The sequence below is a fragment of the Microcoleus sp. S1D4 genome (genome assembly GCF_036700765.1).
Classification (GTDB): domain Bacteria; phylum Cyanobacteriota; class Cyanobacteriia; order Cyanobacteriales; family Microcoleaceae; genus Microcoleus.
Genome location: NZ_JAUBPP010000012.1, coordinates 115343 through 172344 on the forward strand (window position 1 = coordinate 115343; position 57002 = coordinate 172344).

Below are 57002 nucleotides of genomic sequence, written 5' to 3' on the forward strand. Positions count from 1 at the left end.
CATGAGTTACTAATAATAATGTAGTCATACCCAAGGCTGTTGCAATTACTGTTGACCAGCCGAAAATTACTCTAAATGGAATTGCTTTGAGGTATCGCTGAAACAGCCAAATACCGAGGAGGGAAGCAATGCTGGTGACGAGGCGCACTCGGCCGAGAAATTCTGGTTGAAAGCCTAATTCGTTGGTGGTGAAGAAGAAGAAGGCGGAGTCTGAACTTGGGGTGGCTTGCCACAGGAAAAGAAAGGCGGTGGGCAACCAAATTGTTTTTTGGGTGACAGCTTGCCGCAGTTGTTTGAATTGGTTTTTTACTGTGTCAAAGTCGGATTGTTTGTTGATTTTTTCTTCGTGAATTAACCAAGCTGTTGCTGATACGATTAGCGGGAAAGATGCGGTGATTAAAAATATGGTTTGGGTTCCCAAGTGTTGCATCAGGTAGCCGCTGAGGTAGGCGGTGATTAGTCCGCCGAGGGCTGATGCGCCCCAGGATAGGGATTGCAGGGAACCTGCGTCGGCGACGGATTCTTTTCTAGCTCTTTCGACTATGAGGGAGTCGGCGATGACGTCGCTGACGGCGAGGGAGAGGGAACTCAGGGCGATCGCCCCTGTGGCGGCCAGTGGCGTGTGTACAATTGTTGCGAGGCTCACCCATGCTGACGTGCCCAAGAGCCCGGAGAGGACGATGTAAGGTCGTCTGCGGTAGCCGAATATGGGCAAACCGTCCGACATGAAGCCGAACAAGGGTTTGATAATCCAAGGTAGGGCGACAACACCCATCATTGCTGATACTTCGGCCGGAGTCATGCCAAGATCGTCTTTCAGGAAGAAGCTGACGGCTAAGCGAGCTAGTCCGAGAATGCCTTGGACGAAGTAAATCAGTAAGATGGCTATGAGTTCGGGGGTTGGCTCATTCCCAAAGAATACTTTTTGTTTTAAAGATTCTTTGAGTTTGCTGGCGCCAGAGGGTGAAAGAAGCATTTTTGCAATATTTCTTAATGAATCTAAATATTATATAACATATTCTTAATGGGTTGCGGAAACTGTCGGAGGTGGAATGTTAGGGTGACGAGCGACTGCCAGCGGGTATAAAATTGTGATGAGCCTGGATTTAAGGACTTTTTGCGATCGATGAAAGCAGAAATTAGAATTGTCTCTCTGGCTGTGGTTTTGGTTTGAGGATTGGGGGCTAATTTAGCTTTATGGCTCAGGGATTTCGATCGGTTTCTGTAGATGGCGTTGATGCGCCTGCTGATTTGTTTGAAAGAAACAAAAACAAGGTTTTTCTGTGGCCTGTGGTGACTACTTTTCGCAGGGGAGAAAGCCTGCAAGCGGTGACGGGAAATCATGCCGAGCAAATTATGATTGATGATTTTCCGGGTAAGCCTTGGCTGCCGATTTTAACGGATTGGGGTAATTGTTTGGTGCGGGCTAATTCGGGAAAATTCTACTACTTTTTTGAAATTTTTGGAATAATTAACCGCGAAGACGCGAAGTACGCGAAGCAAGAAAAGAAAGAGATGTCACAAATACTGAAAGGAGTATTTTTATGATTGTGAATCCTGAAAATGTGCCGGATATTACAGGCTCTAAATATCCCCTGCAATTTCAATCTGCGGTGGCGGGAAGGGTGAAAAAACGCTTGGGCGATGCTGCCGGATTGCAGAATTTTGGGGTAAATTTGGTGAGACTTGCGCCGGGAAGTTGTTCTGCTCTGAGACATTGGCACTCTCGTCAAGATGAGTTAGTGTATGTTCTGGAAGGGGAGATTACTCTGATTTCTAATGCGGGTGAGGAAGTGCTGCAACCGGGTATGGCGGCGGGTTTTCGGGCGGGTGATGCTGATGGGCATCGTTTGGTTAACCGCACGAATGCTGTTGTTGTTTATCTGGAAGTTGGCGATCGCACTCCGGGAGATTCAGCAAATTATCCCGATGATGATTTAATTGCTAAAGCTGACGGTAATAGTTGGATTTTTACTCGCAAAAATGGCGAGATTTATGAGGGTTAAAAAATTATGAGTCAAGTCAATCTTTGGACTTCGGCGGAACACGCTTTGTGGTATCTTGCTAAAGCTGATGGCATTCCTCACCGCACTGAAGGTGAAGCGGTTTTGTTGGAGGAAGTGCCGCCAACTGTGCGCCGGATTCTGGATGTGGGCACGGGTGATGGACGGTTGTTGGGTTTGCTGAAGTGCGATCGCCCGAATGTTGAGTGTGTGGCGATCGACTTTTCGCCGACAATGCTGGAAAAAGCCAGAATTCGTTTTGCTGATGACCAGAATGTCACGGTAATCGAGCACAATTTTGACGAATCGCTGCCGGATTTGGGCACGTTTGATGCGATCGTTTCTAGTTTTGCGATTCATCACGTAAATAACGATCGCAAATTAGCCCTCTACACCGAGATTTTTGAGCTTTTGGAACCCGGAGGCATTTTTTGCAATTTGGAGCACGTAGCGTCCCCAACAAAGGCTTTGCACGAGAAGTTTCGAGAGGCGCTTGGTATTAGCGATTCCCCCGACGATCCGTCTAATAAATTGCTCGATATGGAAACGCAATTGCGCTGGTTTAGAGAAATTGGTTTTACAGATGTAGATTGTTATTGGAAGTGGCGGGAACTCGCTTTGTTAGTTGGGGTGAAACCAGTTTAGCAGCCGATCTGGGTAAGGACACGGCAGTTCCGTGTCCTTTTAAAATTGGAAATAGTCACACTTAGTAAGGTGCCTCAGATTTTTAAACCCTCAATAATCATTCTAGAAATTCACCTGAGGCACCCTACAGCTTGATTTGAGTATGCCAGTTGTTTAAGTCCTGAATATAAGAGGTTGCTGTCGTAGTAGAAGTCAATCGCGAACAGTTCTGGTTATTTGAAAATAACCCACAGAGTATTGAGGAGAGAACAGCCGAACTCTTAACCCAAACGATACAGAAAGCAACCGTTTTTTGGAGTAGCAAGCAAATTGAACCTCCAATTTACACTTTTAGTTAGTTGGGATGGAAGATATTGTCCGGTCGCTCGCACATTGGGATCTTACCCAGTTAGAGGGCTGTTTTAAGAGTTATTAACAAAACGATCGAATTAACAACAAACAAAAAGGTATAAAAAATAGAGATTGATGGAGCGCAGATAGCTCGACCTAAAGAAGGCATTTTAATTGTTTTTAATGAACCGAGCGGGTGAACAAGACCTTCCGGAATTGAGCGAGTATTAAAACTTTCATCTAAGGCGCTTTCATCATTCAAGAATTGGGTAATTGCATGGACTCTTTGTATGTAATACAATTGCACCTTCCAGTAGGTAGCTTCTAAAAACCAGAAACCAAAAATTATAACGTATCCTAGGGGAACCAACGCATCTATTTTGCTTGTAAAAACCCAACCAACTAACGCTACCCAAATGGTAATTGCAGTAGTTTTTAATTGCATCATAATTGTTGTGAAATTAGCTATTTTTGTCTCTAGTTCCTCTGCTCCTTGTTGCAGCATTGCTAGCTGAAATTCAAATCGATCCATGTGTGATTCCGCGAACGTTTATATTAGACTTCTTGCAAAAATAGTTAGGATGCTGCTCAGAGCAACGTCCCACAAAAATCTTTTTGCTTGTGGGATGGGCTTCTAGCCCGTCCCAAAATTTGATTAAAAAGACTTTTGCAAGAGGTCTATTAGAGTTATCGAAAAAATTATAATCTTTTTTTCTTTCGGTGTCGTTAGAGAACTTCGCCTGACGCACCCTACAAGTCGATTTTAGATTATACAGTAAGGTGCGTCAGCTCCCGAAATTCCCGATCGCCGTTAGAGAACTTCGCCTGACGCACCCTACAAGTCGATTGTTGTGTGACAGTTGCATCCAAGACTATTAAAGTCACGCACCTTACTGAATTAAATTAAATCCGGTACTTTTGGTTTAATTCGCCGCTCGTACCAGTTCATTAACGGGGTGGAACTAATGCCGTGCAGAATCACAGAAAGTACGATGGTTGAAAAGGTAATCCAGGCAATTTTCTCGCCTGTTTCTCCTTTCAAACCGTGACCTAAAGCATAGGTAAGATAATAGATAGAACCGACCCCGCGAATGCCAAACCAACCGCACAGCAAGCGGCTGGCTGGATGTAAAGGACTGCCGATCGTACTGATCCAAGCTCCCACAGGCCGGATAAAAAAGATTAACAATCCAGCTACTAAGAGCGAGTAGCCTCCATAAGCGAGCATAGGTTCTAGGCGCAGGAGCGAACCTAAGAGTAAAATAGTTCCTACTTCCATTAACTTTTCAATGCGCTCGGTAAAGTGCAGTTGGGAAAGCGGTTTTTCTGGGTTGCGGTAACTCCGCTGCACCACAATTCCTGCTACAAAAACTGCGAGAAATCCGTAGCCGTTGACTACTTCTGTGAGGGAATATGCGATCAGAATTGTGCTGAGAGCAATGAAATCTTCCATTAATTGATCTGCCTGTCGATAGTGTTGGAGTTGGCGATCGATCCAGGTGACGGCTTTAGCTACTAAAATTCCCATAACGATAGCTGCGCCAATCGCCCAAATCAAGTCAACTGCCACCCACTGCGAAAACCAGTTCGGCCAATTGTTATCTTTTAGTGCATGAATGCCGAAATAAACAAAGGGAAAAGCTAAAGCATCGTTCAAACCGCCTTCGGATGTTAAGCCAAAGCGCAATTCATCGCGATCGTCTATATTTGCTAACTGAACTTCTGAGGCTAAAACAGGATCGGTGGGAGCGAGAATTGCTCCCAATAAAATTGCCGCCCCCCAATCTAATTTCACAAACCAATGACCGACAGCCGCAACCGCAAAAATAGAAATTGGCATTAAAAAACCTATCAGCCGCGCTGTGGAATTCCAAGCCCAAAGTTGCAGCGGGCGATTCATTTTTAAGCCGCAACTGAATAGAGAAACAATAACTACAAATTCTGCAAGTCTTTCTAAAAATTGAGCTTCGGGACGCAAGTCAATCAGCTTGACGCCGTAGGGCCCCAATCCGATACCGACAATTAGATAAATTAAGGCATAAGATACAGGCAATCGGGAAATCCATCCCGAACCCAAGGTAACGGTAAGCAGGAGGATGCCAATAACTAGCAAGTCAAGAATGTAATCATCCACCATAGGGATCGCACTTTTAATCAGGTTTAACAAGTGCGATTTTGGCATTTAAAAGCTTTTGACGCATCTACCAACCGCTAGAGTCTGTTATCCTCCGAAAGTTATATTTATTTATTTATTTATTTGTTATCTGTTATCTGTTATCTGTTATTTGTAACCAATGACTAACAACTGCCAACTAACAACTGCCAACTGACTAATGACTTTTTTCGGTAGCAATGATGTGCAAATCTACGTGTTTGAGCGATCGCACTAACTGTTGAGTCAAAGAACCCCGCAGCAGCAATTTCCACCGCGATTGCTGGCTTTCACCGATCACAATTTGAGTAATGCGATACTCTTTAGCTACATCGGAAATTGCTTTGGCTATTTTATTACCGTTGACTCGCAAAAATTGTCCGTTAAATTCCTGACAGAGTTTCTCACAAGTTTCAACGTGCAAGCTTTCTGCTTTTGTTAAAAATTTGTCTGGATCGTTAACAAACAAAGCATAAAAGGGAGCATTCATGTAGTTAGCAATCCTCCCGCCCCGCCGCAGCAGTTGCAAGGAATTGGGATAAGTCGAGACGCATACTAAAACTCGTTCGTGAATGTTGCAATATTGACCTTTTAAAGTTGCTGCGTCCTCTTCAACGTTGTCTGCAACTTCTCGCAGGGCGAGTTCTCGCAAAGCAATTAAATGACGGCGCTGGAAAAAGTTTTTTAAAGATTGTTCAATTTTTTCGGGTGCATAAATTTTGCCTTCTCGCAACCGTGTCTCTAAAGTTTCCGGCGTGACATCGATAACCACTACTTCGTCAGCTTCTTCTAGAATGCGATCGGGAATTCTTTCTCTGACTACAACTCCGGTAATTCGCGCTACTAAATCGTTGAGGCTTTCGATGTGCTGAATGTTGAGGGTGGAGAAAACATCAATTCCAGCATTCAGAACTTCTTCGACATCTTGATATCGTTTTTCTCGCTGAGAACCGGGAATATTTGTATGGGCGAGTTCGTCAATTAATGCTAATTGGGGGCGGCGCAATATGACCGCTTCCACATCCATTTCGGCTAGCATTTTTTCGCCGCGCAGCATTTGTTTTCGCGGCACTATTTCTAATCCTTTTCCCTTTTCGGCGGTTTCTTTTCGTCCGTGGGTTTCTAACAGTCCGACAACTACGTCAATGCCTTCTAATTTGAGTCGATGCCCTTCTTCCAGCATTCGGAAAGTTTTGCCCACACCGGGCGCCATGCCGATAAATATTTTGTGCTTTCCCCGGCGGGTGCGATCGCAATTGCGGTTAGTTTGGGCATAAACCGCGTCTGAATTGTTGGTGAGTTCGCTAGAGTGAATCATAGCTTAATAGATAAGTTGGCAGTTGGCAGTTGGCAGTTGGCAGTTGTTAGTTGGTAGTTGGCAGTTGGTAGTTGTTAGTTGGCAGTTGGCAGTTGGTAGTTGTTAGTTGGCAGTTGGTAGTTGGCAGTTGGCAGTCAACTGTCAACAGTTAATAGTCAACAGTTAACAGTCAACAGTCAACTGTCAACAGCTAACAATTCCCTAATGACTAATGACTACTGACTACTGACTCTAAATTATTGTAAACTGTCGAGAGCTAAATTTAGTTTGAGGACGTTAACTCCAGGTTCGCCGAAAATTCCGAGAAATCGGCCATCTGTATTTTTGGATACCAACATTTCTACTTGATTGAGATTGATCGATCGCACTTTTGCTATCCGCTCAATTTGCGCCCTAGCTGATTCTACACTAATGTGCGGATCGAGGCCAGAACCCGAGGTGTAAACTAAATCCGCCGCAGGTTTGATGCCAGCTTGGTTGAGGCGGGCTAATTCTACTTGCACCCCTTGGAAACCATCTTTTTCATTGCCTCGATTCAGCAAATCCGAGTTACTGGGAGCAAGGTTGCTAGCTCCCGAAACCCCCGTTTTTTGAGCTAAATTATCTGCCTTTGTAGGGTCGAAATCAGTAGGTGCAAAGCTGCTGTAATTGGTGGTGGTGGGGCGGCTCCAAAAATATTTATCCGAACTGAATGATTGACCGATTAAGGATGAACCGACTACAACTCCCTGCTTAGTAATTAAGCTCCCGTTTGCCTGCGAGTTGAAAGCGAGTTGACCGATTGCTAGCATTATCAAGGGATAAATAATAGCCGTGATTCCCCACAAGACTAAGGTCACGCGAATCGCTCTGATTATCTCTCTCATAAATTACCTCAATGAAGGAAGAAGGAAGTTCGGCAACGAGCAATGTACGGGATGTAACGGATGTAACGGATTTTGTAAGGGGTGTAATGGATGTTTGCTTAAAATCTTTCCGGTTGGAAAATTACAGTAAACAAATAAACTGCGAGTCCGATGATTACTAAACCCAAAAGGCTTAAACCCCATGCAGCTTTTTTAGTTAAACCTTCATCCGTAGCGGCATACACAGCGGGAGCTATTATCAAGTTAAAGCACATTACTAGAAATAGCTGCACCGGGATTGGGTGGCGTTTACACAGCATTTCTCCTAACTCAACGGTGTCTTGAAAATCTCTAGGCAAAACATCATTCAGCAAAGCGTTTCGTTTCATAATTTTTCCTTTTTTTTACATTAAATTGCTTGACAATTTGAAATGAGCATCGACGAGGCAGAGCCTGGGAACGAGTCTGTTAAGCTTGCTCTGGTCGATCGCGCAGTGCATTGCGAAACTCAACTACAGCATCGTATTGATCGGGGATATTTGCACAACGAACGAACAATGTTAAATCCAAATCAGGTAGTAATTCACTGCGATCGACTTGTTTGTATTCTTCGTCTTGCAAACGGTACAGGGCTAGCTTGCCTTTTCTCCAAAACCACACTTCGGCAACCTTGACTCGCCTGTAGATTTCCAGAGTATTTACTCCGCCGCTGGTGACAACTACTTCTATTACAATGTCGGGAATCTCTTTCTTAGTTTCCAGATTGAATGATTCATCAGGCTCTTTCCTTCCTCCTAGTTGGATACTGCCGAGAGTCTTGCTACCACGCTTGTAAAATCGGATGTTTGCGTGTTGAAAATAAGCAAGCAGTAAGAGACTGATAGTGCTTTTACCATCTTCATGTTCTTCTGAAAGAGGAGACATAATATCTAAGGTTCCATAGAGGTAGGCTAGCCGCACATTTGGAAAATCTTCTAATGCTGCTTCTATTGCTTCCAATTTCTCCCAGCTAACATCATAAAGCGTGAGGCACTGGTTGCTTTCACTGACTGGTTTATCCAAAAGTTGAGGATTCATAGGTCATTTTGCAATGAGTGGTTTTCAGATGAGCGTCGAGGCAGAACCTCTAAATCTATTCTATCCATTAAATCTCGTACTCTGCTCGCTACCGAACCTCTATGCTAGCCCGACTGCGGTAATCAACACATCGATTATTTTGATGGCGATAAACGGCGCAACTGCTCCGCCCAATCCGTAGATTAAAATGTTCCGCTGCAATAGTTGATTTGCTGTCAGCGGTCGAAATTTTACCCCGGTTAATGCTAGGGGAATTAATGCGGGAATAATTAAAGCATTGTAAACTAATGCGGATAAAATTGCTGATTGACCGCTGGCTAAGCCCATGATGTTTAAAGTGCCAACTGGGGCAAACATGGCGGGAATAATTGCAAAATATTTGGCGATGTCGTTGGCTAGGGAAAATGTAGTCAGCGCGCCGCGAGTAATTAGCAATTGTTTGCCAATTGTCACTAAGTCAATTAGTTTGGTGGGGTCAGAATCTAAGTCCACCATGTTTGCAGCTTCTTTGGCCGCTTGGGTTCCAGAATTCATCGCGAGTCCAACGTTTGCTTGGGCTAGGGCGGGTGCGTCGTTGGTTCCGTCTCCCGTCATTGCTACTAATTTGCCTTCTGCTTGTTGCTTGCGAATTACTTCGATTTTGTCCTCTGGAGTTGCTTCGGCAATGAAGTCGTCAACGCCGGCTTCGTCGGCAATTACTGAGGCGGTAATTCGGTTATCTCCGGTGAGCATGATGGTGCGAATTCCCATTTTTCGGAGTTGGTCAAACCGATCGCGAATTCCCGGTTTAATCACATCTTTCAAATAGATAATTCCGTAGGTGTCGCTACCTTGACAAACAGCTAGCGGCGTGCCTCCCAAGCGGGAAACTCGCTCGTAAGCTTCATCGAGATCCGGGCCGAAATTGCCGCCGCGCGATCGCACAAAACCCTTCACCGCATCCACCGCACCCTTGCGAACCTCCGTCCCGTCGGGCAAATCCGTGCCAGACATCCGGGTTTTGGCGGAAAAATCTAGGCCGGTGGCGCTGGTGCGATCGAATTTTGCTGTAGCGCCCAACTTTTCCGCCAAACGGACGATCGACTTTCCCTCTGGAGTCTCGTCAAACACGCTAGCAGCCAGCGCCACACTCGCAACCTGATCCAGCGAATGACCGTTGACCGGAATGAATTCCTCAGCTAAACGGTTGCCCAGCGTGATCGTCCCCGTTTTGTCCAAAATCAGTGTATTCACGTCACCGCAAGCCTCTACGGCGCGCCCAGAGGTCGCTATGACGTTAAATTGAGCAACGCGATCCATCCCCGCAATGCCGATCGCGCTCAACAAACCGCCAATGGTTGTTGGAATCAGCGCCACCAGCAGCGAAATCAGCGTCACCACGCCCACAGGAGTTTTCACATAATTGCCGATCGGCGGAATCGTTGACACCACAATCAAAAACACCAGAGTCAGCACCGCCAGCAGCACCGTCAGCGCGATCTCGTTCGGCGTTTTCGAGCGTTCAGCGCCCTCCACCAGCGCGATCATCCTGTCCAAAAACCCCTTACCGGGGTCGGCCATCACCCGCAGCGTCAGTTCGTCGGAAAGGATGCGCGTCCCGCCGGTAACGGAACTGGCGATGTCCGAACCCGGTTCCTTGAGCACTGGGGCGGATTCGCCGGTGATCGCAGATTCGTCCACAGATGCGACACCTGCGATCACTTCGCCGTCAGCGGGAATGACATCGCCTGCGATCACTTTAATTTGATCGCCACGTCTCAGGGCTGTCGAACTTACTTCTTGAATTGAACCGTCTGGTAAGAGTTTGCGGGCTGTGGTGTCGGCTTTGGTCGATCGCAGCGCGTCTGCTTGCGCTTTGCCGCGCCCTTCTGCTACCGCTTCGGCAAAATTAGCAAATACCAAAGTGAAGAACAAAATAAATGTGACTAAACCGTTGAAAACTCTCTGATTTTCGCCGGGAACCGGGCCGAACAGCGTGGGGTCGATCGTCAAAAGTGCAGTCACAATTGTGCCTACCCACACCACAAACATTACTGGATTTTTCAGCATCACCCGCGGGTTTAGCTTGACAAAAGCTTCTTTGAAAGCTCTTTGATAAAGCCCTTTTGTATTTGCTTTGGGCGTATGTTTGCGAGACTCGCGAGGGCCTCTGGAACGGGAGTTTTTCTGAGAATTAGGGGTATTGGAAGAAGCCATAATTTGGATTTTTAATGAACCGCAGAGGACACAGAGAACACGGAGAAAGAGGAGGGTGAGATTGACAATTTTTTGCTATTGAGGTGGAGGAGTTGGTGTTGCTTCGGGTGTTGTCGCTTCTGGTGTTGGTGTTACTAAAGGCGAAGGCGTTGCTAAAGGCGTTGTGAAAGGCGAAGGCGTTGCTAAAGGTGGCGCAGTTATCGGTGCTGGTTCCAACTTAGCGCTGCTAATTTCAAATCCTTCTGCAATTGGCCCCAAAGCTAGGACAGGGAAAAATGTCAGCGCGCCCAGAATTATGATTACTCCTGCGGTTACGCTGGTGAATAAAATGGAATCGGTTCTTAGTGTTCCGGTTGTTTCGGGAACCAGTTGTTTGTTTGTCATGCTGTCAGCTAGCAACAGCATTGCAACAATTGGAACGTAGCGCCCTAAAAGTAAACTAAAACAGGTGCTTAAATTCCACCAAAGTCCTGTTGCTGCGGGTTGAGAATCTCCTAATCCTTCAAAGCCTGAACCGTTGTTAGCTGCGGCTGAAGCGTATTCGTACATCACTTGCGAAATGCCGTGGAATCCGGGGTTGCTGATGCCGCTCAAGCTGTCGGTAAAGGCGAGGGTAATCGCGCCAGGGATTAAAACTGCGATCGGGTGAACTAACAAAACCACGCTGGCTAAAACAATTTCCTGCTTTTCAATTTTACGTCCCAAAAATTCCGGCGTTCTACCCACCATCAATCCTGTGAGAAATACGCTCAAAATCAGGTAAATAAATAAGTAAGCTGTTCCGGTTCCTTGTCCGCCCCAAACAATTTGCAGAAACAAGTTAGACAGAGTAGCAAAACCTGCCGGAGGCATTAAAGAATCGTGCATTCCGTTCACGGCACCGCACATTGTGCCAGTTGTAGTCACGGCCCAAAGGGCGGTTTGCGACCAGCCAAATCTAACTTCTTTACCTTCTAAATTTGGTTGCACGGAACCCAGTAAATTATTGACTTGAGGATTTCCTTGATATTCGCCAACTGCTGCAATGCCAATCAAGGCAACAAACATTATAAATACCATCCAAAAAATTAGCCATCCCTGTTTTTTGTTGTTGGCAAATCTGCCGTAGGTGTGAATGAATGCTGCTGGGATGCAAACCATTGCTAGTATTTCCAGCAGGTTACTAAAAGGGTTGGGGTTTTCAAAGGGGTGAGCCGAGTTAATCCCGAAAAATCCGCCGCCGTTTTCTCCTAGTTGTTTGATGCTTTCAAAGTGAGCGACTGGGCCGCGGGCAATAACTTGGGTGCTGCCTTCTAAGGTGGTGGCAACTTGGGGGCCTGCTAAGGTTTCCGGCACTCCCGAAATTAGCAATAGCAAGGCGATTATTAAAGATAATGGTAGGAGAATTCTGGTGATTGATTGAATTAAATCGATGTAAAAGTTACCTAACGGGCGCCCGGTAAGTCCCCGAATAAAGGCAATTCCTACTGCTAAACCTGTGGCGGCTGAGGTAAACATTAAAAAACCCAAAGTTAACTGCGATAGATAACTATATGTTGTCTCGCCGGAGTAATGCTGTTGGTCGGTATTTGTGAGGAATGAAATTGTTGTGTGTAGGGCGGTATCCCAGGTTGGTGCGCTGAGGCTGGTGGGATTTAAAGGTAGCACTCCCTGAAGCATGAAGATTAGAAAAACAAATATGCCCATTGCTACATTGCTGTATAATAGCGATCGCGCATATTGCCAGCCTGTCATGGAATCTACAACACGGATGTTGCCTGCTTTATAGATGAGTTGTTCTACTGGTTTAATGGCGGGATCGAGGATGGTTCGTTCTCCCATGTACACCCGCGCCATGTAATTGCCCAAGATGGGCGCGATCGCGATTAAAATGATTAGGGTTAATCCGATTTGAGTTAATCCTTGCAGCATAACTTAGTTAAAAAATCCTCGTTGTTGAATAAATGCGCTTCACTCCTCGGAAAATGGCTTCGGAAGGAAGTCCACAAAACGGGGTGAGTTTTCTTTAAGGTTACTTCTAGTTCGCAGCCTATCGCCCGATTAATTGCTACTGCTAAGATACGATCTCCGCAGAAAATCGTTGGAATTTCGCTGGCTAGAATTAATCGATTTTCTCTTGTTAATCCCAAGCAATAGCAGTTATCGGGCAATTGTATGGCACTTAGTGCTATGCCGCAATAACTGCTGTTAAATTGGATGGGTACTTGAATGAGTTTTGGTTCTACAAAGCTCATGAACGACTCCCGTAGGCCGCAAGGTTAGGTTTACTCTTATTGATTACTGTACAGAAGTTGGGGGTGTTTGATAATTAGTCTTAAGATATAAGTTACTGTTTAGAATTTATGCTTTTCTGCCATATACTTTGATTGATAGGCGAATGTTTAGATGATGTTAAAAATCTATACTTGCAGGTATAGATTTTGTCTAAACGCTATTTTTGGGGGGACAATGTACGGAATATTTCAGAATTTACGGACTCCGACTCAAGAAATCGGCTTTTTAGCGGAATTAATGGCTAGAATTGAGTTTTTGGGTAAAAAATCCAGATTTATGAGGGTCAATCTTTCCGGGACGGGTCATTTTAAAATGGATTGATTAAGAATGTTTAAAAGCTTATTAAAAATCCCCAAAAATGTACTACTTCAAGAGAAGTATTTGCGCGGAAGATGGTCGATCGCCATTTTGTTTGCTATTGTGATCGCGCTGGAATTTAGCACTCCCTCGGAGTATCTGTTTGGATACTTATACACGGGGCCGATTATACTGGCAAATTCGCGCTTGAGTCGGTTGGGGAAATTACAAATTACGCTGATAGCGGCAGCTTTGACTTTGTTGAATGTGTTTATCCCTCCTGGAGAAACGATCGCCCTAGCAACTGTTGCAAATAGAGCGATCGCAGTTATGGCTTTGGGAGTGACGGGATATTTGAGCGATCGCAACCAGCAGTACCAAGAAGCGATCGCAGTCGCCAAAGCTCAGTTGCAGTCTCAGCAGCAGCTAGCCAGCATCCGAGAGGATTTTGTCTCTACTTTGACTCACGACTTGAAAACGCCGATGCTGGGGGCGATAGAAACAATTAAAGCTTTTAAATCGGCAAAATTTGGCGATGTTACTCCCAGTCAGCAAAAGGTTCTCGAAACAATGGCGCGATCGCACAAAATGTCGCTACAATTAGTAGAAACCCTGTTAGATATTTACCGCAACGATACTGAAGGTTTGAAACTGCAACTTGCTCCTGTAAATTTAGTAGCTTTAGCAACAGAGGTAATTGCCACACTCGCAGATTTATCGGCGGCGCGTCGAGTTTATATTAGTACGAGTTACGGAGAGTCAGATTTCCGTCGCTCTTTGTGGGTAAACGGCGATGCAGTCCAACTCCAGCGCGTTTTTGTTAATTTGCTAACAAACGCGCTCAACCATTCTCCCCGAGGCGGCAAAGTAGAAATTGTGATGGCATCTCATTCAAATTATCAGGTAGTGAAAGTGAGCGATAGCGGGTTGGGAATTACCGCAGGGGAACTCTCGCACCTATTCGAGCGTTTTTATCAAGGAAATAGCGATCGGCAAGCTAAAGGATCGGGATTGGGATTATACTTATCTCGCCAAATTATTGACGCGCACGGCGGTATAATTTGGGCAGAAAACAAATTGCCCCACGGTGCTTTGTTTGGATTCCGATTACCAGCAATCTCCGCCAATGAAACCTAATTCTCCCTTACGAATTCTGCTAGTTGAAGACGACGAACTGTTTCGGTTGGGACTGCAAACTCGATTGCAGCAGGAAAGTTGCTTGGAAATAATTGCCGAGGCGGAAGATGGAGAAACTGCGGTAGAATTGACTCAGGAATACTTGCCGGATGTGGTGGTTTTGGATGTAGGTTTGCCGGGAATTGGTGGCATTGAAGCGTGCCGCCAAATTAAGCAGCGACATCCAGAAATTCCCATTTTAATTTTAACATCCCATTCCCAAAAATCGTTAATTGAAAGATTGATGGCTGCGGGAGCTCACGGATATTGTCTCAAGGGAATTGCGGCGGAAACTTTGGTTTTGGCAATTCGATCGGTAGCGTCGGGCGCTTCTTGGTGGGATAAGGGCGCAACTGCGGAAATTAGGGCAGTTTTTACTCATCCTGAACCTGTGAAAGTCGGGGGAAAATCGGAAGTTTTAGACAATCCGCTGACGAAGCGAGAACAGGAAATATTGGCTTTAGTTGCTAGTGGGAAAAGCAATCAGGAAATTGCACAAATATTGTACATTGCCCCGGGGACTGTGCGGGTGCACGTTCACGCAATTTTGCAAAAGTTAGAAGTGCGCGATCGCACTCAAGCAGCAGTGCTCGCCATTCAGAAAGGATTGGTAGCAGAAGAACTGTTAGGCGATCGATCTTAAGTCTGGTAGTTGATAATAATTGAGACTTACGCATCAAACCCAAAGAAACCCGGTTTTTTTGAGATTGAGGGTTTTCAGGCGTGTATTTTCCCAAAAACCCGGTTTCTAGCTATAATACAGCGTATTCCAGGTTGATTAAATACACACTCCCAACCGGGTTTCTTTACAGTTCTTGCATCATATCAATTCCGGTTGCACTCCTCATGATGTTAACTGTTAACTGTTAATTGTTAACAGTCAACAGTGCAGGCGATCGTATAGTTTACGGTTGCTGTTGAACGATCGAACCAGTCTTGATGCTGATGACGCAAAGCCTCAAGAAAAGAGAGATCAATAAATCAGAGGCGGCATTAATTAGTGTTCACCTGCCAACATCTGCGGTTTTACGATTCAAAACATAGTAAATCGCCCAAATTGCCATCGCCCGCAAATAGTGACTCGCCCGAAAAGTCCCCCCCGCCGTAATCGCTTCCGGTGTCCGAAACTGCAACCCATTCTCATAAATTTGCTTCACCACCGCATCCGTCAATTTAAAGGCTTTATCCTCCATTCCCATCTGTACCAAAAAAGCAGCCAACCCAAAATTAATCCCCGTCCAAACTTCCAAAGGATGAGTCGCATTGGGATTTTCCGGCGAACCGTTCAGCATTACCCCATTCGCAGCCCCAAACTCGCCATCGTTGAACTTCAAAAAACAAGAATCGTACACAGTTTCTAAAGCGCTGACTGCACATTCTGGCGGCACAATATCCGGCAATCCTAACAGCTTCGCGTAAAAATGACCGCACAATTGGTCTGCCATTACCACTTCCGATTTACTCTCGCTGTCCAAACGGTAATATTGACCGTTCCACAGTTTTTCTTGATAGCTAGGTCTTGCTTGTAACAGCCAACTGTGATATAATGCAATCTTCTCTTGGGGATTTGGAATTATCTCAGGTGCTGCATCTTCTAAGATTTCGCCGATCGCGATCGCACTCTCCAGCGCCGCCAACCACAAACCCCCGCAATACGCACTTATTCCCCGCATTTGCCAATCATCAAACGTCTGATCCGGGGCTCCCGAATTCTCAGGAATGCCGTCGCCATCCTCATCAAAGGTTTTCAGATAAGCCAAAGCCTCAACAATTGCCGGCCAACAATCTTGCAAAAACTCGCAATCTGTGCCGCCAGTCAACAAAAAGTCCCGATAAACCTGCAACACAAAATCGCAAGGTAAATCCTTCCACAAATTGCAATCTTGATAGCTAGTATAATTGGTTTTCTCCCAAGGATGTTCGTTAGGCGCACCCAAATCGTGCGGTGTCGCACCGACGGCTTTTCTAATCGCCGAAGCTTGATTCCAGCCCACAATTCTCGGCGTATCGTCACCAGCAGAAATTGCCCTAGCAAAAGCAATCATTACCGACTTTTCTAATTCCGGCCACAGCATCAACAAAGCAAAAGAACCGTAAAGCCGCACGTCCAAACTTTCGTACCAGCGGTAATCAATGCACTCTAAAACCCCAAATTGACCCTTCGGATCCCGTTCGTCCGCCGCACTCCAAAGAGTACCGCCGTCAGTCAAAATGTACAACTCATTAAACAGCGCCATTTTGAAACTGTCGGACAAATCTGTGCGTTCTAAAATGGGTTTTTGCCAAGCTTCAATATTTTCGCGCCAAGTATCGGAATGCTTCATTGCAGTGCGAATAATCGGCCAAGCATTTTTGCCGTTGCGGCCGAAGAAATCTGTATAGCGGCGGTAGTACCAAACTCCCGATGCAAACTCAGTAACGGGCAAATCCCAAGCTATAATAAAGGGAATTTTGCGAGTTTTTCCCGGTCGAATAGTAAAGCGAACTGCGATCGCACAAGCCAACTGTTCTCCGGCGGCTGCGGCTGTCTCATCTTTGTCATCCAACAAGAAACCTTCAGCAGAAAAGTTGCGCCAAATTTCGTCGCCATTCCCCGCCGGGTTCCAGCGAGTTTGGTAAAATACTTCTACCGCTGGATTAGTAATAGTTGCGATCGCCCATTGTCCCTCCCCCTCTTGGGGTTCGTCCTCAGCAGTCAACCGCGTCATCACGCAACCGATCCGGTGAAAATCTTCCACCAACAAATTCAAATTTCCGGCACTTTCTCCCCACCGGGGTTGATAGTCATAAAATGGACTACCATCATCTCGCACCATCACTTTCGGCGACTTATTGGCATTAGTAAACCAACCGACAATATTCTCCCAAGTCAGCATGATGCTGAGAGTAATCGGCGCATCTGTAGGATTGTGCGCTACCCATTCAAACATGGCAACTGGGTAACTGCTTTCCTGATAATTGTTCGGCAAAATTGGCGAAAATTGCTCGCAGCTTAATTGAGCCTGAAACACATTTTCGTATACAAACCAACTGCGCGGATACAAAGCATGATAACTACCCGAGGAATTAGACTCTTCCCCGGTTCTTTCTTCTTCTTCCCTTCTTCCTTCTTCCTTCTTCCTTCTTCCTTCCGATGGATACCATTTCCAACTCGATAAACTGCCATCGGTAGGCGGTTCAGTGGACAGTGCAAAAGCTTGTTTCTTGCCTTTAGTTTCTTCAAAAACGCTGAACTGACAAGCGGGTAAACTGCGAAATATGTGCTCGCCGCCGTCAATGTGCCAGAGGTTGAAGTCGCCGCGGGACGATCGCCCGATGCAGCCGGCACCGAACCCGCCCAGAGGCATTCCGTGCCAGGGCCCGTCGTCTAGATTGCTGGCGTAGCGGACTGTATAGGGATTCTCCCAACCAAGGCCGATGGGACGTTTCCAGGCCTGCGGGGGGATGTTTGGAGTAGATGTGCGATCGTTCATGATAGGTGTTAGTGGCAAGGGCGATCGGTGCGATTCCGGCACAGCTTTAATAGTATATATAGGACTTACACAAAAAACCCAGTTTCTGATTTAGATTTTAGATTTTAGATTGCAGCAAGGCACTTTATCGGGGCAGAATATCACCTAAGCTTAGATTGACAAACTCCGCAGGTATCGTTTAACATTTAATTAGATGCTAATTTCATGTTATCATTATGATTAACCTTTCAAGAGACATACATTCTCTCACCGATTTTAAACGTAATACGACTGAGTTTGTGCAGCGGCTCAAACAAACAAAACATCCTTTAGTTCTAACTGTCAACGGGAAAGCAGAGTTAGTTATTCAGGATGCTGAATCCTATCAGAAACTTTTAGATGCGGTTGAGTTATTAGAGACTTTAAAGGGAATTAAACTGGGTTTGGCACAAATGGATCGAGGGGAAGGGCAAAAAGCGGAGGATTTTTTCAATCAACTGTTTGATAAGCTAGACAGTTAGCGATGAATCAGAAATATCAAGTCATTATCCAACCCGCAGCGCAAAAAGCGATCGAGGAATCTTATTTTTGGTTGAGTAATCATTCTTCTCAGAAGGCTAGAAATTGGTTAGAAGGCTTGTACAAAGCTATCTTATCGCTAGAAAATATGCCTTCTCGTTGTTCCTTCGCGTTTGAGAATAGTTTTTTTGACGAAGAAATACGACAACTTGTTTACGGCAAGGGACGAAATGCCTATCGGATTCTGTTTACGATTGTTGATGATAGAGTTCAGATTATTTTTGTGCGACACGCTGCCCAAAAACCGATGATAGATGAATCAGAATAAACTCCGTCGAAGTGTCGAAACCCTGACTACCCGTGCGTAATTCATATATTTAGTTTGACACCCCACTTTATCGGGGAAGAATATCATCTAAGCGAAGTTGCAAGCTTTTTAGCAGAGGAGAAATAATCGGTTGACCGAGGCGAAATTGTTGCTGGATGTAATCTTGGTCAATCAGTTGGCAAACGGTGATAGTAGGTTGTTTTGGTTTACCGATAAAAGCCACACCCCCTAATCCGCGATAATCAACGATCCAATATTCGGGAATTCCTAAAATAGCATACTCTTCAACTTTTCGGGCGTAATCTGTTTCCCAGTTAGTGCTGACGACTTCTACAACTAATTTAATCGATCGTCCCAGCGTAATCACAGGTTCTCTTTCCCAGAGAGGTTCGCTGACAAGGGCAGTTTCATCTAACACGACAATATCGGGACGGCGGGCAGTAGCTGCATCTGAGAATGGACGGATCAAACAAGTGCGGGGAACTCACATCTTGTACCATTCTCAAGAACAGGCAAGATGCCTGTTCCACAAAGAGTGAATTTTCTTGTGGAACAGGCATCTTGCCTGTTCATAAAAAGCTTATTGAGAATGGTGCAACATCTCAGGGGAATGAACCAGGGTAGTTTTTCGGCTGCCAGAACGATGCCAATTTGAGTTGCTAGTTTACCGCTGACGGTTTCGTGGGGGCCTGTGGGTTCCCTGTCAACTAATTCTCCGTCAGCCAGTTCGTAGCGGAAGTTGTCAAAATATCGATCGAGGAATGTTTCAAAAGTTAGGATTTTTTGCGCGGTGTAAGCCATTGGAAACTAATAATTTTTTGCTGAAAATCTTATTCTATCAACTAACCAAATCCCAAATCAGAACCTTTCCCCGCGTGAACCAGAGCCAACTTTTCGTAATGCTTAGCGTGTTCCACCAACTCGGCTGCTTCTTCCTCAGAGACATCCCGCAGGCGTTTGGCAGGCACTCCCGCAACTAGCGTGTGAGGGGGAACGTCCTTGGTGACAACCGCCCCTGCACCGACGATAGAGCCTGTTCCCACCCTCACTCCGTCCAGGACGATCGCCCCAATCCCGATCAGGCAGCCCCGTTCAATGTAAGCTGAGTGAATCACGGCTCGGTGTCCGACTGTCACGAAATCTTCCAAAACCGTCGGTTTCCCCGGATCGCCGTGCAGAATTGCTCCATCTTGGATATTGGTAGTTGAGCCGATCGCAATTCGCTCTAGATCCGCCCGCACCACCGCCCCGTACCAGATACTAGCGCCCGCAGCCACCTCTACCCTGCCGATGACAACAGCACCTTCAGCGACAAAAGCCGCTTGGGATAGATCGGGCCTGGGCCAATAGGAAGGAAGTGCAGGCAGAGGTTCGTTGAGATTGCTCATTTGTTGGTCGATCGTTATACTTCTAGCAGATTAGCTGGTTGTTGATACGGGATATAATAAAAGTATTTGGCACTTTTGCAGAGAAAATATGCTGGGACGCAAATAAATGATTGAAGTTGCCTTGCAATACCCGATGTTTGGCCCGGAAATTCAGTGTCCCCACTGTCGCCAAACAATTCCGGCTCTAACGCTAACGGATACCTATTTGTGTCCGCGTCACGGGGCATTTGAGGCAGATCCAAAAACGGGGGAACTGGTTCACCTTCAGTCTGGGCGGCACTGGCGCCGCTGGGAGAATGAATGGTATCGCCAGCACACCCACCCGGACGGGATTCGGTTTGAAATTCACGAAGCGCTCGATCGACTCTATACTCAAGGCTACCGAGCAACTCGCGTGATCGTTGCTCAACGCTATCGCGACTTAATCAGCGCTTATTTGGAACGCAGCACGCCTTGGCGAGGCCAGTCGGAATCGCCACGGCCGAGGCTGTACGGTTTGCCTGTGGATTTTAGCCCCGATCCTCAAGAAGACCCTTGCTGGGAAGTGATTAATTTTGATTTGGAAAAAGAGCCGGGAGTTCCGATTAGATATCCCTATTTTCGGTTGTTTGAATAAGTGAAGGAAGAAGGAAGAGGGAAGAAGGAAGAAGGAAGAAGGAAGAGGGAAGAAGGCTCTATTGCTTTCGCGCTAAAGATGCGACCGTTTTTAATTACGAATTACGAATTTACCCTCTAAAATCTAAAATCCCCAGCCGGAATTCCTACTTCCCTTCTAAAATCTAAAATCTAAAATCTAAAATCTAAAATTGAATGCACCACGCCTCGATTCGCACTGCTAACATTCACCGGGCGATCGCCTTTTACGAACAGTTGGGATTTACTGTGAGCGATCGCTTTACTACAGGTTACACCCTAGCCTGTTGGATGGAAGGTCTCAACGGACGCATCGAACTAATCCAAATCCCGGAACCCAAACCCGCACCGGATGCTTTCGGAGACGAGCATTATGTTGGATATTATCATTTATCTTTTGATTTAACTGAGGCGACAACTGACTTGCCTAGTTGGTTGCAGTCTCTGAAACAGCGGTTTGAGGAAGCTGCTAAAGACCAACCAAACCAGTTTCAAGCTTTGAAAGTTTTATTAGAACCGACTCAACAGGCGATCGGGCAAAATGTTTACGAAGTAGCTTTTATTGCCGATACAGACGGTTTACCCTTAGAATTTATCCGGCGCATGAAGAGCTAATTAAGTCAGAGTTGAAACACTTCAGAAATCCCATCAGCGTGCATCTGTGTTCATCTGCTGATATCTGCGGTTAAAAAATCCCAATCCCACTAATCTGCTTTAATCCGGATATCAATTAACCAATAACTTCAGTAGAAGGAATAATGGGCGTTGCTGATTTACGGTATGAAAGGCTAAATATGCCCGTCATAGAAACCAGTATTCACAAAGCGTTTGGATTTTCAACTTATTTTTTTCATACCATGATTAAGCAACACCGATTTTTTGGGTGGCAATCAAGTATAATAGCAGTAATGTTTCTTTACTTACTGCGGTTATAGCCCGTTCGAGTCGATGCTCTAGTTCCTCAACCGTTTCCTGGATTTCTACCTGAAATTTGTTGGCCATATTGGATCTCCTCTACTTTAGCCTATATGAGCGTGTACCTTCATAGTGAATTGGTATTAGACAGAATTAATTACACAAATACATAGTAGAAGGATATTCCAGGCAAAATTATGAGTTAATTAGAATTTCCTATGTTTATCAGGAAAATAAATCCTCTTTTGTCTAAATTGCTCGACTCGAATTCATCGCCAAAGCCAACATTATCAGGTACGTCAGAGAGCACATTGCCTCATATTAGCTTCGCAAGGAGTAAAAAAAAGAGAGTTAATGAATATTTTCAGAATAAGTTATAAGACACTCTATAAGTGGTTCACTCGGTGGGAATTAGAGGGAATGATAGGACTTTATAATAAACCAGGAAGAGGTGAAGAGGCACTATTTAACTCTTCGCAGAAAGCCCAAATCAAAGACTGGGCTAAACAAGAACCAAAGCAATTAAAAAATGTTAGCCAAAAAGTTCAAGAAGCCTGGGGATAAGTCCGAGTATAAAAACAATTTTAAGATTCTCGACTTAGCTCTAGGTGAAGAATACCCCCGCTATCGGGGAGAACTGATGAAACCTACAAACTTTACTGTTATAATTGATATGGCTGAAACCTTAGCAAGCGAGCAGCCATTTTTACTCGTCGATTTTTAGGATATTGGCCGTCATATCTTTGGTGAGCTAACCCTTAATCCTAGTTCTGGCATGGAAAAATTTGAGCCTCCTGAGTATGACTACAAGCTTAGGCAATTGATGCCGTAATGGTCAAAACAGCAGTGTGAAGGATTAACAACTCAGTGTTTTGATATTCCGTCAGTGAAATTGTGTGTTAATTAAAGTTCTAAAATATTCTCCCAAAGCAATTTATTTCTTACAGCGATATGGTGCTAAATTCTGGATCAAGAATCAATCAAAAGGTTTGTTTTATCTGTGGCGCTGGTCACTCTGGCTCTACGCTTCTAGGACTTATACTGGGAAGTCATCAGGATTGTTTCTACTCGGGAGAGGCAAGGAAAGCCAGATTCATGCAAAATACAAACTACCCCATAAAAAGAACTTGCAACCTTTGTGGTATCAATTGTCCAGTTTGGAAAGATTTTATTACTAGCACTCACCTAGACTTATACGAACAAATATCGCTCAAAACACAAAAGCCAATTGTAATTGATTCTACAAAAAACACTTCTTGGCTAGAAGAACAAATAGCCACTATTCAAAAAACATCTTCCCAACCTTTTTTGATATTTCTCCAAAGAGATGGGCGGGCAGTTATCAATTCCCGCACCAGAAAATATCCTCAAAAAAATGTCAAAGAAATAATTGATGATTGGAAGGAACTCATTAATGAAACCCAAGAATTGTACCGTCATTTTAATGGTAATAAAATTAAAATAAAATATGAACATCTTGCCACAAATGTAGAAAGTGTCATCATAACGCTTTGCGATTTTTTGGAAATAGACTATCAACCCCAAATGGTTAAATATTACCAGCACGAACATCATCCAGTAGGAGGAAACAACGGAACGAAGTTTTTAATAGTAAAGGCTCAACACAAAAATACAGAAGAATTTTTACATAAGGTATCAAAGCGTTGCTCAGATTATTACCAAAATCATGGTTTAGAAATTACTTTAGATTTGCGTTGGCGTCAAGAACTTGACCCTACTGTGGAGCGTTTATTTGAAGAAATTGCCGATAAAGAAAACGAAGAATTGAAATGGGAGGTGTAGCATCGAACCAACTTTTGATATTTCTCAGACCTCTTCTCAACTCAAAATTGTTCGGAGTATTGTAAATTTGCCATAAAAATTCTGCTATTAAGCGTTCACCCTCCACAAGGAGGCGGCTCATACCAATTCACTATGAATCTGCACTTAATATAGCTTCAAGGATATAGAACCCATTTGAGATCTTTTTAAGAGGATGCTAGCCGTTTGAGCATTAGCCGAATGAAACACAGCTTGAGCTTGGCATTGGAACGAGCGAGTGTACGGTCAAAATTCTTGATTAAGCTTTTACATCGATCTACCCAAGCATTTGAACGTTCAATTACCCATCTAGCCGCCACAGGCACAAATCCAGATTGCCCTTTAGCTGCCTTCTCTGCTTTTGATGGTTTGGCTGAGAGTTCAAATTGAATCTTAGTCATAATGTCAGGGTAAATCTCCTCCAAAGCTTGAGTGAGTTTTTCAGGATGATAGCCGTTATCTAATAAGATGGTTGTCTTCGGTAACTCGACAGGTTTCAATTTGAAATAATCGATGTTTTGGGAAAACATTTCAATCAAACCACAATCATCAGATAAGCTAGCTTTGGTGCAATGAGTAAAGAACGGAAAGCCCAGGATATCGACGGCTAGGTGTCTTTTGATACCGTTTGTTGTCTTGTAAAAACAAAACCCTTTCGACTCAATACTAGCATTACAAGTATTTTTTACCCATGAGTGAATCAACCATGATTAATGTCGTCCACTGCGGTTTTTTTTGACTTGTTCACGCACCTTGCTATGTAGCTGTACCAAGATTAGATCGAGTGCACCTTCCTCACACCAATTCTGGTAATGCCAAAATACTGTCGAGTATGGCGGTAGATCTCTGGGTAGGTCAGACCAATTACAACCATTTTTGAGTTGATAAAATATGCCGCCCGTGAACTTGCCGTTTTGTCCACACTGGTGGCCTAGTTTTCTTCTTCTGGGGCAGTAATGGCTCGATGATTTCCCACTCTTTGTCACTCACATCGCTCGAATAACCCATTTTCAGCCCTGACCTGCTTAACTTTACTGATTCTACCTGATCGACTGTTGTCAAGTCGATCGACTGTTGTCAAGTCGATCGACTGCTGTCAAGCCGATCGACTGCTGTCAAGCTGATCGACTGTTGTCAAGCCGATCAACTGCGGCTAGCATCCTCTTAAAAGATCTCAAATGGGTTCTATAGTCTAAACAAGATTGGTTATGTTATATTTTTAATATATCTGTACAAAAAGAAGAAAATCAATGCTTAAACGTCTTGGAGTTGGTGCTGTACTTCTGGTTTTAGCAGAATGCTTATCCGGTGGCGCCGCTTTGGCAGATAATTTTGGGGCGATCGCTACATCGGATGCTACAAGTGCCTATGGTTTTAGCTACGACCACTCAACCCGTGCTGCTGCTCAAAATAAAGCATTGGCAGAGTGTTCTAAAAATGCAGAGGATTGCGCGGTTCGAGTCTGGTTTAAGAATAGCTGTGGTGCTGTATCGGACAATGGTACTCATGTTGGTTGGGGACTTGGTGATTCTCGCGCCGAAGCTGAAAACAAAGCAATGAGCGCACTTGAGGATTCAGGAAGCATAGTTGCTTGGGCTTGTACCACACGATAACTCAACTTTGAAATTGGGAATTGGGAATTGGTAATAGGACTAGAGACTAGAGAAAGCTAGACCGCCACCGCTCCGACCGATACTGCCAACAATCCGATCGACATTGCCAACAATCCGATCGCTCCAACCGTGGCAACCTTGCCAGACGTTAGACCCGCGCTAGACCCGCGAACTTTGCCTGTGATGCAACTCTACCAGCCTTGCCACTGCAAAGGTGGTAATCAAATAAGCCCGACTGTCTCCGACATGGGCCACGTAGAGCTCGTGAATGTGGGCTAAAGCCATAACTAAGGTAGTGCCCATCCGCTGGCGGCCTTGGCGGCGTTCGGTATCGTTACGACTGGCGATCGCCAGTTGTCTGTCGATCGTCAAAAAATCTCAAATGGGTTCTATAAGCTTTCCAAGTTAAAAACTCAGGCTTGGAATTAAAATACCATGAAAAAAATCGATTTAGTTTTTAGAACTGTTGGCGAAAGAACATCCCAAATAGCCTTAGACCTAGCTATCAAAAATATTCAGCCTCGTCAAGTTCATATTATTGAAAATGTTAAACCTTTTGCCCACGCTGTTCAGCAAATGCTGAAAATGAATTACGATTGTGATTTTGTTGTCTTCATGGATGCTGATTGTTTAATTATGGAGGATATGTCTCCTTTCCTTACCACCAATAGTTTGCCATACGTAGACTGTTATGTTCTTGATAAATTCAGAGGTCATATTCATTGTGGTGTACATATTACTAGAATTGATGTAATAAGAGAAATGCAAGCAATTAAAGTACCTGATAATGATGCTAAATATGTATTAAGACCTGAATCAAGAACTCGTGCACTGGCACTAAAAAAACTGAAGCTAGGAAAAGCATTTAAGAAATTTAACATTATCCATGATTTTTTTCAATTCTATCACCATATTTTTGCCAAATGTGCTTTGAGAGAACTGAGAAGTCGCCAAGATTATCATCAAGCTAAATTAACTATTTGTCAGGAAGATTGGGGAAGACAAGAAAAAGATTTAGATTTTTCGGTTGCTAAATATGCTGTAAATTATGCAAAAAAATATATTTCAAAGCAGGCAAGTCAGCCGGAAATTGCTAGGTTTATTGAGGATTTACCAAATATTGCTCTCCGCGAACTTAAGCAAATGAATATTTTGGAAAAAGCTCCTTTAACGTTAGCCGAAACTATAGAATTTTCAAGTAAAATTATTATTCAAAGACCCATGATAAGTAAAAAAATGAAAGTTTTTGGAATTGGTTTGAGTCGCACGGGAACTAAAAGCTTAACAATGGCATTAAATATGCTAGGGATTAATGTTGTTCATTATCCTGATGATGAGACAATTTTACAAGACCTGATGGCTGCTAAGTATGACTTTTCGATTCTCAATGATTATGATGGGATTACAGATATAACGGTAGCTCCTTTTTATTCTCAGTTATATAAATTATTTCCTGATAGTAAGTTTATCTTAACCGTGCGTAATAAATCATGTTGGTTAAAGTCTTTAGAAGCTCACTGGTCAAAGAGGGCTGCGTTTGATTTCGATCCTAGTAAGGAGACTAAGATGCAGATCAGAAGATTATTAAGAGCGGCTGTTTATGGTACTTATGCGTTTAATGAAGATAGAATGTCTTATGTTTATGATTTACATTATAGAAATGTGCTTGAATATTTTAAAGACCGTCCAGAATCTTTGTTAATTATTGATGTTTGTGATGGCGAAGGATGGGAAAAGCTCTGTCCATTTTTCAATTTACCTATATTAGAAGAACCTTTTCCTTGGATGAAGAAGAAAACGGTTTTGACCGAAATATTGTCAGGGGTGAAGTGATTTTGCTATATCGAACGCAGGAAAATCGAGCTTGGTGCAAAGAAAGAGGAATTAGGATGAGTGGCGTTCCTCTAGGAAGACCCAAAAAATATTAGCAAGTCAAGGAAGAAACAAGCTCAGTCAGACGAGAGAAGTCGTAACTCAATTTGTCACAAAATTTGGAGAAGCTAAAAGAAGATTCAGCCTTGGTAGAGTCATGGCTAAACTTTCTAATACTTCTGAAATAACCATCGCCATAAATTTTCTGGTGATGAATCTTTCTGCCCTGCTACGGCAGGCTTTTTGGCTTTTTTATGTCTATTTCACAACAAAAACCTTTTTTCATGTTTTCTGCCTGTGACGATTAGCACAGATTATGTTCTCTTAACAATACTTAAAAAAATGGGTAGCCAGAAACCGGGTTTTTTCACCAAAATACTCGCCAAACACCCTCAATCTCGCTGAAAAACCCGGTTTCTTGATCTTTGTGTATCAGCCATGTAATTACTTGCCCGCAATTGAGAACAATTATTATTATTAATTAGTTCTCACCGTCACGACAAACTCAACAATATTTTTCTAAAAAATAGCTAGATTTTGAAATCAAAATCTAGTAAATTATCTTTTTAACCTATAATATGAACATCTATTCATACTATCAGACATAAGCAGAAACCCAGAAAACACCATGCAAAAAGCCAAATCGAGCGATTCCGGTTGCTGTAGTGACGACGGCCACGACCACGACCACGACCACGGCCACGGCCACGGCCACGACCACGACCACGGCCACGATCACGACCACGGGCACGACCACGGGCACGACCACGGGCACGGAGATTTCAATCTGAAGCAAGAATTGATTCCTGTTATATCCGTTGTTGTACTATTTATCGGAGGTTTAATTTTTGAAGAACAACTCCACAACACGCCCTATTCTATAGGTGAATATCTGGTTTTCATCCCCGCCTATCTTTTAAGCGGATGGAATGTTTTAACCATTGCGGGGCGCAATATTCTGCGAGGTCGATTTTTTGATGAAAATTTCTTAATGACTATAGCAACACTCGGCGCTGTCGCTATTCACAAACTCCCTGAAGCAGTCGGTGTGATGTTGTTTTTCAAAATCGGAGAACTTTTTCAAGAATTTGCGATCGGGCGATCGCGTCAATCGATCCGATCGCTTTTAGAAATTCGCCCAGACAGCGCCAACCTCAAGCAAAATGGCGACATCAAAAAAGTTTCGCCAGAAACCGTAGCCGTCGGCGATATTATCCTTGTCAAACCGGGAGAAAAAATTCCCTTAGACGGTGAAATTATAGACGGCAATTCTCAGATTGACACATCTGCATTAACCGGAGAATCAGTACCTCGAACCGTGAAAGTTGGAGAAACAGTTTTAGCAGGAACAATTAACCAGACAGGAGTTATCACCGTCAAAGTTACCAAACTATTCGGCGAATCTTCAATCTCCCGAATTCTGGAATTAGTAGAAAATGCCAGAAGCAAAAAAGCTGAAACTGAGAAATTTATCACCAAATTTGCCAGTTACTACACGCCGTTTGTAGTATTTGCATCCCTAGCAGTGGCTTTAATTCCGCCTTTGTTCATTTCTGGAGCAACTAATGCAGACAGATTTTTATGGGTTTACCGCGCCCTAGTCTTGTTAGTTATTTCCTGCCCTTGCGGATTGGTGATTAGCATTCCTCTCGGATATTTTGGGGGAATTGGCGGTGCAGCTAAGGGCGGTATTTTGGTTAAAGGCTCGACTTTTCTAGATACCCTGACAGCAGTCAAGACAGTTGTTTTGGACAAAACAGGAACTCTGACAAAAGGAGTTTTTAAAGTAGCACAAATTGTGCCTACAAATGGTTTTACCCAAGCAGCGTTAATGGAAATAGCCGCTAAAGTAGAATCTCAATCAAATCACCCCGTCGCGAAATCTATTATGGAAGCTTACGGCGGAAAGATAGATTCATCGGATGTTAAAGATTACGAAGAAATAGCGGGACATGGCATTCGAGCAAAAGTAAATAATCAAATTGTGCTTGCGGGAAATGACCGTTTGCTGCACCGAGAAAATATCCCTCACGATGTCTGCAATGCTGAAGGTACTGTCGTCCATTTAGCGGTAGACAACAGCTACGCTGGCTACATTTTAATTGCTGACGAGCTTAAGGAAGACGCAGTACAGGCTATTCGCGACCTCAAAAAATTAGGTGTTGAGCGCATCGTGATGCTAACAGGAGATAATCAAGCTGTAGCCGATAGTGTTGCGAAAAAGCTCGGTTTAGATTCCTATTTAGCCGAGTTATTACCCGAAGGAAAAGTCGAGGCGATCGAAAAACTGATCGGTCAATCTAAAAAAGGCGATAAAATTGTCTTTGTGGGGGACGGAATTAATGATGCACCCGTACTTGCTAGGGCTGATGTGGGCATAGCGATGGGGGGTTTGGGCTCCGATGCGGCGATCGAAACTGCCGATGTTGTAATTATGTCAGATGCACCGTCAAAGGTGGCTGAAGCAATCCAAATTGCCCGAAAAACTCACAATATTGTCTGGCAAAATATCATTTTTGCCATGTTAGTTAAAGGCATATTTATTGCTTTGGGTGCTTTTGGGTTAGCTACCATGTGGGAGGCAGTTTTTGCCGATGTTGGGGTGGCTTTAGCAGCTATTTTCAATGCGACTAGAGTTTTGAAATAGAGTGTTCGCAGGGCGGGCCTTGCCCAACTTACGCCACAATTGAAACATACATTTTGAGGTCAAAAATACTATGCGTCGTCAACGTTCTCAGCCCTGGATTCACCGCTATTCTCGTCCCATCACGGCAGGAATTGCCTCAATAGGGGCTGCGATTACTGCCTATCTAACAGTGGTCAAGTTATCCAACGGAACGGCAGCTTGTCCGATCGAAGGCTGCGATATCGTGCTTTCGAGTCCCTATGCCTATGTCTTTGGTTTGCCTCTTTCTTTGTTCGGTTTTTTGGGCTATTTGAGCATGATAGTTTTTGCCGTAGCTCCCCTACTTGTCAATCCCGCAGAACAGAAGAGTCTCCGCTCTAAGTTAGAGTCTTGGACGGGACTATTTCTGTTTGCTGGTAGCACGGCTATGACGATTTTTAGTGGCTATCTGATGTATGTACTGGCTGTTGATATCAAAGCAGCTTGTATTTACTGTATTGCCTCTGCTTTATTTGCAACTAGCTTGTTTTTCTTAGCATTAATCGGTCGCGAATGGGATGATATCGGGCAACTATTTTTTATAGGAATTCTGGTGTCTATGTTAGTGCTGATTTCCTCTCTGGCTCTTTATGCTGATGTGAATAATCTCGGTACAGCTAAGGAGACTAGCATGAATACCACAACATCTTCCGGTACTTCGGAAATTGCTTTAGCGCAGCATTTAAAAAAAGTGGGAGCTAAAATGTACGGATCTTATACCTGCTCTCACTGTCAAGCGCAGAAGGAAAGTTTTGGCAAAGAGGCGGCTCGAATTATCAATTATATCGAGTGCAATCCTCAAGGGAAAAATGCGAGGCCTGATCTTTGCCAAGCTGCGAAGATTCAGGGAACTCCCACTTGGGAAATTGACGGTAAGTTTTACCAAGGGCAAAAATCGTTGCAGGAGTTAGCTGATTTATCTGGCTATCAAGGAACTCGCGAATTTCAATTTCTCTCAAATTAGGAACGTTGATAATAGTGATTTTGGCCGATCGACCTTATCGCAGTCGATCGCCCGCACCTCAGTTCAATTCCGGTTGCACTCCTGGTGATGTTAACTGTTAACAGTCAACAGTCAACAGTCAACAGTGAATTTACTATTCCGATGAAGAGAGGATTTGAGATCGCGGTGAATCGATCGGACTTGATATGAAGCTCAATCAAACTACAAAAATAAAACCCGCACTGGCGGGTTTTATCTGAAAGTTAATTGTAAATAACTGCCAATTTCAACTATTTCTTGACACCAGGAGCCTCGTTAGCAGCAACGGGACGAGTTGAGGAAGCCGTAGTTTTCAAAAGCGCGATCGCCTGCGCGTAAACAGGATCGTCCTTAGTCGCAACCAACATCGGTTTGTTAGCTAATTTCAGCTTTTCTGCGTCGCTGACTTCGACTTTGACATCGGGAGTAACGCCCTTGTGGCTGATATCAGTACCGTTGGGAGTATAGTAGTGAGCGATCGTCACCGCCAATCCCGAACCGTCAGACAAAGAATGCACCGACTGCACCAAAGCTTTGCCAAAAGTTTGGGTGCCCATCACAGTTGCGCGCTTGTTGTCCTTGAGAGCACCGGCCAAAATCTCGCTGGCGCTGGCGGAGTTGTCGTCTACGAGCACCACCAAAGGCTTGTCAGTGATCGCAGTGCGGTTTGTCCGCATTTCCTGAGAATCGCCCACCCGATCGACTGTACGGACGATCGCCCCTGTATCCATCCACATCCGGGCAATATCAATGCTCACCCGCAGCAAACCGCCGGGATTCCCCCGCAAATCCAACACAAAAGCATCAGCTTTTTGAGCCGAGAGCTTTTTAATCGCCGCCTCCATTTGTTCGCCCGCGTGGGAACTAAACTCTTGCAAGCGGATGTAACCGACTTTCTCGCCGCCTTCATCCTTGAGGCTGTAGCGAACCGCAGCTACCTCAATTCTCGCCCTAGTCAGAGTGATATCAAACTCACTTTTGCCCGGACGAGCCATCCGCAGCGAGACTTTCGTGCCTTCGTCGCCCCGAATTATCTGAGCCGCATCCGAGACAGTCAAGTCCTTGGTAGTTTTGCCATCAATCGCCAAAATCGTATCGCCCGCTTGAATCCCTGCTTTCAGGGCCGGGGAATTTTCCATCGGTTCGACTACCGTAATCGCTTTCGTTTTCTCGTCTTGTTCCAGCCTCATCCCCACCCCTGTCAGTTCCCCAGAGGTTTGATTCGTCAGCGCTTGGTATTGCTTCGGGTCCATGAAGCGCGTGTAGGGGTCGTTTAATTTCTCTAGGGCTTTGCGGAGGGCGGTATAGGCTGCTTCGCGAGAGGTATAATTTTTGCTCAGCAAGTCGTTCCGGGCCACTTGCCAGTCAGTCTTGTTAAAACTGCCATCGACGTATTCTCGGTTCACAATTTGCCAAGCTTCGTCTAAGACAGCTTTGGGGCTATCTTGAAGCTCGGCGCGGACTGATTGACTCAGGCCAGGAACGAGTAAAGATATCGAAGCGGTTGTGGCCATCGCCCCAGTGAACAGGGCTGCCTGTAACATAGAAAAGCGTTTGCGGGCTTGATTCATTGAATTATGGCTCAATTCGATTTTAGATTTTTGATTTGAGATTTTATATTGCTAAAAAATCTCAAACTACCATTTAAACTATTGTGTGGAGGCTCTACCATCCCTTTGGATAGTTTAACGAGATTCATCGCCGATCGCCAACCAATCATTACTCTATTTTAATAAACTTAATTTTAAACTTGGATTTGAAGGTGCCGTGGAACTTAAAATCGAACAATTTTCGCGTAAGTGGTTGAGCCTGCTCATTAATGGAGCGATCGGCTCTGCAGCGCTGGCGGGAGTGATTACCATGCAGTCGAACGGGCAATTGGGCGGAATGCCCGCAGCTAGCGTTCAGGGACAGAAGCCTGTCTCTGCAATGTCTGCCGCCGATTTCAAGCAAGCCTCCCAGCAAGAAGCCCTGCGGCTGAAAATGCTCAAAACACTTCCTAGTTTTGGGTTTGACAATTTAATGGCCGACTGGACATTTCTGAAATTTTTGCAGTATTTTGGCGACGATGAAGCGCGAGACGTGACGGGCTACAATCTCAGCCAAGATTATTTTGACATAATTACGCGGCGCGACCCCAAGTGGGCTGACATCTACCTGTTTTTGTCCACAGCCGTTTCTTTTTATCAGGGAAAGCCGGAAACTGCTATTAAGTTGATAGAGCGCGGTACTAACGCCCTTTCGCGACAAAATCATCCCCAAGCGTGGATTGTGTGGCGAACCAAAGGTATTGATGAGTTGCTGTTGTTGGGCGATATTCCCGACTCAATTCACTCTCACGAAATGGCCGCTGATTGGGTAGAAAACACAGCCGACGGCCCGAAATTAGCGCCCATTTTTCGAGCCACTGCTGACTATTTGCGCCGAGATCCCGATAGCGTGCCGGTGCGGTTTAACGCTTGGAGTACGGTTTATGCTCAAACAACTGATAAGTTGGTGCGGCAAAGGGCGAAACAAGCTCTTGTTAAGTTGGGAGCTCAGGTAAAAAAAGATAAAGATGGAAACGAGAGTTTTATTTTGCCGCCCAGAAAGTAGTTGATTGTTGACTGTTGACGGTTAACTGTTGACTGTTGAGGGCGGGCACGCACCATCCACCGCCCCTACTGACGGTTGACTGTTGACTGTAATTCTGCAATCTCAAATCTCAAATCTCAAATCAGCTTGAGTTAATTCGCGCCATTCACCGGGTTTCAAGTCATTTAGTTGCAAATGCCCGATCGCACTTCTCACCAGCCGCAGCGTCGGAAACCCTACTGCTGCGGTCATCCGGCGCACTTGGCGGTTGCGGCCTTCTGTGAGAGTCATTTCCAGCCAAGCTGTGGGAATGTTTTTGCGAAATCGAATCGGGGGCTGGCGGGGCGGCAATTGGGGTTCTGCTGATAATAATTGCACTTTTGCCGATCGAGTCCGATAATCTTGAATTGTGACACCAGTTTGCAAAAGGGCGATCGCGCCTGCATCTGGAACCCGTTCCACCTGAACCAAGTAAGTGCGAGGATGAGCGAATTTTGGATCGCTGAGGCGGTGCTGCATTTGTCCGTCATCGGTTAACAGCAACAAACCTTCGCTATCGCGATCGAGCCTTCCCACCGCATAAACATCAGGAATCGGAATATAATCTTTCAGGGTACTGCGTTTATTCTCGCTGGAATTGTCAGTAAACTGAGTTAAAACATCGTAAGGTTTGTAAAATAGAATGTAGCGATAGGGCATGACCAATTAAAAATTAAAGATGTACAAATAGTGCAAGCAAAAACAATATAACTCCCAAACAAACACCTTCTATCTCTCTTCTCTCCTCCGCGCCCTCTGCGCCCTCTGCGGTTCATAAAAAAAATAAATCTTATTCACTAACTATTCAAACCTGCTATAAAATATTCAGCCTTTAAGAGCAGCAAAAATCTCAACTACCCAATTTTACCATGCCCGAAGCCACACACCGCGTTTGTATCGTCCTAGGAACTCGCCCGGAAGCGATCAAACTAGCCGCTGTAATTCAACTGTTCAAAAATTCACCAATCTTTGACACCCAAGTAATTTTAACCGGTCAGCACCGAGAAATGGTCGAGCAAGTAATGCAAATGTTCGACCTGAAAGCCGATCGGGATTTAGCAATTATGCAGCACCAGCAAACCCTCACAGACATTACATCCCGCAGTTTGCAAGGTTTAGAAGCCTGCTTCAAAGATTTGCAGCCAGAAATCGTATTAGTGCAGGGCGATACAACAACAGCATTTGCAGCAGCTTTAGCTGCATTTTACCAGAAAATACCAGTCGGTCACGTAGAAGCCGGATTGCGAACCGACGATTTGTTCAATCCCTATCCCGAAGAAGCTAACAGGCGGTTGATATCTCAGCTCACAAGGCTGCATTTTGCCCCAACAACGCTGGCTGCAGAGAATTTAGGGCGATCGGGCGTTTTAGGAGAAATTCATCGTACAGGCAACACAGTAATCGACGCTTTGCTATCCGTCGCCAAACGCCAACCAGAATGCAACATTCCCAACTTAGATTGGAGCAAACATCGCACCATTTTAGCAACAGTCCACCGCCGCGAAAATTGGGGAAAACCCTTAGCAGGAATTGCTAGGGCATTCATCCAAATTCTCGATAAATTTCCCGATACAGCCTTACTCTTACCGCTGCACAGAAATCCGACAGTTCGGGAACCATTAAAAGCTCTTTTAGGCGACCATCCAAGAATCTTTTTAACCGAACCTTTGGACTACGCTGAATTAGTAGGAGCCATGCAGAGAAGTCATTTAATCCTCACAGATTCCGGCGGCTTGCAAGAAGAAGCACCGAGTTTGGGTAAGCCTGTTTTAGTATTGCGAGAAACCACAGAAAGACCCGAAGCAATTGCCGCCGGAACCGCTAAACTTGTCGGCACAGATTCTGATATAATTACCGCAGCAGCCACAGAATTGCTGAGTGATTCTGCCGCTTACGACGCAATGGCAATGGCAATTAATCCCTTTGGTGATGGTTGGGCTGCGTCGCGGATTTTGAAAATTGTTGAAGAGTATTTTAGTGAGAAAACTGTTGACAATTAACGGTTGACGGTTGACAGTGAGTCGAAAAACTGCAAACCGATTCTCAACTATTTATTGGCTGAGTCCGACCTCTATGGGAATCTCAATCACAAACTTCGTGCCTTCGCCCAGGGTGGAATCACACCACAGTTTTCCTCCATGCTTTTCCTTCACCACCTGATAGCTAATGGATAAGCCTAATCCTGTCCCCTTGCCTACGGGTTTAGTAGTGAAGAAGGGATCGAATAGGCGCGATCGCGCTTTCTCTGGAATACCTGTACCGTTATCGGCGATCGCAATCTGCACCCACTGTTTTTTTGTTTTGGTAGTCTTAATCCAAATCCGATTTGGTTGGTCAGCAATATCCTGAAAACTACGTCCTTCATTGCTCTCTTCCAAAGCATCGATCGCATTTGATAGCAAGTTCATAAACACCTGATTAAGTTGACCTGCATAGCATTCTACCAACGGTAACTCGCCATATTGTCTGACTACTTCAATGGTTGGGCGTTCTGGGTTGGCTTGAAGGCGATGTTCTAAAATCATCAAAGTGTCATCAATGCCTTCATGGAGATCGACAGCCTTGAATTCCGAGTGATCCAGACGAGAAAAGCTACGCAACGAAACCACAATGTCCCGAATGCGAGCGCTGCCCACTTTCATCGACTTAAGAATCTTAGTGAGATCCTCTTTTAGGAAGTTTAGATCCACATCGTCTAGGTCATCTTGAAGTGATGGGGACGGGTTGGGATGGTCCATTTGATAGGCATCTAGTAATCGCAGTAAGTCATGGATGTGATCGTTGAGATGAGACAGGTTGCCGTAGATAAAGCTTACCGGGTTGTTGATTTCGTGCGCTATCCCTGCCACCATTTGCCCCAGTGCCGACATTTTTTCGTTATGCACCATCTGACTCTGGGTGCGGTGCAGTTCTTCAAGGGTACTCTCTAGTTGTTGCACCTGTTGGTTCAGTTGCCGATCGCGAGCCATAAGTTGCTCTGCCATACTCTTAAATCCCTGAGCTAAAAGCCCCACTTCATCCTGACTATCAACCGGAATACCAATGGCTAAATTGCCTCTGGCCAATTCCTGGGTTGCCTCAGTCAGTCTTTGAATGCGACGGCTCAGAGCTTGGGTGAGACGGAAACCTCCGATCATCACGACTGCGATCAGGACACTTCCTAATAGACCAAAGCCGCCCACCACAAACCATAAATGCTGTTCTGCTTCGTCTATTTCCTTAGCAGACTTGAGTACAGCAATTTGGAGATTTGCCCCATCAAAACTTTGTAATTCGATTGTTGCGATCAGGTATTCTTCACCTGCAATCCTGATTTTGGTGGGCAACCCGTCTGGCTGTCGAAATTGCCAAGGTCGATCGCGCGGAAGTGGCAAAGTAGCAGCCGTCACCTTCTCGCCGTCAAAAGCCACCAAATGTATGGATGTGTTGCCACGAATCGACTGGAGCGCTGTGTCGTCAATGGCTAATCCCGCAACCAAACCAGCTAGCATCTTTTGAGAGGATTTGATTGATATTAACCCAATCATGGAAGACGGAACCCTGTTTTCTGCCAGGAGAATTCCCGATAACTCTAGTCCGGTTCGGGCGGCACGGTTCACAGAGGCATCCTGCAATGTCGCCTGTCTTATTGCTCCCAACTGTGAAGACACTAAGACTTGACCATCAGCGTCAACTATTCTGATCAAATCCAGTTTAAGACCAGCTTGGATTGGTAATATAGTCCGCAGCAATAAAGGGCGATCGCCCTTTATTACTGCTGTGATGACATCATTATCCTCACTCACCGAACGGGCTTTCAAACTGAGTGATTCTTGCCTTTGCTTTAGAGATTCCCGCAGCATACCAGCCAGATCCACGATCTCCTTTCGCGCCATTTGTTCTAAGCTGTTTCTAGCAAAATAACCAAAACCCAAGGTTCCAACAGTCCATAGACTCAGAAATGCAAATAACAGAGGCGATAACAACTTGGCGGAAACGGGTAACCGCGCGTATCTGGATTGGATGGCCACAGCTCTTAATCCTTGGCGGATGGGGTCACGAAAATAAAGCCAGACTCCTCCATCGCGTTGATTCCTGGCGGACTAGAGATGTATTGAAGTAGCGCTTGGGTAGCCTCGGTCGGTTTTTTGTGCCAGAGAATTGAAATTGTCCGAACCATCGGATATTTGCCCGCTTGGACATTTTCTCGTGTTGGTTCAACCCCGTTGATGCTGAGGCGGTTGACAGGTAGTTTATGGGAAATGGCGTGAGCCAGGGAAAAGGTACCGATGCTGTAAGGAGTGCTTTGAATTGCCTCGATCAATTCCCCTTCTTTCCGAAATACTACTGCTTCTAATGAATTTTTTAAATCTGCTCCTAGGTAATATTTCCGCAATAGCCGCTTGGCAGATTCATCTTCTGGGCGATCGAGCAGCACAATTTTAGCATCGGTTCCTCCGAGTTCCTTCCAGTTAGTGATATTGCCGCTATAAATGCCTTTGAGGTTTTCAGTAGTGAGGTTTTTTACCCCTGTGACGCTGGGATGAGTGGCAACTAAAAGGGCATCGTGGGCAACATCACTAGACTCTAAAGTGCCATCATTTTCTTCTGGCTTTAATGTTCTCGATATTGCACCTACATCGACTAATGTCTGTTTAACCCCATCAATTATATTTTCGGACTGCCCTGGTTCTAGTTGGGTAATTTTGACGTTTTTTGCGGTAGCTTCGTAGTTAGTTTGCAGCACCTTCATAAGACCCAACGTGCTGCTTGATGCCCCAACTTTAATCGAGGTTTGGGTTTGCGTTGCGGCAGTCGTGGGCGCTGTTGTCGTCGTGGCACTGCTGGTTGTCGTACTGCAACTGGGCAGCCCTAGCAGGACGATCGCACTTAAAGCTAGGGTAACTAAATTCGGTTTCATTTTAAAATTCCTATGCTATTAAAGATTATCTGGGTACTATAGCCTTTCTCAGAAAGATGAAGTGCCCGACGTGCATAGGGCATATCTCACTTTTTTGATAACCGCTATAGAAACTCAAGTTTTTGAGTATTTTATAGTGAACCCAACTCGATCAATTGAGTTTTGAGTTTTGATCGAAAAGGAGTTGATATCTCAGGCTTAATTTCACCCCTATTAAATTTTATGCTAAATAATTAAATTTTTCAATGAGTCGATCGCAACGTTTTGTGATTCTGTTTGATATGATTAGCGATCGCATCCTACTTATTATAGATGCGATCGCAGACAATGCAGCCCGACCGAGTAAAAATTACTGTTACAGGTCAATCTGGAAGCTTTTATCCTGACTAATTTATCTTAATTGCCAGTTACAGATGAGTTTTTTTTGAGCTTCATAGATCGATTTGCGATCGAGGTAAAACGACTAAAATCAGAAATCATTTGATTTAGGTGAGTTTCGGTGGTGTCGCTAAGAATGTTTGCCTTGTCAGTTAGATATTCTTAAGGAGAAGGAAGTTGTGGCACAAAATTGCTGCTGCCTTTATAACCGGATAAAAGAGCAAGTTTTTCCAAAGATTGCCTGCCGGTGTAATATTTGCCCCGAATTTCCCAAGTGGGATAAGCTTGAATCTTCGCAGCTTTGCACAAATCAGGTTGAGCATCTTTCCCCCTGGGATCGCACTCAATGTAAGTAATCGCGGTAAATGCTTGTTTGCCGAAAAGTTCTTGTTGGGTGTGACAGTGAGGACACCAGTAAGCACCGTACATTTTAGCTTTGATCGTCTGCAAATGGGTTGCTAAAGCTATTTGATCCGGCGCGGATTCGCTAAGAATCGGGGGCGCTTCTGGTTCGGTAACAGGCTGTGTGGCAGGAGGTGGAGGGAGGGTTTGTGCTAAAGTTTGAGTGGATTGGTTGCTGAAACTTAACTGTGCAATTCCTCCGTCTGCTTTGGTACTGCCGAAAATCCCCAGAGTTAGGAAAATTGCGATCGCACAAAAGTTGAATTTGCTTACTTTCATCTTGAATTTCATCTGGGATTTGCTAGGATTTCGCGAGCTTGATTCATAGCCTCTACAGCATTGTGTACCACAAAAATGTTATTTTTGCCTAAATCTTTAAAGAAAAGTTGACTTTCCCAGCTATGATTTAACAAAATAACTTGTTTGTGAGCTTTGATGGCGAGGGCAATTTCCGAAGCGGTACCCGCGCCCGTACCGCAGGCAATTATGACATCTGAAGAAAGAATATTAATGTTATTTCTGGCGTTTCCCATATCGGTGACAATGGCAATATCTACAGCCTCGGAAATGCCGCGAGTATCGTTTCCCGGAAGGATGCCGATTGTTAAACCGTTAGCTGATTTTGCACCTTTGTTGGCGGCATCCATCACGCCGAGATTTCTGCCGCCAGTTAGCAATATCCATCCAGCTTCGGCGATGAGTTGTCCGAGTTGATAGGCGTTTTCTAAGTCGGTTGATGTGGCACTTTCGCCTGGGCCCATGATGCCGACGATGATTTTTTTCATATTTTATGGTTGAGTATATCGCATTTTTGAAAGAGCGATCGCCTGTATAAATCTGGCGCAGAAAGGGTGATCGCTCTTCCCAATTTCTGATTGCCAAATTACAGGTTGTGTGAAGGTTGACAAAAAATGGCAAAATCTGCCATAATTAAGATAACGAGTTAAATGAGGTAAGTAATACCCGTGACAAGCATGAATATTTCTCTACCTGACTCAATGCGAACTTATATAGAAGCACAGGTAGCTCAAGGTGGTTATAGTACAGCTAGCGAGTATTTTCGTGAGTTAATTCGCCAAGACCAAAAACGCAAATCTTCAGAACGTTTGGAAGCGATGTTATTAGAGGGTTTGGAATCGGGAAATCCTACGGCGATGACTGAGGAAAATTGGAGGGAGATTCGTCAAGCTGTGCGATCGCGTATTTCCCAGAATCAGGGGTTCCAGGGAGAAAAATGACCTCGCTCCAAAAACGTCCGCAAGTTATCCGTGATTTGATTGAATTAGCCACTTACATTGCGGAAGATAATATGGATGCTTCCGATCGCTTTCTTGTCGCGGCGGAAGAAACGTTTAAACAGTTAGCCCAAACGCCAAAAATGGGAAAACGCTGTCAATTTTCTCATCCTAATTTAATCGATGTGCGACAACAAGCTATTAAAGGTTTTAGAAGATATCTGATTTTCTACCGTCTGATAGACTCAGGGGTAGAAATTTTGCGCGTGATTCACGGGGCACGGGACATCGAAGATATCTTGGATAATGTTGATGAGAATGAGTAAATCTTTACTCTTGAGGTGGGAAGTTGAAGAGCGATCGCCCTTCTGGATTATTGGAAAGGGCGATCGCTCTTTTTTGACCGCAGATGGATGCAGATTAACGCGGATGTAAGAAGGGATCTCGCTCTTTTGATGAATTATGGGCGAGAGCCTTTCTGAATTATTAGAAAGGACGATCGCTATAATTCCAGATAGCGCTGCAATTAACTCTTGGACGAGATAAAATTCTTGATTTTCATCGAAGTGGGCGAATAGCTGCGGAATGCGATCGTGACTACCTAACTTGTACAGGTGTTGAGGCTCGCTTTAAAACAGGCGTTTGGCTTCTTGCAGCAAGAAGGGATCATTGGACTGGGGCTTGAATCTCTTAACCACGCGCGGGGGCTTGTCGGGTAGATATTCGTCCTGTGCTAAGTAGGTTTCGCCAAATCCACCTTTACCCAATAAGCTGATTATGTAGTAATGTCCGCCCATAGTTTTGCCAATAATTATTTTGTTGTGATAATATTTTTGATAATTATCACACACTCCGATCGAATTCGGCGTACTTCTCTAAACCGTCCGGGAAGCAGCTTTATTAAAACTCAATAACTGGAATAAGGCAATGACTACAAAATCGCTCGCAGATTACGATCGGGCTATTCAGCTTAATCCTAACTTAGCTGCTGCTTACAGCAATCGGGGTGCAGCCAAATCTGCTATTAACGACAAACAGAGTGCAATCGAAGATTACCAAAAAGCCGCTGATTTGTATAAGCAACAAGGGAATACAGGTATTTGGTATCAACGGGCTGTTGACAACATGAAAAAACTATCCAAACAGTAGCGATAAACTGAGAATAATCATACCTTCAGATGACTTACCAACTCTTGAAAAGTATCAAGCGGAATCGCCCAACTCAAAGCTTCCATCTGCCGAAAAACAGCCAGAGAAGGCACACTCCCATCCGCCAACTTAAACACATCAATTCCCCCCAAAGGATATTTCGATTTGCCATTAATCCCCACCAACTTACCCGAAATATCCCATACAGGCCCGCCACTCATGCCCTCGGCAATATCATTGCTGTATTTTTGATTGTTCCAGTAAAGTGTGAAAGCAGGCTCATAATTATACCTCATTCGCTGACATTAACAATTTGATATACTGATATAATTATTACACTAACTGCCTCGACACCAACTACTAATCGCCTTTAGGGAAAGTAGAATAATCTAGAAAAAACAATCAAATGAATAGAGGACGAAATTTCCAGGCGCGAAGAAATCATCCTCCAGTCACCTAGGCGAAGTCTAAAAAATATCCCCAACAATCATCCCCGCCAAAATCACAAACCCCACCCAAACATTTTGGCGAAAAATTTGACCGTAAACAGGCTTAGGAATATCCGCATTCCGCAGTTGACTATATTGCAAAAACCACAAAATAGCCGCCGCACTAATTGCCATCCAAAAACCAATATGCAAATGTAAATTAATTCCCATTGCTGCTAACAAACCGACAGTCCCAACAAAGAAAAAACCCACAGCATTAGCGGCATTATCCCCGAAAAATATCGCGCTGGAATTCACCCCCAAACGCAAATCATCTTCTCTGTCGCTCATCGCATAAACTGTATCAAATCCCATCGTCCAAAACACGACTGCACCCCACAGTAGCCAAGTCGCTAATTCTAATCCGTCAACGGCCGCACTCCAACTAATTAAAACTGCAAAACCCCAAGCGATTGATAACACTAATTGCGGTACTGGAAAGACTCTTTTTGCTAGGGGATAGCAGATAATTACTGGTACGGCGGCGACACACAGCCAGAAGCTTAAAGGATTGAGATAAAATGCAAGAATCGCCGCGCAAGCAAAGGAAATTAAGGCAACTCCGATTCCTGTTTGTACTTTCAGGGCGCGGGATGCTAGGGGGCGCGATCGCGTTCTTTCGACTTCGGGATCGATATCGCGATCCCACAAGTCGTTGATCACGCATCCCGCCGCACTGGTGGCTAAGGTTCCTAACACTATTACGCCAACTAATGCCGAGGGCGGTCTCCCGTCTGCTGCTAAAAACACGGCCCAGAGGGCTGGTATCATTAAAATCAGCCTTCCTGCTGGTTTGTCCCACCTCAAAAGCTTTATGATGGTTAGCAATGTGGATTCGGTTGGGCGATCGGACTCTTGAAGCATTTTAATTATAGATTTTAGATTTTTAACTTTAGATTTTATCAAATTTTAGGCACAATCACCTACTATAGCGGTTCTAAAAAAAGTGATGTATGTCCCGATGCCCGATGCCCGATGCCCGATGCCCGATGCCCGATGCCCTAATTCCCAATTTTTGCTGATTTAATAGAATGCCTCACTGAATTCGTGAAATAATCATAAATATCTGTCAACCCCGATACACTCCAATGGTTAATTCACTTGCTGCTGCGGAGTCAAATCGCATTATTGCTGCTATTGATATGGGTACTAACTCGTTTCACATGGTGGTGGCGCGAATCGATCCGAAATTGCCCGCGTTTACGATTATTGCTAAAGAAAAAGATACGGTTCGATTGGGCGATTGCGAGGCTAAAACAGGGTGTTTGAAGTCTGAGGTTATGCAAAGGGCGATCGCAACTTTGCGCCGTTTTCAAGATATTGCTAAAACTTTTAATGCTGAACAAGTCATCGCTGTAGCTACGAGTGCGGTTCGAGAAGCCCCTAACGGGCGCGAGTTTCTCAAACAAGTTGCTGACGAATTAGACCTAAATGTTAGCTTAATTTCCGGTCAAGAAGAAGCGCGGAGAATTTATCTCGGCGTACTTTCGGGAATGGAATTTAACAATCAGTCCCAGGTAATTATTGATATTGGCGGCGGTTCTACTGAGTTGATCTTAGGAGATAGTTCTGAACCGCGCTGTCTCACCAGTACCAAAATTGGTGCTGTACGCCTGACTGGAGAATTTGTCAAAACTGACCCGATTAGCAAGGAGGAGTTTGCCTATTTGCAAGCTTATATTCGGATTTCGCTGGAAAGACCGATCGACGAATTGCGAACTCAATTCAAGGCTGGCGAAACTCTGCGTTTAATTGGTACCGCTGGAACCATCGAAACTTTAGCAGCCATTAACGCTCGCGAAAAGCTGGGAACAGTTCCGAGTCCGTTGACCGGCTATCAACTAAGTCTAAAGGATTTGCGCGATTTAGTCAACCGTTTCCGCAAACTTTCTTACTCAGAAAGACTGGCAATTCCCGGAATGTCGGACAAGCGGGCAGAAATTATTCTCGTCGGCGCTTTGATTTTACAGGAAGCGATGACACTATTAGGAATGGAATCGATCACTGTGTGCGATCGGTCTCTGAGAGAAGGTGTCATTGTTGACTGGATGCTGAGTCACGGTTTAATAGAAAACCGCTTGCGCTATCAAGGTTCAATCCGCCAGCGCAGCATTCTACTGATGGCTGAAAAATATCAAGTCAATACAGAACAAAGCGAAAGAACCGCAGAGTTTTCCCTCAAATTGTTCGACCAAACCCAAGGAATTTTACACAATTGGGGCACCGAAGAACGGGAGTTGCTGTGGGCCGCCGCGATTCTGCACAACTGCGGTTTGTACGTCAGTCATTCGGCGCACCACAAACATTCTTACTATTTAATTCGCAATGGTGAGTTATTGGGATACTCTGAAACAGAGATTGAAGTAATTGCTAATTTGGCTCGCTATCACCGGAAAAGCCCCCCGAAAAAGAAACATGAGAATTTTGTAAGCCTCCCCAAAAACTACCGAGAAATAGTTAGTAAACTCCATCCTTTTCTGCGACTTGCTGTAGCTTTGGACAGGCGGCAAATAGGCGCAATTGCTAATTTTAAAAGCGAACACCGCCCAGAACTTCGAGAGTTTCACTTGCGGCTTCAACCGCTCGACTCCGAGGACGATTGCGCTTTGGAAATGTGGAGTTTAGATTACAAAAAACCGTGTTTTGAAGATGAGTACAATCTCAAATTAATAGCAACTTTGGAGGGAATATGCGGTTAAAAGTCATTGGTCATTAGTTATTGGTTAGTTGTTATTGGTTATTGGTTATTGGTTATTGGTTATTGGTTATTGGTTACTTGCTACGAATTTCCAATTTCCAATTTCCAATTCTCAATTCCCAATAACAACTAACAGCTAACAGCTAACAGTTAACAGTTAACAGCTAACAGTCAACAGTCAAATACAAAAATGTCAAATCCCTTGCTTTCCCTCAACTACGAACCAGCCCTCGAATCCCTCGGCGGTGACTATTTTGATGAAGTCCCCGCAGCCGATTTTCCCCAACACATCCTCCGTTTTCGCAACGACAAATTATTGCCCGTATTGGGTTTAGATCCCGCACAAGTAACCGACCAACATTTCATCGAAGCCTTCGGTAAATTTCACTGCGTGCGTCCCTTTCTCGCACTCCGCTACCACGGCTATCAATTCAACGAATACAACCCGAATTTAGGCGACGGTAGAGGCTTTTTGTACGGTCAAGTTCGCGGTACTGACGGCAGACTTTATGATTTCGGGACTAAAGGTTCCGGTCGCACTCCCTACTCGCGGCACGCTGATGGTAGACTCACTCTCAAAGGGGGAGTTCGCGAAGTTTTAGCCGCCGAAGCTTTGCACAGATTGGGAGTTCGGACATCTCGCTGTTTTAGTTTAGTTGAAACTGGGGATGCTTTGTGGCGGGGCGACGAACCCTCTCCCACGCGATCGTCCGTAATGGTGCGTTTTAGTCACTCTCACATCCGTTTTGGCACGTTTGAAAGACTACATTATATCCGCCGCCCGGATTTAACTAAAAAACTTTTAGATTTTGTAATTGAATATTACTATCCTAAACTACATTTAGCAGCTAGCAATTCTGGTACTTCTTCCGAAGAAAAGTATGCGCTATTTTATGCAGAGTTAGTCAAACGTGTAGCCGAATTGGTTGCTCAGTGGATGGCGGCTGGTTTTTGTCACGCGGTGCTAAATACTGATAATATGTCGATTACTGGAGAAAGTTTTGATTACGGGCCGTTTGCTTTTATTCCAACTTACAAGCCGGAATTTACAGCAGCTTATTTCGATCACTACGGTCTTTATTGTTACGGAAATCAACCGTTTATTTGCAAGGGGAATTTAGAGAAGCTTCAGCAACCGCTAGCAGCGGCAATTCCTCAAGCTGATATGGATGCTGGTTTGGCAAAGTTTGGCGATCATTATAATGCAGCTTACCGCAAGTTGATGCTGAATAGATTGGGATTTGAGGATTTGCCAGAAGCGGATGGTGATGAGCTTTTGAAGTTGACAATTAAGATGCTGGCGGAGTCTCAAGTTGATTATCACGATTTCTTTTGGGAATTGCGCCGACAGTTCGATCGCACTTGGCGAGATGATGCTAGTCTAATCTTTAGCGAGGCGGAACCAGCAGATTTGTTAGCACATTGGCGGCAGTTTTATTGTCACGTTTTGCAAAGTTTGTCGGCGGACGATATGGATGAGATGGCCCAGAGGTTGCGCCAGCACAATCCCGAACAATCGCTGTTGAGGCCGACGATTGAGGCTGTTTGGGAACCCATCGCTCTTGAGGATAATTGGCAACCGTTTTATGATTTGGTTGAGCGAATTCAAAATTATTAAAGGGAATTGGGCGGATCGAAGCGGAGGGATGGGGCGTTGTTGACTGTTAAGCTGTCACGCAAATAAACATTGCATATTCAGGGCGGGCAGGATGCCTGCCCCACAAGAGTTTTACTGTTTTTTGACATACAGTTTCAATGCCGCACAATTAACAACTAACAACTGACAAATAAGGGCGGGCACGCACCATCCACCGCCCCTACCAACTAACAACTAACAACTTACAACTTACAACTTACAACTTACAACTTACAACTTACAACTTACAACTTACAACTAGCTACTTAATTTTTTCAATCTCAAATTGTGTGTCTTTGTAACCGCCAGTCAGTCCTTGATCGAGAAAGATTTTGCCCGCTTTTTCTAAGTCGCTAATTGCTCCTGCTTTGTCTCCCAACGAGCGGCGAACCATTCCTCTACCGTAGTAAGCTGCTGCATAATTCGGATTCAGCCGAATGGCTTGCACATAATCGCCGATCGCACTATTGTAATTATTTAACTGCTGGTAAACCTTCGCCCGATTGGCGTAAGCTTCCGCATCGTTGGGATTGAGGCCGATTGCGGCAGTAAAATCTGCGATCGCCCCCTGGCTATCTCCCCCTGCGTGGTGAGCCAAACCGCGATTGCTCAAAGCATTATAATTGTTCGGATTTAGTGTCACCGCTTGGGTGCAATCGGCAATTGCTTTAGGATAATCCTTCAAATTTAAATAAGCAATGCAGCGATTGTTGTAAGGAACCCCATCTTCATCGCTCAGCGAAATCGCCTGAGTGCAATCGTCAATAGCCGCTTGATACGCTCCCAAATTCAACTGCGTGCTGCAACGATTAGTGTAAGCATCTCCACTCTTGGGATCGATCACAATTACCTGAGAATAATCCGCCAAAGCTCCCTGATAATCTCCTAAGTGAAAGCGAGCTCTCCCCCGACTATAGAAAGCATCAACATTCTGAGCGTCGAGTTTAATTGCTTCAGTATAATCTCCGATCGCCCCCTGCAAATCTCCGCTCCCGGCGCGAGCCAGCCCCCGCGAATGATAAGCTTTAACCAGCTTCGGCTGCAACCGAATTGCTTCAGTAAAATCCTGAATAGCCATATTGTAATCTTGTAGTTGTAAATACGTAATTCCTCTTTCATAATATGTATCAAAATCGTTGGGTTGGATCTTCAAAACCTGAGTATAATCCTCAATCGCCCCGCGCTTGTCGTTAAAATCGTTGCGGGCTAATCCCCGGTTAAAATAAGCCTTAAAATATTTAGGATTGAGAGCGATCGCCTGAGAATAATCTGCAATTGCTTCTTGATATTTTTTTAAATCGTAATTAGCATTTCCCCGCAGATAAAAACTATCAGCATTGTTAGGATTTAATTGAATTGACTTGTTGAAAGCCTGCAAAGCCGCCTCCGCATCTTGATTGCGAGACTTTTCTACTCCCTGTTCGTAATATTCCTTAGCTTTAATCGGATTCGGGCGGCTGCAATAACTCAACAGAAATACCAGAGATATCGCCCCTAATCCAGCCAAAATCAGCCACCAAAACCGAGGGCCCAAACGTGATGCAAAACTATCAACAGACCGTAAACTATTAGGAGCCCTACTTTTCTTTTGAGCTGTATGAGGTTCTTGGCGGTGCGTCAGCTTGCTGAGAGCGGCCAAAACGTCCTCAGCCGATTGATAGCGTTTGCCAAATTGGTGACAGACCATTTTGTCAATTATATTTGCCAATCCCGGAGAACATTGAGCTCGGTTGCGCCAAACAATTTCCCCGGTATGAGAAGGACTCGGATCTTGCAATTTTGGCAAATCGGTACCGGGTAAACCCGTGATAGCTTGGATTGCCATCATCCCTACGGCATAGAGATCGCTGCTAAATTGGGGGTTGCCTTGAAATTGCTCGATCGGCATATAAGCCGGAGTCCCCGTCGCAATGGTGCGCGGAAATTCTGTATCGAAATCGATGACGTGATTCGCAACTTCTTTAACTGAACCGAAGTCAATTAAAACTAATTTGCTGTCTGGTTTGCGGCGGATTAAGTTGGAGGGATTAACGTCGCGATGAATCACTCCCTGAGAGTGTACGAAGGCGAGAAGTTGTAATATTTCTTCCAACAACGACAGCACCCGTTCTTCCCGCCAAGGTTGACCAGCAACAATTTCCCGATTTAGCGCGTGTCCAGGCACAAACTCTTCTACCAGATAGAATTGATTGCTTTCTTCAAAATAAGCGAGCAAAAATGGAATTTGATCGTGTTTTCCTAGCTTTTCTAATATTTCTGCTTCTTGTTTAAATAAGCGGTAAGCTGTTTTGAGAACTGCGGAAGTGTTGCTGGGAGGACGAAGTTGTTTTACTACACATTGAGGGTGGCCAGGTCGGCGAGTATCGACAGCTAAATAAGTTTGTCCAAAAGCTCCTGAACTGAGAATTTGCACTACTCGATAACGCCTATCTAAAAGTTGACCAACCATGTTCATACCGATATTTGATAATTGGTAATTGGGATTTGGAAATTGGGAGTTTATCGTGGGAAATTGGTAATTTGGAGTTGGTGATTGGGAATTGCTGATTGGTGATTTTGCCTTTTTCTTTTTTCCTGCCTCATTCTTCATTGTTCGTTGTTCCTGATAACTAATGACTGATGACTGTTAGCTGTTAGCTGTTAGCTGTTAGCTGTTATTGGGAATTGAGAATTGGAAATGGGAAATTCGTAGCAAGTAACCAATAACCAATAACTAATAACCAATTCCCAACAACTAACAACTAATGACTAATGACTACTGACTCATGACTACTGACTAATAGTTTATTTAGGGTCGTTTATTTGTGCTTGTGCGTTTTGGAAACCATCGGCTCTTCCTTGTTCTAGAAACAGTGTTGCAGCTTTCTGAAAATCTTCGATCGCCCCAGCCCGATCTTTGAGTTGGCGGCGCACGAGGCCCCGGCTGTAAAAAGCAGTAGCATTGTTGGGGTTGAGCCGCAGCGACTGAGCGAAATCCTCAACCGCTAAAGGGTAATTTTTTTGTTCTGAGTACAGGCTACCGCGATTGCTGTAAGCTACGGCATCACTGGGATTGAGCCCAATTGCTCTGGTAAAATCTTCTACAGCCCCGAGTTTGTCTCCCGAAGCCGATCGAGCTAATCCTCGATTGCTGTATGCTTTGGGATTGTTGCTGTTAAGTCCGATCGCCAAACTGCAATCTTCAGCAGCCTTTTGAAATTGTTTTAAATTTAGATAAGCAATGCAGCGGTTGTTGTAAGCTGCTTCATCTTTGGGATCGAGATTAATTGCGCGGGTGCAATCTTCAATCGCTTTGTCGTAGGTTGCCAAATTTAAGTAAGCGCTGCACCGATTGGTATAAGCATCAGCTTGTTCTGGTTCCAATTCGATCGCCTTACTATAATCTTCCATCGCTCCTTGATAATCTGCCAGATTAAAGCGCGATCGACCGCGACTGTAGTAAACGCTAGCTTGTTTGGGGCTAATTTGAATCGCTTGGGTAAAGTCTGCCATTGCTCCAGTTTTGTCCCCAGAGGCCGATCGAGCTAAACCCCGATTGCTGTAAGCTACAGCATCGTTGGGAGTGAGCCGAATTGCTTGAGTGTAGTCTTCAATGGCCGTGCGGTAGTCTGCCAAATCGTAGTAGACTAAACCCCGCTGAGAGTATGCCTCACCGTCGCTCGGACTCAGCCGCAATACTTGGGTAAAATCCTCCACGGCTCCCCGCTTGTCGCCTGTGTCGAGGCGCGCCAAACCTCGATTATAGATGGCTTTGGTGTGGCTCGGATTAACTTTAATTGCTTGCGTATAATCTGCCTTTGCTTGCTCTGTCGCACCCATGTCGTAGCGAGCATTAGCCCGCTTGTAGAAAGTTTCGGCATCGCCAGCATTCAGGGCGATGGCTTGAGTATAATCGGCGATCGCGCCTGTTTTGTCACCTTGTTGTGCCTTAGCCACGCCACGGGCGAACAATTCTTTCGCCCTCGCCGGACTTTTAATATGTCCGAAGTACATGATGACTGCTGTCAAGATCGAAGCGGAGACTATTGCAGCCAACAGCAGCAGTTTAGTAGGGCGCTTGATGGGCGGTTTATTCCTAGGCTTGGTGATGATGGTGGCTGGCGACGGAGGGGCATCCCATTTTACGGCGATTTGTTTGATGTCTGCCAAAACTTCGGCTGCTTCGTGATAGCGTTCTTCTTTGTCGGAGCGCACCATTCGATCGATAATACGTGCTAGAGTCGCCGAACAAGTTGCCCGATTGTGCCACGGAATCTCGCCTTTTTTGTTGTTTCTCAGGGCGCTGAGTTCCTTGGGTGAGAGTCCCGTTACCGCAAGCTGGGCGATCGTACCTAGAGCGTAGATGTCGCTATTGTAGTGGGGGTTGCCTTGCGATTGCTCGATCGGCACGTACAAACCCTGCACCGCCAACTCCTGTTTTTTTCCCAAAGGCGATTTAACAGACTTCGGCGGAGTTTGCGCCCACAAATCACAATTAACAAGTTCCGGGTTAATTTCTTTGTCTAAGCTAAAGTCAACCAACACAAATTTTCCGTCTGACTCGCGCCGGATAACTCTGTCTGGTTGAATTCTGCGGTGAATAAAGCCCTTGGAATGGATGAACGCCAAAATTTCTAATATGGATGATAGCAAAGTAATTACTTCATCTTCTTGCCAAGCTTCACCCACAATCAATTCTTGACTCAAAGGTGAACCCACAATAAATTCTTCAATTAAGTATAAACTTTGATTTTCCTCAAAATACGCCAATAATTCAGGAATTTTGTCGTGTTTACCCAATTCCTCAATTATTTCTGCGTTTCTTTGAAATATAACTTTGACTAATTCTGGAGTTTGCGAACTTGTGCCGGGAAGCCGCATTTCTCTAACCGTGCATTGCGGATACCCTGGACGGTGAGTATCTGCTGCTAAATAAGTTTTTCCCACCTCACTTGAGTCTGTGACTTTAATGATGCGGTAACGTCTGTCTAGAAGTTGACCAATCATACTCTGCCCTCTACCCTGTCAATGTTCCATTATCGCATGAAATCAGGATAGCTCACTGTGGTGTCAAACTTTTAGCTATTGATTCCGGTGTGCCAAGCAGCCGAAAAAATAGCCCGTAGTAGGACTACAGGTGCTGGCAATTTAAAGGCTATCGCCGAAACTTTGAGCCTTGTCTGAATTTGAGCAGTCCTGGACGCAGTGTTAAAAGCCGGGATGCAGTATTTCCGTAAAAAACCAATTTCTGCGTCGAGGACTATAGCATTAAGATGAGTCCCAGTCTGCAGCCCGTATCGGTTGACTGTAAATGCAAACCCTGAACTTATAGTATAATTTAGTAACCGAGCAACAGATGACTTAAAATGAACGTACAACTGGTTGACTCCCTAATTCAAGTTATCTTATCTCTCTCTGCAGACGAGCAATTAGCGATTACGGACAAATTACTAGAAAACATCCCGTCTCCTTCGACTCAGGAACTTATGCAGCTTTCTCAAAACAGTGGCTGTTTTGACTTTTTGCAGGACGAACATGATATTTATACGATAGAAGATGGAGAACCTATTGCGTGATACTAAAAAAAGGAGATATTGTATTAGTACAATTTCCATTTACTGATTTGAGTCAGATGAAATTGCGTCCTACTTGAGTGCTGTGTGCTATCTCACTGATGAACTTACTGTTTGCTTTATTTCCTCTCAAAATGTGGCAAGATTAAACAATGAAGAGTTTGCCCTGAATGTGGAAGATAGAGAATTTCCAGCAACTGGATTGCGACTATCATCTAAAGTTAGAGTAACTCGAATAGCTACCCTCCAACGCAGATTAATTATCAGACGATTGGGTGAATTAGAAAATCTCTATATACAGCAATTAAATGCCTATATAATCTAGGCATTGCAGATAGGGCGATCGAGATAATTATTGAACTATAGAGCAATTAAAAATGGCTGAATCACTAACAAAAGGAGGAACGATCGCAGCGATCGCCACCGCCATAGTTCCCCAACAAGGCAGCGTCGCCATTGTGCGACTTTCCGGTGCTGCAGCCTTAAAAATTGCCGAAACTCTGTTTCGCGCCCCAGGAAAACAAATTTGGGAGTCTCACCGCATTCTTTACGGCCACATCCGCCACCCCAAAACTCAAGAATTGGTTGATGAAGTTTTGCTGTTAATTATGAAAGCGCCGCGTTCTTTCACCCGCGAAGATGTGGTGGAATTTCACTGTCACGGCGGGATTATGGCCGTCCAGCAAGTCTTGCAGTTGTGTTTGGAAAGCGGGGCGAAATTGGCGCAGCCGGGAGAGTTTTCGCTGCGGGCTTTTTTGAACGGGAGGCTCGATTTAACTCAGGCTGAAAGTATTTCAGATTTGGTGGGAGCAAAATCTCCCGCTGCTGCACAAAGTGCTTTAGCTGGTTTGCAGGGAAAGTTAGCCAAGCCAATTCGCAAATTAAGAACAACTTGTTTGGATTTGCTGGCAGAAATTGAGGCGAGAATTGATTTTGAGGAAGATTTGCCGCCTTTAGATGAAGCTAAAACTTATTTGGAAATAAAGCTTGTTTTGGCGGAATTGTCAACAATTTTGACGACGGCAGATCGCGGTGAATTGTTGAGAACCGGTTTGAAAGTGGCGATTGTGGGGCGGCCGAATGTGGGAAAGTCGAGTTTGTTGAATGCTTGGAGTAAGTGCGATCGGGCGATCGTTACAGATTTGCCGGGTACGACGCGAGATGTGGTAGAATCGCAGCTAGTTGTGGGCGGCATTCCGGTGCAGGTGCTCGATACGGCGGGAATTCGAGAAACCGAAGACAAGGTAGAAAAAATTGGCGTTGAGCGATCGCGCGCTGCAGCAAAACAAGCCGATTTAGTATTATTGACAATTGACGCAGAATCTGGTTGGACAGAGGGCGATTCCGAAATTTACGAACAAGTAAAGCACCGCCAGCTAATTATAATCATCAACAAAATCGACCTAGTAAAAACCATCCCCGAACTACCTTTTTCCTCGGAAATCCACCCCGCCGTCACCGCATCCGCCGCCCTAGATCGAGGCATAGAAGACTTAGAAACAGCCATCTTAGATGCCGTCAGCCACGGAAATTTGCAAGCAGCAAACTCCGATTTAGCAATCAATCAGCGGCAAGCAGCGGCGTTAACCAAAGCTAAAATTTCTCTGGAACAGTGCACAGATACTATGAGCAATAAATTGCCTTTAGATTTCTGGACAATAGATTTGCGCGGTGCAATTCAAGCCTTGGGGGAAGTTACGGGCGAAGAAGTGACAGAATCAGTGCTAGACAGAATATTTAGCAAGTTTTGCATTGGGAAATAAGGATGGTAAAAGAGTAAATTGAATAGGTAAGCTGTATCGCATTTAAGTTGTATTTTTAGGGCGCACCAGACACCCCACAGTAATTTAACTCTTTGTGGACATAGTGCAAGATGTTAATTTCATCAAAGTTGACTGTAAAATTTAGATGCGCCTGGACTCAGTAAAGTCATACTACTGACAAATAACAACTAACAACTGACAACTGACTAAAATTCACGATCGCGGTCTTCCCAGAGTAGTAATATAAAGCACAGCCTCGCTTGTAGGAATACCGAGAACGTCATTGACGCGATCGTCAAAAAAGCCCGCGATACCGCTAACACCCAAACGCAGTTGAACGGCTGCTAAATTCAACCGCTGGCCCAAATGACCCGCATCCATGTGCAAATAGCGGTAAACTCGATCGCCATATTTTGCTACAGCCCTGTTCAAATCAGCCGTGTGAAACAACAGCGCCCCCGCATCTCGGCCCAAATCTTGCCCCAAACACAAAAAATGCAACTCCCTGCGGAAATTTTTAAACCGAATTTGCCGCAACTCTTGAGCTTTCGGAGCATAATAATAACAGCCTTCCTCCAATCCATGCACTCCCGAAACAGCAATAAAAGTCTCGATCAAACTCAGATCGAAATAATCGGGATAACCGTCTAATCCTTGGTCGATATAGTGCTGTGGCTGGTAAGTAAAATCGAGCAAGGCTAACAGTTCGCCCAAGCTCAAAGAAGCACCAGTATAAGCGCGGGTAGAACGCCTTTTGAGGATAGTTGTTTCTAAAGTTTCCAGATTGACTCCCCAAGGAATCGAAGGACTGACAGTCGAAATTTTAGTACAAAATGGAAAGTTGTATTTATCCTCTAAATCACCTTCTTTTTCATCAAATTTCCAGCCATCCGTTCCGGTGGGGTCTGAGTCTAACTGTGTCGCTTTGTGGAGGTATCCCAACAGTTGACCTTCGGAAATTTTAGGATAATCTGTTGTGGTGTTTCCGGGCAAAGCTGTTTTGAATTTGGGCAAATTTTGGTCGATATCCAGCAAGTCGGCTAACGCAACTACACAAATCGCTCCTTCTTGCTCCGAGTCGATGTACAGTAATTCATTGATAGCTGCATCGGCGAATCCTCCAATCAAGTGAGGTCGGTAATCGTTGATGGCGCAAGCTAACTCGATATTGCTCAATAAATGACCGGTATCGAGGAAAATTCTGCGGTAAGCCCGGTCTTCGTAACGCCAAGAAGAACGGAAGAAAACAGTAGTAATCGCGATCGCCAGTTGGGTATTTTCGAGCGCCGGCGATCCGAAACAAGCAGCTTGCAACCCCGACCAAACTTCACTGTTCCAAAAATGAACGAGTGAATGAGTTCTGCACTGATAGTTGTAGAGTCCGGCGGGCAAATGTGGCGTGCCGCGGGAGATTAAATAAACCTCTGCAGGGTACAGCCCGCCCGCCGACGGTGCGGATCGCAAATACAGATAGCTCTCATCTAGCGTCTGCACCTTCGCAGTCAACCCGTAGCTGCACAGCAACAAGCTCGACAAGCGGTGCCACCAACCGGCATCAGCCGCGGCCTCGCGATCGTCCGAGGGGTCTTTTATATAAGGCTTTAGGTCAAAATACGCACCAATTTTATATTCTTTGAACGGCACCGGTTGCTCTGTCCAATCTAGCTGTCTGCTTTTGGCAGCAAGGGTTTCAGGGTCATATTTCGTCCGCTCGTGGTAGTGCTCAGCCATAGAAAGAGGAAGTTCTGGCATATTTCAGTAGAAGATGGGCTTTGGTTTGTCGATCGATCTTGAGATTACTGACTGGTTACTGACCGAGCCAGCCAGAAATTTACAAATATAAAAAAAATCTTAGAAAAAATGCGCTCGTTGTTACACAAGCTTAACATAAGAGAATGCTTAGGTATAAATACGCAAACAGTAATAGCCCTTTATTATCGTTATGGACTGGCTACAATAGCTGTCCTCATAAAGAGATGAATATGCAAAAGCTAAGCGCTGAGCAATTGTTAGCTCAGTATTCTGAAGGCAAGCGAAATTTTGACGCAGTTGACCTAAGTGAACATAATTTATTTCAAGCAGATTTAGCAGAAATCAACCTTTCTGGTAGCGTTTTGAGGCGAACTTATTTGCCCTACGGAAATCTGACTCAAGCCAATCTTTTTCAAACACAGTTGCAGGATGCCGAATTGGGCGACATTCAGCTTTATCAAGCAAACTTGTCAGAAGCTAATTTGTCAGGAGCAAATTTATCTAGAGCAAATTTACGCCACGCAAATTTGCAAGGTGCTAATTTGCAGAAAGCTAATTTACAAGGTGCGGATTTGTACAATGCCGATTTGAGCAATGCCGATTTGAGCAATGCGGATTTGAGCAGAGCTAATTTGGAGAAAGCAAAGTTAACTAAAGCTCAATTAGCTGGCTGCAACTTATTTCGATCGCGCTTGGCAGATTTGTCGGAAGCTGAGTGCGATCGCACTACCATCAGCCCCGAAGGATATTGATGATTTCCAGCGCTGCGGGCGATCGGCTTCATTAGTCGTGAAGCGTAGCTATCCCGAGCGGGAATCGCCCTTTTTAAAATTTATTAACATTTCTCGACACGGCGGAAAATGTGAGTTACAGTCGTAGAGAACTTATCGCTTTGCAACATTGACAATAAATAACACATTTTTTCAGTGGAAAATAAGAGATAATTTATGAATTTTCCCGACAAAACAGCCAGAGAACTTCGGCACAAAAAACAAAATTTGCGGAGGCGCGAACAAGAAATTTGGCTCCGCGAACTAGAAGCCGAAATCGACCGCTCAGTGCCAGAACATCTAACACGCAAGTACGAAGAATCCGATAGCCAAGTTAACGGCACACTCAAACAGTGGCGCAGAAAAATCCTAGCCGTAGCTCAATTTACAGGCATTGTCATTGCTGTTGTCGTTGCAGTTCGCATCGCATCTTGGCTGGCAACTACGCTGATAGTTGGATTCATTGCTTTGAGCGCTTACAAAATGTTTATTGAAGAAGATATAAATTGAAAGTTCCCAGCCGTAAAATATTAGGAAATACCCATGAACCTTAAAGTAGAAACCAGCAGTTTTCTCAACGATTTAGAGCGAGTAGCCGCCGTCCGCCGAGAAATTGCAGGTCGCCTCAGCAACATCGCAACAGCCATCAACCAATCAGAATTAGCAGCAGCGGAAGCATCAGGAAAACTAGGTTTAGAAACAGACAACGCGGACATTGATATCGCCAGTAAAAACTTGCGCCAAGGAGTCTTTCGGCTGCTAGTGCTAGGCGACATGAAACGCGGTAAAAGCACTTTTCTCAATGCGTTAATCGGCGAAAATTTACTACCGAGTGACGTAAATCCCTGTACAGCTTTGCTGACGATTTTGCGCTACGGTTCAGAAAAAAAAGTTACCGTTTATTTCAATGACGGCAAAAGCCCAAAACAGCTAGATTTTAAAAGTTTTAAACAGAACTACACAATTGACCCCGCTGAAGCTAAACGCCTAGAAGAAGAAAAGAAACCAGCATTTCCCGATATCGATTGCGCCGTAGTAGAATATCCCTTACCTTTGCTAGAAAAAGGCATAGAAATAGTAGACAGTCCCGGACTGAACGATACAGAAGCCCGCAATGAATTATCTCTGGGTTACATCAACAACTGCCACGCTATTTTGTTTGTGC

At 44.7% G+C, this 57002-nt stretch carries 58 protein-coding genes and 2 pseudogenes (2 of these 60 running past the window's edge); 30 read left to right on the forward strand and 30 right to left on the reverse strand.

From position 1 onward, the window contains the following. Nucleotides 1-976, reverse strand: partial view of a folate/biopterin family MFS transporter gene (locus QT998_RS14720; protein ID WP_333088207.1) — the 5' portion only. The gene continues 476 nt to the left of window position 1, outside the view; 976 of the gene's 1452 nt are visible here — the first part of the coding sequence; it begins with the start codon at nt 974-976; its stop codon lies off the left edge, out of view. Between the two features lie 221 nt (nt 977-1197). Between QT998_RS14720 and QT998_RS14725 the strand changes: the two genes are divergently transcribed. The 3 genes from QT998_RS14725 to QT998_RS14735 are packed head-to-tail and all read left to right on the forward strand — an operon-like array spanning nt 1198 to nt 2648. Further along, nucleotides 1198-1548, forward strand: coding sequence for a hypothetical protein (locus QT998_RS14725; RefSeq protein ID WP_333088204.1), 351 nt, complete (start codon nt 1198-1200; stop codon nt 1546-1548). Next, on the forward strand, nt 1545-2006 hold the full coding sequence (locus QT998_RS14730) for a cupin domain-containing protein (protein WP_333088203.1): 462 nt from the start codon (nt 1545-1547) through the stop codon (nt 2004-2006). The genes QT998_RS14725 and QT998_RS14730 overlap by 4 nt, the downstream gene beginning before the upstream one ends. 6 nt (nt 2007-2012) lie before the next feature. Next, a complete protein-coding gene (locus tag QT998_RS14735; protein ID WP_333088202.1) occupies nt 2013-2648 on the forward strand; it encodes a class I SAM-dependent methyltransferase in 636 nt (211 codons plus the stop codon). Nucleotides 2649-3036: 388 nt separating this feature from the next. Here the strand turns inward: QT998_RS14735 and QT998_RS14740 are convergent, their stop codons facing one another. The 8 genes from QT998_RS14740 to kdpA form a co-directional block, all read right to left on the reverse strand. Further along, entirely contained in the window at nt 3037-3510 is a 474-nt protein-coding gene (locus tag QT998_RS14740) for a hypothetical protein (RefSeq protein ID WP_333088200.1), read from the reverse strand. Nucleotides 3511-3876: 366 nt separating this feature from the next. Next, nucleotides 3877-5160, reverse strand: coding sequence for a cation:proton antiporter (locus QT998_RS14745; RefSeq protein WP_333088198.1), 1284 nt, complete (start codon nt 5158-5160; stop codon nt 3877-3879). Nucleotides 5161-5308: 148 nt separating this feature from the next. Next, nucleotides 5309-6448 (reverse strand): universal stress protein, encoded by a 1140-nt coding sequence (locus QT998_RS14750; RefSeq protein WP_333115077.1) that lies wholly within the window; start codon nt 6446-6448, stop codon nt 5309-5311. A gap of 236 nt (nt 6449-6684) precedes the next feature. Continuing rightward, entirely contained in the window at nt 6685-7314 is a 630-nt protein-coding gene (gene kdpC, locus QT998_RS14755) for a K(+)-transporting ATPase subunit C (RefSeq protein ID WP_333115075.1), read from the reverse strand. 98 nt (nt 7315-7412) lie between these two features. Continuing rightward, nucleotides 7413-7682: a K(+)-transporting ATPase subunit F gene (kdpF, locus tag QT998_RS14760; protein WP_194066090.1), complete on the reverse strand. Its 270-nt coding sequence runs from the start codon at nt 7680-7682 to the stop codon at nt 7413-7415. Nucleotides 7683-7761: 79 nt separating this feature from the next. Next, nucleotides 7762-8370: a Uma2 family endonuclease gene (locus QT998_RS14765; protein WP_333115072.1), complete on the reverse strand. Its 609-nt coding sequence runs from the start codon at nt 8368-8370 to the stop codon at nt 7762-7764. Nucleotides 8371-8469: 99 nt separating this feature from the next. After that, entirely contained in the window at nt 8470-10566 is a 2097-nt protein-coding gene (kdpB, locus tag QT998_RS14770) for a potassium-transporting ATPase subunit KdpB (RefSeq protein WP_333115070.1), read from the reverse strand. Between the two features lie 75 nt (nt 10567-10641). Further along, entirely contained in the window at nt 10642-12477 is a 1836-nt protein-coding gene (kdpA, locus tag QT998_RS14775) for a potassium-transporting ATPase subunit KdpA (protein ID WP_333115068.1), read from the reverse strand. 690 nt (nt 12478-13167) lie between these two features. Between kdpA and QT998_RS14780 the strand changes: the two genes are divergently transcribed. Both QT998_RS14780 and QT998_RS14785 read left to right on the forward strand, forming a co-directional pair. Further along, entirely contained in the window at nt 13168-14274 is a 1107-nt protein-coding gene (locus tag QT998_RS14780) for a sensor histidine kinase (protein WP_333115066.1), read from the forward strand. Beyond that, the gene (locus tag QT998_RS14785; RefSeq protein ID WP_333115065.1) at nt 14264-14956 is read left to right on the forward strand and encodes a response regulator transcription factor; all 693 of its coding nucleotides are present in this window, start codon (nt 14264-14266) and stop codon (nt 14954-14956) included. Before QT998_RS14780 ends, QT998_RS14785 begins: the two co-directional genes overlap by 11 nt. Before the next feature lie 361 nt (nt 14957-15317). Here the strand turns inward: QT998_RS14785 and QT998_RS14790 are convergent, their stop codons facing one another. Further along, the gene (locus tag QT998_RS14790) at nt 15318-17786 is read right to left on the reverse strand and encodes a GH116 family glycosyl hydrolase (RefSeq protein ID WP_333115150.1); all 2469 of its coding nucleotides are present in this window, start codon (nt 17784-17786) and stop codon (nt 15318-15320) included. 215 nt (nt 17787-18001) lie between these two features. Here QT998_RS14790 and QT998_RS14795 point away from each other — a divergent pair, with 215 nt between their 5' ends. Beyond that, complete coding sequence (locus QT998_RS14795; protein WP_172187146.1) at nt 18002-18286, forward strand: type II toxin-antitoxin system Phd/YefM family antitoxin; 285 nt, start codon at nt 18002-18004, stop codon at nt 18284-18286. A 2-nt stretch (nt 18287-18288) separates the two neighbouring features. After that, nucleotides 18289-18612, forward strand: coding sequence for a type II toxin-antitoxin system RelE/ParE family toxin (locus tag QT998_RS14800; RefSeq protein WP_333115063.1), 324 nt, complete (start codon nt 18289-18291; stop codon nt 18610-18612). Nucleotides 18613-18679: 67 nt separating this feature from the next. On the opposite strand, the gene QT998_RS14805 is transcribed toward QT998_RS14800, so the two are convergent. Genes QT998_RS14805 through QT998_RS14815 form a run of 3 tightly spaced genes read right to left on the reverse strand, consistent with a single transcriptional unit; the run spans nt 18680 to nt 20000 of the window. Continuing rightward, nucleotides 18680-19081, reverse strand: a complete 402-nt coding sequence (locus QT998_RS14805; protein WP_442921974.1) for a Uma2 family endonuclease — start codon at nt 19079-19081, stop codon at nt 18680-18682. Further along, entirely contained in the window at nt 19078-19413 is a 336-nt protein-coding gene (locus QT998_RS14810) for a hypothetical protein (RefSeq protein WP_333115061.1), read from the reverse strand. The genes QT998_RS14805 and QT998_RS14810 overlap by 4 nt, the downstream gene beginning before the upstream one ends. 41 nt (nt 19414-19454) lie before the next feature. Continuing rightward, a complete protein-coding gene (locus QT998_RS14815; RefSeq protein WP_333115059.1) occupies nt 19455-20000 on the reverse strand; it encodes a gamma carbonic anhydrase family protein in 546 nt (181 codons plus the stop codon). Nucleotides 20001-20106: 106 nt separating this feature from the next. Here QT998_RS14815 and QT998_RS14820 point away from each other — a divergent pair, with 106 nt between their 5' ends. Continuing rightward, nucleotides 20107-20616: a TIGR02652 family protein gene (locus QT998_RS14820; RefSeq protein WP_006631343.1), complete on the forward strand. Its 510-nt coding sequence runs from the start codon at nt 20107-20109 to the stop codon at nt 20614-20616. Nucleotides 20617-20810: 194 nt separating this feature from the next. Continuing rightward, the gene (locus QT998_RS14825) at nt 20811-21248 is read left to right on the forward strand and encodes a VOC family protein (RefSeq protein WP_333088185.1); all 438 of its coding nucleotides are present in this window, start codon (nt 20811-20813) and stop codon (nt 21246-21248) included. Between the two features lie 246 nt (nt 21249-21494). On the opposite strand, the gene QT998_RS14830 is transcribed toward QT998_RS14825, so the two are convergent. Continuing rightward, on the reverse strand, nt 21495-21635 hold the full coding sequence (locus tag QT998_RS14830) for a hypothetical protein (protein ID WP_333088184.1): 141 nt from the start codon (nt 21633-21635) through the stop codon (nt 21495-21497). A 180-nt stretch (nt 21636-21815) separates the two neighbouring features. On the opposite strand from QT998_RS14830, the gene QT998_RS27515 reads away from it, so the two are divergent. From QT998_RS27515 to QT998_RS14840, 3 genes are all read left to right on the forward strand, one after another. Beyond that, a complete protein-coding gene (locus QT998_RS27515) occupies nt 21816-22112 on the forward strand; it encodes a helix-turn-helix domain-containing protein (protein WP_442921978.1) in 297 nt (98 codons plus the stop codon). Next, the gene (locus QT998_RS14835) at nt 22078-22272 is read left to right on the forward strand and encodes a hypothetical protein (protein ID WP_333115057.1); all 195 of its coding nucleotides are present in this window, start codon (nt 22078-22080) and stop codon (nt 22270-22272) included. Before QT998_RS27515 ends, QT998_RS14835 begins: the two co-directional genes overlap by 35 nt. A 227-nt stretch (nt 22273-22499) precedes the next feature. Next, nucleotides 22500-23351, forward strand: a complete 852-nt coding sequence (locus tag QT998_RS14840; protein ID WP_333088181.1) for a sulfotransferase — start codon at nt 22500-22502, stop codon at nt 23349-23351. A gap of 185 nt (nt 23352-23536) precedes the next feature. On the opposite strand, the gene QT998_RS14845 is transcribed toward QT998_RS14840, so the two are convergent. The 3 genes from QT998_RS14845 to QT998_RS14850 are packed head-to-tail and all read right to left on the reverse strand — an operon-like array spanning nt 23537 to nt 24377. Further along, nucleotides 23537-24073: an IS5/IS1182 family transposase gene (locus QT998_RS14845; protein ID WP_333218064.1), complete on the reverse strand. Its 537-nt coding sequence runs from the start codon at nt 24071-24073 to the stop codon at nt 23537-23539. Nucleotides 24074-24079: 6 nt separating this feature from the next. Then, nucleotides 24080-24262, reverse strand: a complete 183-nt coding sequence (locus tag QT998_RS27520; protein ID WP_442921531.1) for a transposase — start codon at nt 24260-24262, stop codon at nt 24080-24082. Then, nucleotides 24234-24377 (reverse strand): hypothetical protein, encoded by a 144-nt coding sequence (locus tag QT998_RS14850; RefSeq protein ID WP_333088179.1) that lies wholly within the window; start codon nt 24375-24377, stop codon nt 24234-24236. The genes QT998_RS27520 and QT998_RS14850 overlap by 29 nt, the downstream gene beginning before the upstream one ends. A 242-nt stretch (nt 24378-24619) precedes the next feature. Between QT998_RS14850 and QT998_RS14855 the strand changes: the two genes are divergently transcribed. Continuing rightward, nucleotides 24620-24982: a DUF4189 domain-containing protein gene (locus tag QT998_RS14855; protein WP_333088177.1), complete on the forward strand. Its 363-nt coding sequence runs from the start codon at nt 24620-24622 to the stop codon at nt 24980-24982. Between the two features lie 159 nt (nt 24983-25141). Here the strand turns inward: QT998_RS14855 and QT998_RS14860 are convergent. Then, nucleotides 25142-25333, reverse strand: a pseudogene (locus QT998_RS14860) (hypothetical protein); the annotation flags it as partial. An 84-nt stretch (nt 25334-25417) separates the two neighbouring features. On the opposite strand from QT998_RS14860, the gene QT998_RS14865 reads away from it, so the two are divergent. The 4 genes and pseudogenes from QT998_RS14865 to QT998_RS14880 all read left to right on the forward strand — a co-directional run bounded on the left by QT998_RS14865 (nt 25418) and on the right by QT998_RS14880 (nt 30483). Next, nucleotides 25418-26815 (forward strand): sulfotransferase family protein, encoded by a 1398-nt coding sequence (locus tag QT998_RS14865; RefSeq protein WP_333115053.1) that lies wholly within the window; start codon nt 25418-25420, stop codon nt 26813-26815. 5 nt (nt 26816-26820) lie between these two features. Next, nucleotides 26821-27259: pseudogene (locus tag QT998_RS14870) on the forward strand (transposase); the annotation flags it as partial. Between the two features lie 223 nt (nt 27260-27482). Next, nucleotides 27483-29501 (forward strand): heavy metal translocating P-type ATPase, encoded by a 2019-nt coding sequence (locus QT998_RS14875; RefSeq protein ID WP_333115051.1) that lies wholly within the window; start codon nt 27483-27485, stop codon nt 29499-29501. A 70-nt stretch (nt 29502-29571) separates the two neighbouring features. Continuing rightward, the gene (locus QT998_RS14880) at nt 29572-30483 is read left to right on the forward strand and encodes a vitamin K epoxide reductase family protein (protein ID WP_333115049.1); all 912 of its coding nucleotides are present in this window, start codon (nt 29572-29574) and stop codon (nt 30481-30483) included. A 269-nt stretch (nt 30484-30752) separates the two neighbouring features. Here QT998_RS14880 and ctpB read toward each other — a convergent pair whose 3' ends face one another. Beyond that, nucleotides 30753-32072, reverse strand: a complete 1320-nt coding sequence (ctpB, locus tag QT998_RS14885; RefSeq protein WP_333088170.1) for a carboxyl-terminal processing protease CtpB — start codon at nt 32070-32072, stop codon at nt 30753-30755. A 196-nt stretch (nt 32073-32268) separates the two neighbouring features. On the opposite strand from ctpB, the gene QT998_RS14890 reads away from it, so the two are divergent. After that, complete coding sequence (locus tag QT998_RS14890) at nt 32269-33096, forward strand: hypothetical protein (RefSeq protein ID WP_333088168.1); 828 nt, start codon at nt 32269-32271, stop codon at nt 33094-33096. A gap of 102 nt (nt 33097-33198) precedes the next feature. On the opposite strand, the gene QT998_RS14895 is transcribed toward QT998_RS14890, so the two are convergent. Next, nucleotides 33199-33774, reverse strand: coding sequence for a pseudouridine synthase (locus QT998_RS14895; protein ID WP_333088165.1), 576 nt, complete (start codon nt 33772-33774; stop codon nt 33199-33201). Nucleotides 33775-33983: 209 nt separating this feature from the next. On the opposite strand from QT998_RS14895, the gene wecB reads away from it, so the two are divergent. Further along, nucleotides 33984-35114: a non-hydrolyzing UDP-N-acetylglucosamine 2-epimerase gene (gene wecB, locus QT998_RS14900; protein ID WP_333088163.1), complete on the forward strand. Its 1131-nt coding sequence runs from the start codon at nt 33984-33986 to the stop codon at nt 35112-35114. Between the two features lie 51 nt (nt 35115-35165). On the opposite strand, the gene QT998_RS14905 is transcribed toward wecB, so the two are convergent. The 4 genes from QT998_RS14905 to QT998_RS14920 all read right to left on the reverse strand — a co-directional run bounded on the left by QT998_RS14905 (nt 35166) and on the right by QT998_RS14920 (nt 39579). Next, the gene (locus QT998_RS14905) at nt 35166-36989 is read right to left on the reverse strand and encodes a sensor histidine kinase (protein WP_333115047.1); all 1824 of its coding nucleotides are present in this window, start codon (nt 36987-36989) and stop codon (nt 35166-35168) included. A gap of 140 nt (nt 36990-37129) precedes the next feature. Next, nucleotides 37130-38014 carry a substrate-binding domain-containing protein gene (locus QT998_RS14910; RefSeq protein ID WP_333115045.1) on the reverse strand — a complete coding sequence of 295 codons (885 nt, stop codon included), beginning with the start codon at nt 38012-38014 and terminating at the stop codon, nt 37130-37132. Nucleotides 38015-38554: 540 nt separating this feature from the next. Further along, entirely contained in the window at nt 38555-39073 is a 519-nt protein-coding gene (locus tag QT998_RS14915) for a hypothetical protein (protein ID WP_333088158.1), read from the reverse strand. A gap of 8 nt (nt 39074-39081) precedes the next feature. Then, entirely contained in the window at nt 39082-39579 is a 498-nt protein-coding gene (locus QT998_RS14920; protein ID WP_333088156.1) for a TIGR00725 family protein, read from the reverse strand. Nucleotides 39580-39768: 189 nt separating this feature from the next. Here QT998_RS14920 and QT998_RS14925 point away from each other — a divergent pair, with 189 nt between their 5' ends. Beyond that, the gene (locus QT998_RS14925; protein WP_333088155.1) at nt 39769-40032 is read left to right on the forward strand and encodes a type II toxin-antitoxin system ParD family antitoxin; all 264 of its coding nucleotides are present in this window, start codon (nt 39769-39771) and stop codon (nt 40030-40032) included. Beyond that, complete coding sequence (locus tag QT998_RS14930) at nt 40029-40355, forward strand: type II toxin-antitoxin system RelE/ParE family toxin (protein WP_333088153.1); 327 nt, start codon at nt 40029-40031, stop codon at nt 40353-40355. Before QT998_RS14925 ends, QT998_RS14930 begins: the two co-directional genes overlap by 4 nt. 303 nt (nt 40356-40658) lie before the next feature. Here the strand turns inward: QT998_RS14930 and QT998_RS14935 are convergent, their stop codons facing one another. Further along, on the reverse strand, nt 40659-40880 hold the full coding sequence (locus QT998_RS14935) for a hypothetical protein (protein WP_333088151.1): 222 nt from the start codon (nt 40878-40880) through the stop codon (nt 40659-40661). A gap of 76 nt (nt 40881-40956) precedes the next feature. Between QT998_RS14935 and QT998_RS14940 the strand changes: the two genes are divergently transcribed. Next, entirely contained in the window at nt 40957-41178 is a 222-nt protein-coding gene (locus QT998_RS14940) for a tetratricopeptide repeat protein (RefSeq protein ID WP_333088149.1), read from the forward strand. Between the two features lie 17 nt (nt 41179-41195). On the opposite strand, the gene QT998_RS14945 is transcribed toward QT998_RS14940, so the two are convergent. Next, nucleotides 41196-41474 carry a hypothetical protein gene (locus tag QT998_RS14945; protein ID WP_333088148.1) on the reverse strand — a complete coding sequence of 93 codons (279 nt, stop codon included), beginning with the start codon at nt 41472-41474 and terminating at the stop codon, nt 41196-41198. Nucleotides 41475-41645: 171 nt separating this feature from the next. Beyond that, the gene (locus tag QT998_RS14950; RefSeq protein WP_333115043.1) at nt 41646-42530 is read right to left on the reverse strand and encodes a 4-hydroxybenzoate solanesyltransferase; all 885 of its coding nucleotides are present in this window, start codon (nt 42528-42530) and stop codon (nt 41646-41648) included. A gap of 224 nt (nt 42531-42754) precedes the next feature. Between QT998_RS14950 and QT998_RS14955 the strand changes: the two genes are divergently transcribed. Beyond that, nucleotides 42755-44365, forward strand: a complete 1611-nt coding sequence (locus tag QT998_RS14955; protein ID WP_333115041.1) for a Ppx/GppA phosphatase family protein — start codon at nt 42755-42757, stop codon at nt 44363-44365. 189 nt (nt 44366-44554) lie between these two features. Then, entirely contained in the window at nt 44555-45982 is a 1428-nt protein-coding gene (locus QT998_RS14965; protein ID WP_333088141.1) for a protein adenylyltransferase SelO, read from the forward strand. A gap of 280 nt (nt 45983-46262) precedes the next feature. Here QT998_RS14965 and QT998_RS14970 read toward each other — a convergent pair whose 3' ends face one another. Both QT998_RS14970 and QT998_RS14975 read right to left on the reverse strand, forming a co-directional pair. Further along, nucleotides 46263-48449: a tetratricopeptide repeat protein gene (locus QT998_RS14970; RefSeq protein WP_333088415.1), complete on the reverse strand. Its 2187-nt coding sequence runs from the start codon at nt 48447-48449 to the stop codon at nt 46263-46265. 335 nt (nt 48450-48784) lie between these two features. Further along, a complete protein-coding gene (locus QT998_RS14975) occupies nt 48785-50986 on the reverse strand; it encodes a tetratricopeptide repeat protein (protein WP_333115035.1) in 2202 nt (733 codons plus the stop codon). Nucleotides 50987-51345: 359 nt separating this feature from the next. Here QT998_RS14975 and QT998_RS14980 point away from each other — a divergent pair, with 359 nt between their 5' ends. The 3 genes from QT998_RS14980 to mnmE all read left to right on the forward strand — a co-directional run bounded on the left by QT998_RS14980 (nt 51346) and on the right by mnmE (nt 53315). Then, a complete protein-coding gene (locus tag QT998_RS14980) occupies nt 51346-51555 on the forward strand; it encodes a hypothetical protein (RefSeq protein ID WP_333115033.1) in 210 nt (69 codons plus the stop codon). A gap of 133 nt (nt 51556-51688) precedes the next feature. Continuing rightward, nucleotides 51689-51877, forward strand: a complete 189-nt coding sequence (locus tag QT998_RS27525) for a hypothetical protein (protein WP_442921975.1) — start codon at nt 51689-51691, stop codon at nt 51875-51877. Nucleotides 51878-51929: 52 nt separating this feature from the next. Then, entirely contained in the window at nt 51930-53315 is a 1386-nt protein-coding gene (gene mnmE / locus QT998_RS14985) for a tRNA uridine-5-carboxymethylaminomethyl(34) synthesis GTPase MnmE (protein ID WP_333115031.1), read from the forward strand. A 213-nt stretch (nt 53316-53528) separates the two neighbouring features. On the opposite strand, the gene QT998_RS14990 is transcribed toward mnmE, so the two are convergent. Continuing rightward, on the reverse strand, nt 53529-55067 hold the full coding sequence (locus QT998_RS14990; protein ID WP_333088136.1) for a SagB/ThcOx family dehydrogenase: 1539 nt from the start codon (nt 55065-55067) through the stop codon (nt 53529-53531). Nucleotides 55068-55297: 230 nt separating this feature from the next. Here QT998_RS14990 and QT998_RS14995 point away from each other — a divergent pair, with 230 nt between their 5' ends. From QT998_RS14995 to QT998_RS15005, 3 genes are all read left to right on the forward strand, one after another. Next, entirely contained in the window at nt 55298-55819 is a 522-nt protein-coding gene (locus QT998_RS14995) for a pentapeptide repeat-containing protein (protein ID WP_333088135.1), read from the forward strand. 195 nt (nt 55820-56014) lie between these two features. Beyond that, on the forward strand, nt 56015-56347 hold the full coding sequence (locus QT998_RS15000) for a hypothetical protein (RefSeq protein ID WP_333088134.1): 333 nt from the start codon (nt 56015-56017) through the stop codon (nt 56345-56347). Between the two features lie 33 nt (nt 56348-56380). After that, on the forward strand, nt 56381-57002 hold the start of the coding sequence (locus tag QT998_RS15005) for a dynamin family protein (RefSeq protein WP_333115029.1). 1457 nt of this gene lie beyond the right edge of the window; 622 of the gene's 2079 nt are visible here — the first part of the coding sequence; its start codon is at nt 56381-56383; its stop codon lies off the right edge, out of view.

What these genes read in the sequence shown, in the direction of transcription:
- QT998_RS14855 (WP_333088177.1), top strand. Translation starts at nt 24,620, where the DNA reads ATGCTTAAACGTCTTGGAGTTGGTGCTGTACTTCTGGTTTTAGCAGAA.
- wecB (WP_333088163.1), top strand. Translation starts at nt 33,984, where the DNA reads ATGCCCGAAGCCACACACCGCGTTTGTATCGTCCTAGGAACTCGCCCG.
- QT998_RS15000 (WP_333088134.1), top strand. Translation starts at nt 56,015, where the DNA reads ATGAATTTTCCCGACAAAACAGCCAGAGAACTTCGGCACAAAAAACAA.
- kdpB (WP_333115070.1), bottom strand. Translation starts at nt 10,566, where the DNA reads ATGGCTTCTTCCAATACCCCTAATTCTCAGAAAAACTCCCGTTCCAGA.
- QT998_RS14790 (WP_333115150.1), bottom strand. Translation starts at nt 17,786, where the DNA reads ATGAACGATCGCACATCTACTCCAAACATCCCCCCGCAGGCCTGGAAA.
- QT998_RS14880 (WP_333115049.1), top strand. Translation starts at nt 29,572, where the DNA reads ATGCGTCGTCAACGTTCTCAGCCCTGGATTCACCGCTATTCTCGTCCC.
- QT998_RS14780 (WP_333115066.1), top strand. Translation starts at nt 13,168, where the DNA reads ATGTTTAAAAGCTTATTAAAAATCCCCAAAAATGTACTACTTCAAGAG.
- kdpA (WP_333115068.1), bottom strand. Translation starts at nt 12,477, where the DNA reads ATGCTGCAAGGATTAACTCAAATCGGATTAACCCTAATCATTTTAATC.
- QT998_RS14840 (WP_333088181.1), top strand. Translation starts at nt 22,500, where the DNA reads ATGGTGCTAAATTCTGGATCAAGAATCAATCAAAAGGTTTGTTTTATC.
- QT998_RS14875 (WP_333115051.1), top strand. Translation starts at nt 27,483, where the DNA reads ATGCAAAAAGCCAAATCGAGCGATTCCGGTTGCTGTAGTGACGACGGC.
- QT998_RS14740 (WP_333088200.1), bottom strand. Translation starts at nt 3,510, where the DNA reads ATGGATCGATTTGAATTTCAGCTAGCAATGCTGCAACAAGGAGCAGAG.
- QT998_RS14925 (WP_333088155.1), top strand. Translation starts at nt 39,769, where the DNA reads ATGAATATTTCTCTACCTGACTCAATGCGAACTTATATAGAAGCACAG.
- QT998_RS14820 (WP_006631343.1), top strand. Translation starts at nt 20,107, where the DNA reads ATGATTGAAGTTGCCTTGCAATACCCGATGTTTGGCCCGGAAATTCAG.
- QT998_RS14990 (WP_333088136.1), bottom strand. Translation starts at nt 55,067, where the DNA reads ATGCCAGAACTTCCTCTTTCTATGGCTGAGCACTACCACGAGCGGACG.
- QT998_RS14745 (WP_333088198.1), bottom strand. Translation starts at nt 5,160, where the DNA reads ATGCCAAAATCGCACTTGTTAAACCTGATTAAAAGTGCGATCCCTATG.
- QT998_RS14730 (WP_333088203.1), top strand. Translation starts at nt 1,545, where the DNA reads ATGATTGTGAATCCTGAAAATGTGCCGGATATTACAGGCTCTAAATAT.
- QT998_RS14735 (WP_333088202.1), top strand. Translation starts at nt 2,013, where the DNA reads ATGAGTCAAGTCAATCTTTGGACTTCGGCGGAACACGCTTTGTGGTAT.
- QT998_RS14940 (WP_333088149.1), top strand. Translation starts at nt 40,957, where the DNA reads ATGACTACAAAATCGCTCGCAGATTACGATCGGGCTATTCAGCTTAAT.
- QT998_RS14895 (WP_333088165.1), bottom strand. Translation starts at nt 33,774, where the DNA reads ATGCCCTATCGCTACATTCTATTTTACAAACCTTACGATGTTTTAACT.
- QT998_RS14980 (WP_333115033.1), top strand. Translation starts at nt 51,346, where the DNA reads ATGAACGTACAACTGGTTGACTCCCTAATTCAAGTTATCTTATCTCTC.
- ctpB (WP_333088170.1), bottom strand. Translation starts at nt 32,072, where the DNA reads ATGAATCAAGCCCGCAAACGCTTTTCTATGTTACAGGCAGCCCTGTTC.
- QT998_RS14785 (WP_333115065.1), top strand. Translation starts at nt 14,264, where the DNA reads ATGAAACCTAATTCTCCCTTACGAATTCTGCTAGTTGAAGACGACGAA.
- QT998_RS14920 (WP_333088156.1), bottom strand. Translation starts at nt 39,579, where the DNA reads ATGAAAAAAATCATCGTCGGCATCATGGGCCCAGGCGAAAGTGCCACA.
- QT998_RS14815 (WP_333115059.1), bottom strand. Translation starts at nt 20,000, where the DNA reads ATGAGCAATCTCAACGAACCTCTGCCTGCACTTCCTTCCTATTGGCCC.
- QT998_RS14945 (WP_333088148.1), bottom strand. Translation starts at nt 41,474, where the DNA reads ATGAGGTATAATTATGAGCCTGCTTTCACACTTTACTGGAACAATCAA.
- QT998_RS14830 (WP_333088184.1), bottom strand. Translation starts at nt 21,635, where the DNA reads ATGGCCAACAAATTTCAGGTAGAAATCCAGGAAACGGTTGAGGAACTA.
- QT998_RS14725 (WP_333088204.1), top strand. Translation starts at nt 1,198, where the DNA reads ATGGCTCAGGGATTTCGATCGGTTTCTGTAGATGGCGTTGATGCGCCT.
- QT998_RS14850 (WP_333088179.1), bottom strand. Translation starts at nt 24,377, where the DNA reads ATGGGTTATTCGAGCGATGTGAGTGACAAAGAGTGGGAAATCATCGAG.
- QT998_RS14750 (WP_333115077.1), bottom strand. Translation starts at nt 6,448, where the DNA reads ATGATTCACTCTAGCGAACTCACCAACAATTCAGACGCGGTTTATGCC.
- QT998_RS14765 (WP_333115072.1), bottom strand. Translation starts at nt 8,370, where the DNA reads ATGAATCCTCAACTTTTGGATAAACCAGTCAGTGAAAGCAACCAGTGC.
- mnmE (WP_333115031.1), top strand. Translation starts at nt 51,930, where the DNA reads ATGGCTGAATCACTAACAAAAGGAGGAACGATCGCAGCGATCGCCACC.
- QT998_RS14965 (WP_333088141.1), top strand. Translation starts at nt 44,555, where the DNA reads ATGTCAAATCCCTTGCTTTCCCTCAACTACGAACCAGCCCTCGAATCC.
- QT998_RS14795 (WP_172187146.1), top strand. Translation starts at nt 18,002, where the DNA reads ATGATTAACCTTTCAAGAGACATACATTCTCTCACCGATTTTAAACGT.
- QT998_RS14800 (WP_333115063.1), top strand. Translation starts at nt 18,289, where the DNA reads ATGAATCAGAAATATCAAGTCATTATCCAACCCGCAGCGCAAAAAGCG.
- QT998_RS14955 (WP_333115041.1), top strand. Translation starts at nt 42,755, where the DNA reads ATGGTTAATTCACTTGCTGCTGCGGAGTCAAATCGCATTATTGCTGCT.
- QT998_RS14905 (WP_333115047.1), bottom strand. Translation starts at nt 36,989, where the DNA reads ATGGCGCGAAAGGAGATCGTGGATCTGGCTGGTATGCTGCGGGAATCT.
- QT998_RS14810 (WP_333115061.1), bottom strand. Translation starts at nt 19,413, where the DNA reads ATGGCTTACACCGCGCAAAAAATCCTAACTTTTGAAACATTCCTCGAT.
- QT998_RS14910 (WP_333115045.1), bottom strand. Translation starts at nt 38,014, where the DNA reads ATGAAACCGAATTTAGTTACCCTAGCTTTAAGTGCGATCGTCCTGCTA.
- QT998_RS14915 (WP_333088158.1), bottom strand. Translation starts at nt 39,073, where the DNA reads ATGAAAGTAAGCAAATTCAACTTTTGTGCGATCGCAATTTTCCTAACT.
- kdpC (WP_333115075.1), bottom strand. Translation starts at nt 7,314, where the DNA reads ATGAGAGAGATAATCAGAGCGATTCGCGTGACCTTAGTCTTGTGGGGA.
- kdpF (WP_194066090.1), bottom strand. Translation starts at nt 7,682, where the DNA reads ATGAAACGAAACGCTTTGCTGAATGATGTTTTGCCTAGAGATTTTCAA.
- QT998_RS14930 (WP_333088153.1), top strand. Translation starts at nt 40,029, where the DNA reads ATGACCTCGCTCCAAAAACGTCCGCAAGTTATCCGTGATTTGATTGAA.
- QT998_RS14835 (WP_333115057.1), top strand. Translation starts at nt 22,078, where the DNA reads ATGTTAGCCAAAAAGTTCAAGAAGCCTGGGGATAAGTCCGAGTATAAA.
- QT998_RS14825 (WP_333088185.1), top strand. Translation starts at nt 20,811, where the DNA reads ATGCACCACGCCTCGATTCGCACTGCTAACATTCACCGGGCGATCGCC.
- QT998_RS14975 (WP_333115035.1), bottom strand. Translation starts at nt 50,986, where the DNA reads ATGATTGGTCAACTTCTAGACAGACGTTACCGCATCATTAAAGTCACA.
- QT998_RS14950 (WP_333115043.1), bottom strand. Translation starts at nt 42,530, where the DNA reads ATGCTTCAAGAGTCCGATCGCCCAACCGAATCCACATTGCTAACCATC.
- QT998_RS14995 (WP_333088135.1), top strand. Translation starts at nt 55,298, where the DNA reads ATGCAAAAGCTAAGCGCTGAGCAATTGTTAGCTCAGTATTCTGAAGGC.
- QT998_RS14970 (WP_333088415.1), bottom strand. Translation starts at nt 48,449, where the DNA reads ATGGTTGGTCAACTTTTAGATAGGCGTTATCGAGTAGTGCAAATTCTC.
- QT998_RS14865 (WP_333115053.1), top strand. Translation starts at nt 25,418, where the DNA reads ATGAAAAAAATCGATTTAGTTTTTAGAACTGTTGGCGAAAGAACATCC.